40 protein-coding genes (2 of these 40 cut by a window edge) are annotated in these 57671 nt (G+C 61.9%); 20 read left to right on the plus strand and 20 right to left on the minus strand.

Going from position 1 to position 57671, the window contains the following annotated elements:
- Both ACQRBV_RS25070 and ACQRBV_RS25075 read left to right on the plus strand, forming a co-directional pair.
- Positions 1 to 37, plus strand: partial view of an NAD(P)/FAD-dependent oxidoreductase gene (locus ACQRBV_RS25070; protein ID WP_411984672.1) — the end only. Its footprint begins 1097 nt before the window's first position; 37 of the gene's 1134 nt are visible here — the last part of the coding sequence; its start codon lies beyond the left edge, outside the window; its stop codon occupies positions 35 to 37.
- A complete protein-coding gene (locus ACQRBV_RS25075) occupies positions 37 to 663 on the plus strand; it encodes a helix-turn-helix transcriptional regulator (protein ID WP_060755458.1) in 627 nt (208 codons plus the stop codon). Before ACQRBV_RS25070 ends, ACQRBV_RS25075 begins: the two co-directional genes overlap by 1 nt.
- Before the next feature lie 147 nt (positions 664 to 810).
- On the opposite strand, the gene ACQRBV_RS25080 is transcribed toward ACQRBV_RS25075, so the two are convergent.
- The gene (locus ACQRBV_RS25080) at positions 811 to 1587 is read right to left on the minus strand and encodes an ABC transporter substrate-binding protein (protein ID WP_244698317.1); all 777 of its coding nucleotides are present in this window, start codon (positions 1585 to 1587) and stop codon (positions 811 to 813) included.
- Positions 1588 to 1848: 261 nt separating this feature from the next.
- On the opposite strand from ACQRBV_RS25080, the gene ACQRBV_RS25085 reads away from it, so the two are divergent.
- On the plus strand, positions 1849 to 3543 hold the full coding sequence (locus ACQRBV_RS25085; protein ID WP_090371941.1) for an AMP-binding protein: 1695 nt from the start codon (positions 1849 to 1851) through the stop codon (positions 3541 to 3543).
- 55 nt (positions 3544 to 3598) lie between these two features.
- Here the strand turns inward: ACQRBV_RS25085 and ACQRBV_RS25090 are convergent, their stop codons facing one another.
- Positions 3599 to 4087 (minus strand): DUF2938 domain-containing protein, encoded by a 489-nt coding sequence (locus tag ACQRBV_RS25090; protein WP_411984673.1) that lies wholly within the window; start codon positions 4085 to 4087, stop codon positions 3599 to 3601.
- A gap of 81 nt (positions 4088 to 4168) precedes the next feature.
- Here ACQRBV_RS25090 and ACQRBV_RS25095 point away from each other — a divergent pair, with 81 nt between their 5' ends.
- A complete protein-coding gene (locus ACQRBV_RS25095) occupies positions 4169 to 4606 on the plus strand; it encodes a helix-turn-helix domain-containing protein (RefSeq protein WP_411984674.1) in 438 nt (145 codons plus the stop codon).
- A gap of 9 nt (positions 4607 to 4615) precedes the next feature.
- Here ACQRBV_RS25095 and ACQRBV_RS25100 read toward each other — a convergent pair whose 3' ends face one another.
- The gene (locus ACQRBV_RS25100; protein ID WP_060756458.1) at positions 4616 to 5926 is read right to left on the minus strand and encodes an ArnT family glycosyltransferase; all 1311 of its coding nucleotides are present in this window, start codon (positions 5924 to 5926) and stop codon (positions 4616 to 4618) included.
- A 195-nt stretch (positions 5927 to 6121) separates the two neighbouring features.
- Positions 6122 to 6889, minus strand: coding sequence for an SDR family NAD(P)-dependent oxidoreductase (locus ACQRBV_RS25105; RefSeq protein ID WP_104993301.1), 768 nt, complete (start codon positions 6887 to 6889; stop codon positions 6122 to 6124).
- A gap of 137 nt (positions 6890 to 7026) precedes the next feature.
- On the opposite strand from ACQRBV_RS25105, the gene ACQRBV_RS25110 reads away from it, so the two are divergent.
- Positions 7027 to 8175: an aldose epimerase family protein gene (locus ACQRBV_RS25110; RefSeq protein WP_411984675.1), complete on the plus strand. Its 1149-nt coding sequence runs from the start codon at positions 7027 to 7029 to the stop codon at positions 8173 to 8175.
- A 410-nt stretch (positions 8176 to 8585) separates the two neighbouring features.
- On the opposite strand, the gene araH is transcribed toward ACQRBV_RS25110, so the two are convergent.
- The 7 genes from araH to ACQRBV_RS25145 are packed head-to-tail and all read right to left on the minus strand — an operon-like array spanning position 8586 to position 16904.
- A complete protein-coding gene (gene araH / locus ACQRBV_RS25115) occupies positions 8586 to 9554 on the minus strand; it encodes an L-arabinose ABC transporter permease AraH (protein ID WP_060756379.1) in 969 nt (322 codons plus the stop codon).
- 9 nt (positions 9555 to 9563) lie between these two features.
- Positions 9564 to 11066 carry an L-arabinose ABC transporter ATP-binding protein AraG gene (gene araG, locus ACQRBV_RS25120; protein ID WP_411984739.1) on the minus strand — a complete coding sequence of 501 codons (1503 nt, stop codon included), beginning with the start codon at positions 11064 to 11066 and terminating at the stop codon, positions 9564 to 9566.
- Positions 11063 to 12067 (minus strand): substrate-binding domain-containing protein, encoded by a 1005-nt coding sequence (locus tag ACQRBV_RS25125; RefSeq protein ID WP_090371954.1) that lies wholly within the window; start codon positions 12065 to 12067, stop codon positions 11063 to 11065. The genes araG and ACQRBV_RS25125 overlap by 4 nt, the downstream gene beginning before the upstream one ends.
- Before the next feature lie 38 nt (positions 12068 to 12105).
- A complete protein-coding gene (locus ACQRBV_RS25130; protein ID WP_411984676.1) occupies positions 12106 to 12969 on the minus strand; it encodes an SMP-30/gluconolactonase/LRE family protein in 864 nt (287 codons plus the stop codon).
- Between the two features lie 16 nt (positions 12970 to 12985).
- Entirely contained in the window at positions 12986 to 14566 is a 1581-nt protein-coding gene (locus tag ACQRBV_RS25135; protein ID WP_411984677.1) for an aldehyde dehydrogenase (NADP(+)), read from the minus strand.
- 10 nt (positions 14567 to 14576) lie between these two features.
- Positions 14577 to 15566, minus strand: coding sequence for an AraD1 family protein (gene araD1 / locus ACQRBV_RS25140; protein WP_411984678.1), 990 nt, complete (start codon positions 15564 to 15566; stop codon positions 14577 to 14579).
- 15 nt (positions 15567 to 15581) lie between these two features.
- Positions 15582 to 16904 (minus strand): MFS transporter, encoded by a 1323-nt coding sequence (locus ACQRBV_RS25145; protein WP_090371963.1) that lies wholly within the window; start codon positions 16902 to 16904, stop codon positions 15582 to 15584.
- 191 nt (positions 16905 to 17095) lie between these two features.
- On the opposite strand from ACQRBV_RS25145, the gene ACQRBV_RS25150 reads away from it, so the two are divergent.
- The 4 genes from ACQRBV_RS25150 to ACQRBV_RS25165 all read left to right on the plus strand — a co-directional run bounded on the left by ACQRBV_RS25150 (position 17096) and on the right by ACQRBV_RS25165 (position 22720).
- Positions 17096 to 18832, plus strand: a complete 1737-nt coding sequence (locus ACQRBV_RS25150) for an IlvD/Edd family dehydratase (protein ID WP_090371965.1) — start codon at positions 17096 to 17098, stop codon at positions 18830 to 18832.
- A 48-nt stretch (positions 18833 to 18880) separates the two neighbouring features.
- Complete coding sequence (locus tag ACQRBV_RS25155; RefSeq protein ID WP_060756387.1) at positions 18881 to 19603, plus strand: FadR/GntR family transcriptional regulator; 723 nt, start codon at positions 18881 to 18883, stop codon at positions 19601 to 19603.
- Positions 19604 to 20212: 609 nt separating this feature from the next.
- Positions 20213 to 21229, plus strand: coding sequence for an alpha/beta hydrolase (locus ACQRBV_RS25160; protein WP_060756388.1), 1017 nt, complete (start codon positions 20213 to 20215; stop codon positions 21227 to 21229).
- A 63-nt stretch (positions 21230 to 21292) separates the two neighbouring features.
- The gene (locus ACQRBV_RS25165; protein WP_411984679.1) at positions 21293 to 22720 is read left to right on the plus strand and encodes a mechanosensitive ion channel domain-containing protein; all 1428 of its coding nucleotides are present in this window, start codon (positions 21293 to 21295) and stop codon (positions 22718 to 22720) included.
- A gap of 18 nt (positions 22721 to 22738) precedes the next feature.
- On the opposite strand, the gene ACQRBV_RS25170 is transcribed toward ACQRBV_RS25165, so the two are convergent.
- Positions 22739 to 23662, minus strand: a complete 924-nt coding sequence (locus ACQRBV_RS25170) for a LysR family transcriptional regulator (RefSeq protein ID WP_060756390.1) — start codon at positions 23660 to 23662, stop codon at positions 22739 to 22741.
- A 328-nt stretch (positions 23663 to 23990) separates the two neighbouring features.
- Here ACQRBV_RS25170 and ACQRBV_RS25175 point away from each other — a divergent pair, with 328 nt between their 5' ends.
- Positions 23991 to 24425, plus strand: a complete 435-nt coding sequence (locus ACQRBV_RS25175) for a helix-turn-helix domain-containing protein (protein WP_411984680.1) — start codon at positions 23991 to 23993, stop codon at positions 24423 to 24425.
- 31 nt (positions 24426 to 24456) lie between these two features.
- On the opposite strand, the gene ACQRBV_RS25180 is transcribed toward ACQRBV_RS25175, so the two are convergent.
- Positions 24457 to 25032 carry a flavodoxin family protein gene (locus tag ACQRBV_RS25180; RefSeq protein ID WP_060756392.1) on the minus strand — a complete coding sequence of 192 codons (576 nt, stop codon included), beginning with the start codon at positions 25030 to 25032 and terminating at the stop codon, positions 24457 to 24459.
- A 320-nt stretch (positions 25033 to 25352) separates the two neighbouring features.
- Here ACQRBV_RS25180 and ACQRBV_RS25185 point away from each other — a divergent pair, with 320 nt between their 5' ends.
- Positions 25353 to 28148 carry an ATP-binding protein gene (locus ACQRBV_RS25185; protein ID WP_411984681.1) on the plus strand — a complete coding sequence of 932 codons (2796 nt, stop codon included), beginning with the start codon at positions 25353 to 25355 and terminating at the stop codon, positions 28146 to 28148.
- Here ACQRBV_RS25185 and ACQRBV_RS25190 read toward each other — a convergent pair.
- From ACQRBV_RS25190 to ACQRBV_RS25200, 3 genes are all read right to left on the minus strand, one after another.
- Positions 28095 to 29591, minus strand: a complete 1497-nt coding sequence (locus tag ACQRBV_RS25190; protein WP_090371981.1) for an ATP-binding protein — start codon at positions 29589 to 29591, stop codon at positions 28095 to 28097. The genes ACQRBV_RS25185 and ACQRBV_RS25190 overlap by 54 nt on opposite strands.
- A 178-nt stretch (positions 29592 to 29769) precedes the next feature.
- Positions 29770 to 30720: a GlxA family transcriptional regulator gene (locus ACQRBV_RS25195; RefSeq protein WP_198763100.1), complete on the minus strand. Its 951-nt coding sequence runs from the start codon at positions 30718 to 30720 to the stop codon at positions 29770 to 29772.
- 223 nt (positions 30721 to 30943) lie between these two features.
- On the minus strand, positions 30944 to 31840 hold the full coding sequence (locus ACQRBV_RS25200; protein WP_104993289.1) for a LysR family transcriptional regulator: 897 nt from the start codon (positions 31838 to 31840) through the stop codon (positions 30944 to 30946).
- Between the two features lie 256 nt (positions 31841 to 32096).
- Here ACQRBV_RS25200 and ACQRBV_RS25205 point away from each other — a divergent pair, with 256 nt between their 5' ends.
- The 5 genes from ACQRBV_RS25205 to ACQRBV_RS25225 all read left to right on the plus strand — a co-directional run bounded on the left by ACQRBV_RS25205 (position 32097) and on the right by ACQRBV_RS25225 (position 38954).
- Positions 32097 to 33341 (plus strand): c-type cytochrome, encoded by a 1245-nt coding sequence (locus ACQRBV_RS25205; RefSeq protein WP_411984682.1) that lies wholly within the window; start codon positions 32097 to 32099, stop codon positions 33339 to 33341.
- Entirely contained in the window at positions 33338 to 33811 is a 474-nt protein-coding gene (locus tag ACQRBV_RS25210; protein WP_060756398.1) for a (2Fe-2S)-binding protein, read from the plus strand. The genes ACQRBV_RS25205 and ACQRBV_RS25210 overlap by 4 nt, the downstream gene beginning before the upstream one ends.
- Positions 33808 to 36045 (plus strand): xanthine dehydrogenase family protein molybdopterin-binding subunit, encoded by a 2238-nt coding sequence (locus ACQRBV_RS25215; protein WP_411984683.1) that lies wholly within the window; start codon positions 33808 to 33810, stop codon positions 36043 to 36045. Before ACQRBV_RS25210 ends, ACQRBV_RS25215 begins: the two co-directional genes overlap by 4 nt.
- Positions 36046 to 36092: 47 nt before the next feature.
- Positions 36093 to 37205, plus strand: a complete 1113-nt coding sequence (locus ACQRBV_RS25220; RefSeq protein ID WP_411984684.1) for an alkene reductase — start codon at positions 36093 to 36095, stop codon at positions 37203 to 37205.
- A 123-nt stretch (positions 37206 to 37328) separates the two neighbouring features.
- Complete coding sequence (locus ACQRBV_RS25225) at positions 37329 to 38954, plus strand: methyl-accepting chemotaxis protein (RefSeq protein ID WP_411984685.1); 1626 nt, start codon at positions 37329 to 37331, stop codon at positions 38952 to 38954.
- Positions 38955 to 38970: 16 nt separating this feature from the next.
- Here the strand turns inward: ACQRBV_RS25225 and ACQRBV_RS25230 are convergent, their stop codons facing one another.
- Positions 38971 to 39921: a LysR substrate-binding domain-containing protein gene (locus ACQRBV_RS25230; protein WP_060756402.1), complete on the minus strand. Its 951-nt coding sequence runs from the start codon at positions 39919 to 39921 to the stop codon at positions 38971 to 38973.
- Between the two features lie 188 nt (positions 39922 to 40109).
- On the opposite strand from ACQRBV_RS25230, the gene ACQRBV_RS25235 reads away from it, so the two are divergent.
- From ACQRBV_RS25235 to ACQRBV_RS25250, 4 genes are all read left to right on the plus strand, one after another.
- A complete protein-coding gene (locus tag ACQRBV_RS25235) occupies positions 40110 to 41000 on the plus strand; it encodes a TauD/TfdA family dioxygenase (RefSeq protein WP_060756403.1) in 891 nt (296 codons plus the stop codon).
- A complete protein-coding gene (locus ACQRBV_RS25240; RefSeq protein WP_060756404.1) occupies positions 40997 to 41602 on the plus strand; it encodes a LysE family translocator in 606 nt (201 codons plus the stop codon). The genes ACQRBV_RS25235 and ACQRBV_RS25240 overlap by 4 nt, the downstream gene beginning before the upstream one ends.
- A gap of 174 nt (positions 41603 to 41776) precedes the next feature.
- Positions 41777 to 42613, plus strand: a complete 837-nt coding sequence (locus tag ACQRBV_RS25245; protein ID WP_205345274.1) for a helix-turn-helix transcriptional regulator — start codon at positions 41777 to 41779, stop codon at positions 42611 to 42613.
- A gap of 397 nt (positions 42614 to 43010) precedes the next feature.
- The gene (locus ACQRBV_RS25250) at positions 43011 to 44351 is read left to right on the plus strand and encodes a diaminobutyrate--2-oxoglutarate transaminase family protein (protein ID WP_411984686.1); all 1341 of its coding nucleotides are present in this window, start codon (positions 43011 to 43013) and stop codon (positions 44349 to 44351) included.
- A 61-nt stretch (positions 44352 to 44412) separates the two neighbouring features.
- Here ACQRBV_RS25250 and ACQRBV_RS25255 read toward each other — a convergent pair whose 3' ends face one another.
- The 3 genes from ACQRBV_RS25255 to ACQRBV_RS25265 all read right to left on the minus strand — a co-directional run.
- Complete coding sequence (locus ACQRBV_RS25255; RefSeq protein WP_411984687.1) at positions 44413 to 46371, minus strand: MacB family efflux pump subunit; 1959 nt, start codon at positions 46369 to 46371, stop codon at positions 44413 to 44415.
- Between the two features lie 2 nt (positions 46372 to 46373).
- Entirely contained in the window at positions 46374 to 47525 is a 1152-nt protein-coding gene (gene macA / locus ACQRBV_RS25260; RefSeq protein ID WP_411984688.1) for a macrolide transporter subunit MacA, read from the minus strand.
- A gap of 121 nt (positions 47526 to 47646) precedes the next feature.
- On the minus strand, positions 47647 to 57671 hold the 3' portion of the coding sequence (locus ACQRBV_RS25265; RefSeq protein ID WP_411984689.1) for a non-ribosomal peptide synthase/polyketide synthase. The gene runs 11134 nt beyond the window's last position; the window shows 10025 of its 21159 coding nt (coding positions 11135-21159); its start codon lies off the right edge, out of view; its stop codon occupies positions 47647 to 47649.

Below are 57671 nucleotides of genomic sequence, written 5' to 3' on the forward strand. Positions count from 1 at the left end.
TGGTATGCTCTCCCCCGTCCGCCTGGAGCCCCATTGATGAACACCGCTGAACACGACAAGGTCATGCAGAACTTCCGTGCGATCGCCGATGCGATCGCCACGTTGTTCTTTCCCCATGCGGAAGTGGTGCTGCATGACTTGCGCACGCAAACCGTCGACTACATCGCCAATAACCTGTCGAAACGGGCCATTGGCGATGACTCCTCGCTGGAGGACATGCTCAGCGATGACGTCAGCGAAGTGAATATCGGCCCTTACGAAAAGCTCAATTGGGACGGTCAGAAAATTCGTAGCCTGAGTACCGTGTTGCACGACCACCAGGGCCATCGCCTCGCGGTACTGTGCATCAATCTGAATATTTCACTGTTCGAAAACGCCAAGGCGGCGCTGGACCTGTTCCTGTCGCCCAGCAAGCTGATCCCCCAGCCGGACTCGCTGTTTCGCGATGACTGGCAGGAACGCATCAACACGTTCCTGCACGCCTGGATGCGTGAACGCCAACTGAGCCTGAACCTGCTGACCCGTGACCACAAACGCGAACTGGTACTGGCGCTGCATGCCGAGGGCGCATTCAAGGGCAAGAGTGCCTCCAACTATGTGGCCAATGTGCTGGGTATGGGCCGGGCGACCGTCTACAAACACCTGAAAGAACTGAAGTTGTAGTGAGCGGGCTTGGCCTGATGCCAGTCAGTTAAGGCTTAACGCTGTCACGGTGGGAGGGGGCTTGCTCCCTCCCACAGGTTATCCATCGTCTGCTCTATCGCTTAGCTGACAGACATTAGGACAAGCCTGCAGTTGGGACTAGGGTTATCAATCGCCGTAGATGTCGGACTTGAAGTACTGCTGGGAAATCTTCTGGTACTCGCCGCTCGCGCGGATGCCGTCAATCGCGGCGTTCAGCTCACTGACCAACGCCGTGTTGCCCTTGCGCACCGCAATACCGGCGCCCTCGCCCACGTACTTGGGGTCCTTTAGCTCCGGGCCGACAAAGGCATAGCCCTTGCCACGCGGCATCGACAGGAAGTCCCTGAGGGGGATGGTGTCGGCGAAAATCGCATCCAGGCGGCCTGCGGCCAGGTCCATGTAGATCTCTTCATTGTTGCTGTAGCGCTTGACGTTGATCCCTTGGGGCTCGAACACCTCGGTGGCATAGCGGTCGGTGGTCGTGGCGCGTTGCACGCCGACGGTCTTGCCCTTGAGGCTCGCGTACTGATCGTCCACCACCGCTCCCTCCTTCATCACCAGCCGCGAGCCGGTGAAGTAATACTTGTGGGTGAAATCCACCGACTTCCTGCGGTCTTCGTTGATGGTCATGGACGACAAGGCCATGTCGATTTTCTTCACCTTGAGGGAAGGAATCAGCCCGTCGAACTCACCCTCTACCCACACGCACTTGGCTTGCATCTGCGCGCATAACGCGTTGCCGATGTCGTAGTCGAACCCGACGATCTTGCCTTCCTGGGTCTTGGAAGCGAACGGTGGATAGGCCGCTTCAATGCCGATGCGCAGGGTTTTCTCGGCGGCCAGCAGATGGCTGGAGGCGATCAAACCCAAGGTCAAGGCTGTGATGAGCGCGCGTTTCTTCATGGTCGTGTTCTCGCAAGTTGTTGTTGGTTTGGCAAGCGTGAAGAACGAGGTGACGCTACTTTTTTATACTTATAATTCCATACTGGACTTTTATGTATTAACCGTCAATCACACCTCGATGTTGCCGCCCCCCATGACTTTTTTGCACAACGCAGTGGTGTTTTTGAGCGTTCTGCTCTGATTTATGCGTGCCTATACTCGGCTCAGCCACCCGGTCGCGCCGGGGGCCAGTCCCCACAACAATAATTAAGGACAGCCACCATGACCCAGCCCTTCCTGGCCGCTCGGGATTTTCTCCTCGCTCACCGCACTGACTACGCCACCGCCGTCCGCGATTTCCGCTGGCCGCAGCTGGACGCATTCAACTGGGCCTTGGATTACTTCGATGCCATGGCTGAGGGCAATTCGGCCGATGCACTGTGGATCGTCGAAGAAGACGGCAGTGAGCAGCGCTACAGCTTCCAGCAACTGTCGGCACGCTCCAACCAGGTCGCCAACCACCTGCGTGCCCTCGGAGTGCGGCGTGGTGAGCGCATCCTGTTGATGCTCGGCAATGATGTGGCGCTGTGGGAAACCATGCTCGCCGCCTTCAAGCTCGGCGCCGTGGTCATCCCCGCCACGGCGCTGTTGAACCCCGATGACCTGCGCGACCGCATCGAGCGCGGGCAAGTACGCCATCTGGTGGTCGGCCAGGCACATATCAGCAAGTTCACCGGCCTGGCTGACGGCTGTAATCGTATTTGTGTCGGCTCGCCACCCTCCGGTTGGGTCGCCCACAGTGCCGCCTTCGAATATCCCGAGGCGTTCCAAGCCGACGGCAGCACCCAGGCCATCGACCCGATGCTGCTGTACTTCACCTCCGGCACCACCTCGAAACCCAAAATGGTGTTGCACAGTCACCAGAGCTATCCGGTGGGCCACCTGTCGACTATGTACTGGATCGGCCTGCAGCCGGGCGACCTGCACCTGAATATTTCCTCGCCGGGCTGGGCCAAGCATGCCTGGAGCTGCCTCTTCGCCCCCTGGAATGCCGGTGCCTGCATCTTTATCCATAACGTGGCGCGGTTCAGCGCACCGGCCTTGCTCGGTGCACTGGAACGCTACGGCGTGACCAGCCTGTGCGCACCGCCCACGGTGTGGCGCATGCTGATCCAGGAAGACCTGGCCTCCTACAAGCCACGCCTGAACCTGCGTGAACTGGTGGGCGCCGGTGAGCCGCTGAACCCGGAAATCATCGAGCAGATCCAGCTGGCCTGGGGGCTGCCGCTGCGCGACGGTTTTGGCCAATCGGAAACCACCGCCCTGGTGGGCAACACACCCGGCCAGGTGCTCAAGCCAGGCTCCATGGGCCGCCCATTACCGGGTTACCAAGTGGCGCTGCTCGATCCCGACGGCCGGCCCGGCACCGAGGGAGAAGTCGCCTTGCCCCTGGCGGTACGCCCGCTCGGCTTGATGCTCGGCTACGAAGACAGCCCGGAAAAAACCGCAGAAGTGATGCGCGACGGCTACTACCGCACCGGCGACACCGCACAGATCGACGCCGACGGTTACATCACGTTCGTGGGGCGCGCCGACGATGTGTTCAAAGCCTCCGACTATCGCATCAGCCCTTTCGAACTGGAAAGCGCACTGATCGAACACCCGGCCGTGATGGAAGTGGCCGTGGTGCCGAGCCCCGACCCGTTGCGCCTGGCCGTGCCCAAGGCATTCCTGATCCTGGCCCATGACAGCGTCGGCGACGCCGAGTTGGCCCGCCACATCCTGGCTTTCGCCCGTGAACAATTGGCACCCTACAAGCGGGTGCGGCGTATCGAGTTCGTCAGCGAGCTGCCCAAGACCATTTCCGGCAAGATCCGCCGCGTGGAACTGCGCCAGATGGAAGTGCTGCGTCGTCAGGGTGATACACGAGGTGAACACGAGCACTTCGAAGAAGACTTTGTGCAGCCTCAGGGCTGAAAAAAGCCACAGGGGCGACGCTACGACATTGGCCGCGATTGCATTGGGTGCCCCTCTAGGCCCAGCTAATCGCGACCCCGGCCAGGTAGAGGCCCACGCCGAACACGGCATGGCTGATCAAACTGCGCAGGCGGTTCTTGCCCGGCGTCGGCGTCCTGGAGGATGCGAATCCCGCCCCCATGGCGGGCTGTATCACACACAGTGGTACAGCCACTGTGACCACGCCCCACGCGAGTGCCGGCAGGAAGGTGGGTTGCTGCAGCCAGTCAACACCTTGAATCCACACCAGCAACACCGCAAACACAACGCCCGTGACGTAGTGCGCAATCCAGCCCAAAACGACTTCACCTCGCACGGGCATCGCTTGCCCAATGCTGCGATGAGCGAACTGCCCTCGGCAGGCATGCCCGACCCAGCGTCCAACCAGCGCGAAATTCAGCGTTGGAACGCCAAGGGCTTTCAGGATCAACATCCACACATCCATCACCACCGTAGCCCCGGCGCCCAACAAAACAACCTGTGCAGCCATCTCCAGCGATGCCATATCCACCTCTTGTCCATGGACCGATTAAACATGCGCAGGCATCATAGAAGTTGAAGTCAACTTCAAGTCAATGGTCTATCAATGGATATCACTGAGGTCGTCAAGCGCACGGGCATTCCTGCCCACACCTTGCGTTTCTATGAGAAGAAAGGCTTGATCACGGCAATCAGCCCACCCGGCGCTCGCCGCCAGTTTGCCGCAGCAGTGGTCGAGCAATTGGCGGTGATTGCACTCGGGCAAGCGGGAGGCCTCTCACTGGACGAGATACAGGCCATGCTGCCCGCCAGTGGTCAGGTGACCGTGGACAGAGCGGTGCTGTTGGCCAAGGCCGATGAGCTTGATGCGACGGTCAAGCAACTGCAGGCCATGAGCAAGGGCTTGCGGCATGCCGCCACATGCCCCGCCCCCAACCACGCGCAATGCCCGAACTTTCGCCGGTTACTCAACATTGCCGCAGCGGGAGCCTTCAAGCGCTCCAGGCACAAGGCCGGCCCTGCGGATAGCCTCATGCACCGCTGACGGCATGCCTTACCAAAACCAATAAGGCAGGAATTTGGGAGTCGGCTCATTGGCCAACTCCAAATGGTAAGTAATGGAATTAAAGAAAAACAAATCCAGCAGGAGGAAGGCGGCGGCACCAAAGCAGAAAACCACGAACTCGCGATGTGGGTAGGTGCGCAGGCGCGACTCCATCCAGGGCCGAAGTGCAGCGAGGGCAATCAAGCCAACGGACGCACCGAGGTAATTGGGATGAAGGGGCGTCTGGGCATACAAACCATGAACCCAAGCCAGCAACAACAGGCCCAGCCCGATCGCCGGCAAGTTCAAGCAGAACTTCAACAACTTTTGTCGCGTCTTTGCAAATAGCTGGCTACGTTCTACAAAAATATAAGCGGCCAACAATGAAATAGCAGGCGTAATTGAAAGTATATAACGCGCCTTCTTCGAACTGGGGATCGTGAACAGCACGAGCACCACCAGGAACCAGCCGGTGAGATACAGCAGCATGTCTGTCGACGGGTGAGGTGTATCGGCAAAAAACTGCTTGCCCTTCTTGATAATGACGCCCACTGCAATTAAAGCGGTGACGCCGTAGGTCAACAGGCCCGCCGAAAAATAGAAGTAATAACGGGGAGCGTGATCACTGCCAAAGCGTCCCAGTCCCTGCATGACCAGCACCTCATGCAGGAAAGCCTCGCCGCCTTGTAAATAGGCCGCCCACGCGAGTATGGCAACCCCCAAGGCCAGCACCACGCCAGCCAGCAAGGAAAACACCACCAGCATGCGCCACTGCCGGCTCAGCAGATAGTAAGAGGCGACCACACTGGCCGGACCAATCAGGCCAATCGGGCCACGAAATGCGAAGCCCAGCGCAAGAACCGCGAGAACCAGCAGCAAGCGCAAACGTTGCTTGTACATCTCTCCCGTATAAGCCAGGTAAAAACACATCACCGTAAACAGTGCCGGGTAGACATCCAGCGCCAAGGAATTCACACCGTCCAGGAAAGACCAGGTGAACAGCGCAAACACGACACCGTATGCACCCCATTTCTTTTCATGCAGTGCTCCCAACTTGTAAATGAACACCAGCATCAAGGCGGCGGCTATACAAAAGGGAACGCCCATCGAAAGAATCGAGATGCGCCCAAATGGCAGGGAGACCAGATAGACAAGTAATGTATTGAAGACCGTATAGTCAGGATAGGGCTGCAGATCATCCGCAATAGGAAACAGGGTGACGCCGTACTGCAGCATATATTCGGCAAAATCGACAAAGCGCGTGGTGTAGTTGAGTACCGCAGGCTTGTACTGCAATACCGCCAAGACCACAAAAGCCATGATGAAGATAAATGAGCACGGCTTTTTTAAAGCCACTTCCCTTAGTTTGTCCACACCGTTCCATCGCCCCCAGAAAACGCGCAAATTAGCACTTTGTTTTTTGGGTAATCCAGACGCTAAAAGTAAAGAGTTGTTAAAAACCGTACCTCGTCTCGAGAGCATTGGCCAGCCGGGCTACGGCTGGCCAAATCACACCTAAACCCAGCCGCCATCCACGATAAAGTTCTGCGCGGAGCACATCGCGGACACATCAGACGCCAGAAACAGCGCCATATCGGCAATATGCTGAGGCTCGACAGACCCCGGCAAGCACTGGCTGCGGCTGATCAACTCGCGGGCCGCATCATCTACCCACATCGCCAGCTGTTTTTCGGTCATCACCCAGCCGGGCACCAGTGTATTGACGCGGATACGGCTTGGCCCCAGCTCCCGCGCCAATGCGCGGGTCATGCCATGGGCGGCGGCCTTGCTGGCGGCGTATACGGGGTAGCCGGCGGACGCCATCATCCAACCGACCGAGCCCAGGTTGATGATCGAGCCGCCGCCGGCGCTTTTCATCATCGGCACCACGGCCTTGGCGGCAAAAAAGGCGTGCTTGAGGTTGACCGAGATCAGCTTGTCGAAGGTTTGCGAATCCACCTCGTCCAACGTGTGGCGCACGTCATTGGCTGCATTGTTGATCAGTACGCTGATCGGCCCCAGGGAATGCTCGAAACGCCCGATGGCGGCCTTATAGGCGATTTCATCGGTGATGTCGCAGCACACGAACTCTACCCTGTGCCCGTTTGAGTTCAGCAGTGCCGCCAGGCGCTCGCCCTGGCTTTGCGCGCGGTCCACAAAGGCCACCTTGGCACCTTGGGCGGCGAAGGCACGCACCATGAACTCGCCGATGCCTGACGCGCCTCCGGAGATCAGTACGGTCTTGCCTTCAAGGTCGGGATAAACAGCCTGTGCAGTACTCATATAACGGTTGCCTCGATCAATTAGTCTTATTTTATTTTACGAAACCGGCTTTAAAGGCTATAAATTCGCTGTCACAGCGACAAATATCGCACATTAGTAGAACTATTCCACTCAAAACAACAAAAGGAAGTTCGATCATGAATCACCCTCGATACCTGCTTTCGGGCCTCGCCATGTCCCTGCTGATTGCCAGCGGCGGCGCCCAGGCAGCAGGGCTCAGCAGCGAGCACAAACCGTTCGGTAAAACCAACGACGGCACGCCCGTCGAACAGTACATCCTGCGCAACAGCCATGGCATGCAAGCCACGGTGATTACCTACGGCGGCGTGTTGCAGTCGCTGAAGGTGCCGGACAAACACGGCAAGGTCGACGACGTGGTGCTCGGCTTCGATGATGTGCAGGGTTACCAGGCCGGCACGGCGTTTTTCGGCGCGACCATCGGACGCTTCGGCAATCGACTCGCCGGCGGTGCCTTTGAACTCGATGGCAAACGCTACCAGGTGCCGCTCAACGACGGTCCCAATGCGCTGCACGGCGGCGCCCAGGGTTTCGACAAGCAGGTGTGGCAAGCCAAGCCGGTCAACGGCAAGGATTCGGTCGGCGTCACCCTCACCTACCTGTCCAAGGACGGCGAGATGGGCTTCCCGGGCAACCTGAAAACCGAAGTCACCTACAGCCTCAACGATAACAACGAACTGCACATCGACTACAAGGCCAGCACCGACAAGCCCACCGTGCTCAACCTGACCAACCACAGTTACTTCAACCTCGCCGGCGCGGGTAACGGCGACATCCTCAAGCAAGTCGCGACCTTGCATGCCAGCCACTACACCCCGGTGAATGCCACCTTGATTCCTACCGGCGAACTTGCGCCTGTCCAGGGCACGCCGATGGACTTCCTCAAACCCACCGCCATCGGCCAACACATCAAGGATGATCACCCGCAGCTGAAATTCGCCGAGCCGAAACAAGGCGGGTTCGACTTCAACTGGGCGCTGGATAGCAAAGGTAATGTGAAGCAACTGGCGGCCGAGGTGCATGACCCTGAGTCCGGGCGGCGGTTGCAGCTCTACACCACAGAGCCTGGAGTGCAGTTCTATACCAGCAACTTCCTCGACGGCACAGTGAAGGGTAAAGGAGGCAAGCCGTACCTGCACTGGGGCGGGTTCACCCTGGAGACCCAACACTTCCCGGACGCGCCCAATCAACCGAAGTTTGCCTCCACCCGCCTGAACCCTGGGCAGACCTACACCCAGAACACCGTCTTCAAATTCACTACCGACTAAAACTGTGGGAGGGGCTTGCTCCTCCCACATTTGCTCCTCACATGGCTTGAATCAGCGCTGGCCAACAGCACCGAGTGATCACACCGTCTTCAAATTCACCACTGATTAAAACTGTGGGAGGGGGCTTGCTCCCGATGACGGTGTGGTCAGTTGTTACATCCGGTGCTGACCCACTGCTATCGGGAGCAAGCCCCCTCCCACATTTGATTCTCACATGGCTTGGATCAGCTTTGGCCAACAGCATCGAGGATCACACCGTCTTCAAACTCACCACTGACTAAAACTGTGGGAGGGGGCTTGCTCCCGATGACGGTGGGTCAGTTGTTACATCCGGTGCTGACCCACTGCTATCGGGAGCAAGTCGAATCGTCGCACCGCCCCTCCCACATTTGCTCTTCACATGGCTTGGATCAGCGTTGTTTCATGCGGTCGATGACCACGGCCAGCAGCAGGATGGACCCTCGGATCACATATTGATAAAACGTGTCGATGTTTTTCAGGTTCATCGCATTCTCAATGATCGCCAGAATCAACACCCCGGCAATCACATGCCGGATCATGCCGATACCACCACTCAACGACACCCCGCCCAGCACACACGCCGAGATCACCGTCAGTTCGAACCCCTGGCCGATCATCGGTTGGCCGGAGGTCATGCGCGAGGCCAGGATCACCCCGGCCAGGGCGCCAATCACGCCGTGTACGGCGAAGATCAGGATCTTGGTGCGATCAACGTTCACCCCCGCCAGCAACGCCGCTTCCGGATTGCCGCCGATGGCCATGGTGTTGCGCCCATAGGTGGTGTAGTTGAGCAGCCAGCCGAAGAACAGGAAGCACAGGATGGTGATCAGGATCGGCACCGGCACGCCGAACAACTGGCCGTTACCGAACACAAAGAATTGATCCTGGGATACGCCCACCGCCTTGCCGTCGGCAAAGATATAAGCCAGGCCCCGCACGATCTGCATGGTCGCCAACGTGGTGATCAACGCGTTGACCCGCAGCTTGGCGATCACGATCCCGTTGATCAGCCCGACGACCAGGCCCATCACCAGCGCCGCCCCGATGCCCAGCATCACGCTGTCGGTATCGCGCATGACGATGGCCGCCACCACCCCGGCGCAGGCGATCACCGAGCCCACCGACAGGTCGAAGTGCCCCGACGCCAGGCAGAACAGCATGGTGCACGCGGCGATGCCCACGGTGGAAATTGCCAGGCCCAACCCGCGCATGTTCAGCGGCGAGAGGAAGTTATCGACCAGCAAGGCGCACAGCACAAAGATGCCCACCGCCGCCAGCAGCATCGCCCAGTTGTCGAGCAGTGCACGTATATCCAAGGGTTTGCGTGCCGTTGGCAACGCGTTGTTTTGAGTGGTCATGGTGTTCTCTCAGTTCGCCAGGCCGCGCGGCAGGGCCAGCTGCAGCAGGTTGGATTCAGTCGCGTGCTCGCGGATTTGTTCGCCGCGCATGGCGCCTTCGCACAGCACCAGGATGCGATCGGAGATGCCCATGACTTCCATCAAGTCGCTGGACACCACAATCACCGCGATGCCCTGGGCCGCAAGGTTATGGATGATCTGGTAAATCTCGGCCTTGGCGCCGATATCGATGCCGCGCGTGGGCTCATCCAGCAGCAGCACTTTCATCGGCATCGACAGCCAGCGGCCGAGAATGGCCTTCTGCTGGTTGCCGCCGGAGAGGTACAGGATTTTCTGCGCCGCATTCGGCGTCTTGACCTTCATCGCCTTGATCTGCTGGTCGGCGTTGCCTTTTTCCCAACCCTCGCGCAGTAACCAGCCAAACCTCGAATGCGCACCACGGGCACTGATGTTGATGTTCTCGGCCACGCTGGACAGCGGGATGATGCCTTCCTTCTTGCGATCCTCCGGGCACAGCAACACCCCGGCGGCAATCGCGTCGCGAGGCGAGCGCAGCGGCAATGGCTCACCACAGAGTTCCAGCGTGCCGGCGCTGGCACGCTCCAGGCCGCTGAGCAGGCGCAACAGCTCGGTGCGCCCGGCCCCGACCAGCCCGAACAACCCAAGAATCTCGCCTTTGCGCACCTCAAAACTGATCGGCTCGCGCAAGCCCGGGCCAAGCAGGCCGTCGACCTTGAGCGCCACCGCGCCCTGTTCGCGCGCACGGTAGTCGTAGATATCCTGGATATCGCGCCCGACCATGCAGGTCACCAACTGGTCGTGGGTCAGCGCACGCATGTCGTTGAAGGTGCGCACGAAGCGGCCGTCCTTGAACACGGTCACCGCGTCGCAAATACGGAACACCTCTTCCATGCGATGGGACACGTACAGCACCACTTTGCCCTCATCGCGCAAGCGCGCAATGATCGCCATCAAGCGGTCGATCTCCCGCGCCGACAGGCTGCTGGTCGGCTCGTCGAAGGCAATCACATGGGCGCCACGGGACAGTGCCTTGGCGATTTCCACCAGTTGGCGCTGGCCCAGCGACAGGCGTCCCAGCTTTTCGTCCGGGTCGATTTCATCGGCCAGGCCCTTGAGGCACGCCAGCGCCTGCTTGCGCAGTTGGCCTCGATTGACCACGCCAAAGCGCGTCGGCAAATGCCCCAGGAACAGGTTCTCGGCCACACTCATTTCCGGCACCAGGTGCAACTCCTGGTGGATCACCGCGACACCACTGGCAATGCTATCGGCGGCGCATTTGAAGGCCATGGTCTGCTCGCCGATCTGCACCGTGCCGCTGCTTGGGATGTAGGCGCCGCCAAGGATCTTCAACAGGGTCGACTTGCCTGCGCCATTCTCGCCCATCAAGGCGTGCACCTGCCCCGGGTGGGCGGTGAAGCAGATGCCGTCCAGCGCCTTGACCCCGGGAAAGGTCTTGCCGATACCGTCAAACCGCAGGGCCGCAGCCATCATTTCCACAGCCCGATCTTGGTCAGTTCTTCCTTGAAGTTCGCACGGGTGATCAGCGTCACTTCGTCCATGGCGGTGTACTTAGGCGGCTCGGTACCTTTGGTGACCCACTCGTACATCATCAGCGCGGTGTTGTAACCCTCGATGTGCGGGCTGGGCAGCATGGAGCCGAAGAAGCCGCTGTTGGCCTTCTTCAATTCGCCGATGGCGTCGGTGCCGTTGATGCCGATACCGATCACGTTGGCGGCGGCAAACCCTGCGCTTTCGGTGGCGCGCACGCCGCCGAGCACGGTGTTGTCGTTCATGCCGCCGATGATCAGGTTCTTCGCGCCGCTGGGCAGCTTGACCAGGGCCGAGTTGGTGGCGTCCATGCTGCCGGGAACGTCGAGCGTCTTGAGCGCGGCAGTGAGGATGTGGTCCTTGGGAATGCCGGCTTCTTCCAGGGATTTGATCGAACCATCGGTACGTTTTTTACCGGTGTCGAGCTCGTTGAAGGTATTGATCACCGCATAGGTGTCTTTCCAGTCCCAGCCGCGTTTTTTCGCTTCGGCAGCCATCGCGGCGCCCTGCTTCTGGCCCACTTCGAAGGCCGCCATGCCCAGGTACGGCACGTCTTCCATGAAGTTGCCCTTGGCATCGACAAAGCGATCATCCACCGCAATCACTTTCAAGCCGTTGGCCTTGGCCTTGGCGACAATCGCCGGGCCGAGGGAGACATCCGGCGGGCAGATCACAAAGCCCTTGGCGCCGTTGGCGGCCAGGCTGTCGATGGCCGAGAGGGTTTTCTCGCCGTCCGGCACGGCGATCTTGATCACGGTAAAACCGTGTTCCTTGCCGGCCTTCTCGGCAAACGCCCATTCGGTCTGGAACCACGGTTCTTCGGCCTGCTTGACCAGAAAACCAATCTTCACTTCTTCAGCGGCCAGCAGCAGGCCACTCAGGCTCAGGGCCGAGACCGCCACCGCGGTGCAGCACAGGGAACGGATACCACGACGAAGATTCATACGGGTGACTCCTTATTGTTGTTTTCAAGTCTGGTTGTTTAACCGGCAAAGCGGTGACAGGGTGTGCCTGGCACGTCGACCTCGATGGCCAGCAGCGCACCATCCAGGGGATGATCCAAGGGGCTGGCGGCACTGGTGATATACAGGGTGGTCAGGTTCGGCCCACCGAAGACACAACTGGTGGGCCGGCTGACGGGTAACTCGATGATGCGGTCCACCTCCCCCGTGGGCGTCAGGCGCAGCAGGCAACTGCCGTCCCAGCGTGCGTTCCAGAGGTAGCCTTCGGCGTCCATCGCCGAGCCGTCCGGGCCGCCGCGGCTGTGCGGACCGAACCAGACCTGTGGCGCTGCCAACTGGCCGTCGGGCTGGATCGAATACTGGTAAAGCGTACCGTCCAGGCTGTCGCCAAAATGCACCTGGGTGCCCTCCTCGTTCCACAGCAACGTGTTGGGAATGCCCAGGCCCCGCAGCAACGGCGTGACCTGTGCATCGGCGTCGATACGGAACAGCCCGCCGGAACGCCGGGTAATCGGCAGGTCTTCACCGTGTTCGCCGATATTATTCTGCATGGTGCCCAGCCACAGGCGGCCCTGGACATCGCAGCGCGCTTCATTGCCACGGTTGCCCGGCTGCGTGTCGGCCACACAGAGCAGCGTCAAGGCTTCGGTGCTCAGGTCCAGGCGATACACGCCACTGCTCAACGTCACCAGCGCGTCGCCACGGGCACACGGGATAAACGCCGAGACGTGCTCGGGCAGCTGCCAGATCTGCAACTGCCCGTTCATCAGGCGCAGTGCCTGTTTGCCGGCAATATTGACCCAATACAACGCCTGGGTCGGCACGTCCCAGAACGGGCCTTCGCCCAATTGTGCACGGTGTGCAGTGACCGCATGACACGACATGGAACCTCCGGGTGCCTTACAGCGAATCGCGCGATGGCGTGCTATTCACCAGGCGCTGGATACGCAATGGGTTGGCGTTTTTCAACGCGTCGGGCAGCAGGCTATCAGGGTAATTCTGGAAGCACACCGGGCGCAGGAAACGGTCGATGGCCAGGGTGCCGACCGAGGTGCCACGCGCATCGGAGGTCGCCGGGTACGGGCCGCCATGCACCATCGAATCGCACACTTCCACGCCGGTCGGGTAGCCGTTGAGCAGGATGCGCCCGACCTTCTGCTCCAGCAGCGGCGTGAGCGCAGCGAACTGGTGCAGGTCGGCCGGCTCGCCAATGATCGTCGCCGTGAGCTGACCCTGCAGGCCGTGCAAGGCGGCGTCGAGTTGCGCCGGATCGGCCACTTCGACAAACACCGTGGTGGGGCCGAACACTTCTTCCTGCAGCACTTCATCGCCGCCGATCAGCAAGCGGGCATCGGCCTTGAACAACTGCGGCTGCGCCTGGTTGCCGGTTTGGGCATTCCCCGCCAGGTGTTGAATACCCGGATGCGCCAGCAGCTTTTGCAAGCCTTTGCCGTAGCTGCCAAGCGTGCCGGCGTTGAGCATGGTCTGCGCCGGTTGCTCACTGATCAACTGCGCCACCTGCCGGGTGAACGCGGTGAACGCCGGCGAAGCGATGCCGATCACCAAGCCAGGGTTGGTGCAGAACTGGCCGCAGCCTTGCACCACCGAGGCGGTCAGGTCGCGGGCGATGGTGTCGGCACGCGCTTGCAGGGCCTCGGGCAACACGATCACCGGGTTGATACTCGACATCTCGGCGAACACCGGGATCGGTTGCGGGCGTGCCGCCGCCATATCGCACAGGGCACGCCCGCCTTTGAGCGAACCGGTAAACCCCACCGCCAGGATCGCGGGATGCTTGACCAGCGCCTCACCGACGCCACCGCCAAAGATCATATTGAACACGCCCGCCGGCATTTCGGTGGCCTCGGCCGCGCGAATAATTGCGTTGGCCACCTGTTCAGCCGTAGCCATGTGCCCGCTGTGAGCCTTGAAGACCACCGGACAACCGGCCGCCAACGCGGCGGCGGTGTCACCGCCGGCCGTGGAAAACGCCAGCGGAAAGTTGCTTGCACCGAACACCGCGACCGGGCCCAGGCCGATGCGGTATTGGCGCAGGTCCGGACGTGGCAATGGCTGGCGATCCGGCAAGGCCTTGTCGATGCGCGCACCGTAGAAATCACCACGGCGCAGCACGCTGGCGAACAGACGCATCTGGCCGCTGGTACGTGCGCGCTCACCCTTGATACGGGCGGCGGGCAATGCGGTTTCGCGACACACCAGCTCAACGAAGTTGTCGCTCAGCGCGTCCAGCTCATCGGCAATGGCGTCCAGGAACTGTGCACGACGTGCGGCACTCAAGGCACGGTAGGCCGGATAAGCTTGCGCTGCGGCCTGGGCGGCGGCGTCGACTTCCTGCGCAGTGGCCTGGTAGAAATCCTGCGGCAAGGCTTCGCCGGTGGTGGCGTCGATGCTTTGCAGCTTGACGCTGCCGTTGCCGCTGCGTTGGCCGCCGATGTAGTTGTGGCCGAGGAACTGGGTCATGTCGATCTCCTTAAAGGGGCACTACTTGGCCGGGTTCGAATGCCGCGTCAACGCTGCCGACGCTATTGACCAGCGGTGCGCCGAACTCGGCCTGGCTGATCTCGAAGACATCGCCCGGTTGGGTACGTATACCGTCGGCAAATGACAGCGTGGCGGTGCCGAAGAAATGGATGTGCACATCGCCAGGCTTGAGGAACTGCCGGTATTTGAAGTGGTGGTACTCGAGGTTTTCCAGGCTGTGGCACATATTGGCCTCGCCGCTGAGGAACTCGTTCTGCCAGATCACCTCGCCATTGCGCAGGATGCGGCTGGTGCCGGCCAGGTGCTGGGGCAACTCACCGACTCGCAACTCCGGGCCATAGCTGCAACTGCGCAGTTTGGAATGGGCCAGGTACAGGTAGTTCTTGCGCTCCATCACGTGGTCGGAGAACTCGTTGCCCACCGCGAAGCCCAGGCGATACGGCCGGCTGTCCGGGCCGATCACATAGAGGCCGCCGATTTCCGGTTCTTCACCGGCGTCTTCGGCAAATGGCGGCACCGCGAAGGCCTGGCCCGGACGCACGACGATGCTGCCATCGCCCTTGTAGAACCATTCCGGTTGCACACCGGCCTGGCCGGCGGGGGGGTTACCGCCCTCCACGCCCCACTTGAAGATGCGCATGGTGTCGGTCAGTGCGCTGTCGTCACCGGCCTGGTGCATTTTGTCGCGTGCGGCGGCGCTGCCCAGGTGGGTCAGGCCGGTGCCGCTGATAAGCATATGGGCCGGGTCCGGATGGTCCAGCGGGGGCAGGATCTGCTGCCCGGCCAGCAAGGCCGCGTAGTCGTGGCTGGCGCCCAGGCCGAGGCTCTCCACCTGCTGCTGCAACTTGACGCCCGCCTCGATGGCGGCCAGCGCCAGTTCTCGCACGCTGTGGGCCGTCCGCACTTCGCGCAGTTGATGGCCGTCCACTACGCCGACGCGGCGCTCACCGTTGTGCAACTCGAACTGAACTAAACGCATGAAGCTTCTCCTCCATTAAGTACGGGTGGCGCCACGGGCGCTGGCGGCGAATTGGTCGGCGGGCAGTACATGCTTGAGTTCCAGCAGGCGGTAGACCACGCCGGTCAGCAACAACCCGAACACCATTACGCCAGACAGGAAGTACAAGCCCGAGGCCAGGTTGCCGGTGTACTCCTTGAGCGCACCAATCACGAACGGGCCGATATAGCCACCGAGGTTGCCCACCGAGTTGATCAAGGCAATCCCCGCTGCCGCGCTGGCGCCGGCAAAGAACCGCCCCGGCAAGGTCCAGAACACCGCCGTGCAGGAAAACAGCGCGAACGCCGCCAGGCACAGCGCCGCCATTTGCAGCACCGGCAGACTCAGCCAGGCACTGCAGAACAGGCCAATGGCTCCCAACACATAAAGCACCGCGAGATGGCCGTAACGGTCGTTCAAGCGGTCGGAACTGCGCGGGATGATCAGCAGGCCGATGATGCCGAACACATAGGGCACGGCCGAGATGAAACCGGTAACCAGATCAGTGCCACCGAACTGTTTGATCAGGGTCGGCAGCCACAGGCCCAGGCCATAGATGCTCAGGGTGACCGGCAGATAGAACAGCGCCAGCAGCAACACGCGCTTGTCTTTCAAGGCGTGCAGTGGGTTGCCGTGACGGGTCTGGCCGTAGGCTTGCAAGTCTTTGGTGAGTTCACCGGTCAACCAGGCCTTCTCGTCGTCGCTCATCCAGCTGACCTGACGGGGACCGTCCGGCAGGTAACGCAGCACCGGCCAGGTCAGCAGCAGCGCCGGCGTGCCGATCACGATGAACAGCCACTGCCAGCCGTGCAGGCCGAGCAGGCCATCCATGCCCAGCAGGCCACCGGAGACCGGGCCGGTGATCATCATCGCGATGGGTTGGGACAGGATGAACAGCCCAAGGATCTTGCCGCGATGGCGTACCGGAAACCACTGGGTGATGTAGTAGAGCACGCCCGGAAAGAAGCCCGCCTCCGCCGCGCCCAGCAAAAAGCGCATCACATAGAAGCTGTGCGGGCCTTGCACGAAGGCCATGCCGATCGTGATCGCGCCCCAGGTCACCATGATGCGCGCAAACCAGCGGCGTGCGCCGAAGCGGTCGAGCATCAGGTTGCTGGGGATCTCGAACAGGAAGTAGCCAATAAAGAACAACCCGGCACCCAAGCCATAGGCGGCGTCGCCGATGCCGACATCGGCGCCCATGTGCAATTTGGCGAAGCCCACGGCGGAACGGTCCACGTAGGCGATCAGGTACAGCAGGATCAGGAAGGGAATCAATTTCAGCGTGATGCGCCGAATAAGCCGCAGTTCCTGGCTCATGGGTCGATCTCCGATTGTTGTTTTTATAGAAGCTCGGGGGACACCTCTCGCGAACATCCGCCAGGGTCATACCTCAGTTGAGACAAACTATATAGTATGACTATTTGCAAAACAACTCTTCCAAAGCAGGGTTTTTACGCTTATGTTTAGCCGCAGATAGAACATATAGTCATACAATAAGAGAATCGATCATGTCTGATAAAAAGCCCGGCCTACGCTCCGCCCAGTGGTTTGGTACTGCCGACAAGAACGGCTTCATGTACCGCAGCTGGATGAAGAACCAGGGCATTGCCGACCATCAGTTCCATGGCAAACCGATCATCGGCATCTGCAATACCTGGTCGGAGCTGACCCCGTGCAACGCGCACTTCCGCCAGATCGCCGAGCACGTCAAACGCGGCGTGATCGAGGCCGGCGGCTTCCCCGTGGAATTCCCGGTGTTCTCCAACGGCGAGTCGAACCTGCGCCCGACCGCCATGCTCACCCGCAACCTGGCGAGCATGGATGTGGAGGAAGCCATTCGCGGCAACCCCATCGACGGCGTGGTGCTGCTGACCGGCTGCGACAAGACCACCCCGGCCCTGCTGATGGGAGCGGCCAGTTGCGACGTACCGGCCATCGTGGTCACGGGTGGGCCGATGCTCAACGGCAAGCACAAGGGCCAGGACATCGGCTCGGGCACCGTGGTCTGGCAGCTCAGCGAACAGGTAAAGGCCGGTACCATCAGCCTGGATGATTTCCTCGCGGCAGAGGGTGGCATGTCGCGTTCGGCGGGCACCTGCAACACCATGGGCACCGCGTCGACCATGGCCTGCATGGCCGAGGCGCTGGGCACGTCGCTGCCCCACAACGCGGCAATACCGGCCGTGGATGCGCGGCGTTACGTGCTGGCGCATATGTCCGGCATGCGCGCCGTGGAGATGGTGCGCGAAGATTTGAAACTGTCGAAGATCCTCACCAAGGAAGCCTTTGAAAACGCGATTCGTGTGAACGCAGCCATCGGCGGTTCGACCAACGCCGTGATCCACTTGAAAGCCATCGCCGGGCGCATTGGCGTGGAACTCGACCTCGACGACTGGACCCGCATTGGCCGTGGCATGCCGACCATCGTCGACCTGCAGCCGTCGGGGCGTTTTCTGATGGAGGAGTTCTATTACGCCGGCGGCCTGCCCGCCGTGCTGCGCCGTCTGGGTGAAGCCAACCTGATCCCGCATCCGAATGCCCTGACCGTGAACGGTAAAACACTCGGCGAGAACACCCAGGACTCGCCGATCTACGGCCAGGACGAGGTCATCCGCACGCTCGACAATCCGATCCGCGCCGACGGCGGTATCTGCGTCTTGCGTGGCAACCTGGCGCCATTGGGTGCAGTCCTCAAGCCTTCGGCCGCCAGCCCCGAGCTGATGCAACACCGAGGCCGCGCGGTGGTGTTCGAGGACTTCGATATGTACAAGGCACGCATCAACGACCCGGAGCTGGACGTGGATGCCAACTCGATCCTGGTCATGAAAAACTGCGGCCCCAAGGGTTACCCAGGCATGGCGGAAGTCGGCAACATGGGCCTGCCGGCCAAGCTGCTGGCCCAGGGTGTCACCGATATGGTGCGCATCTCCGACGCACGCATGAGCGGCACCGCCTACGGCACGGTGGTCTTGCACGTCGCACCGGAAGCCGCAGCCGGCGGGCCGTTGGCTGCGGTGCAGGAAGGTGACTGGATCGAACTCGACTGCGCCAACGGCCGCTTGCACCTGGACATCCCCGACGCGGAGCTGGCAGCGCGCATGGCCGACCTCAAGCCCGCGCAGAAGCTGATCGTCGGTGGCTACCGCCAGTTGTATATCGACCATGTGTTGCAGGCCGACCAAGGCTGCGACTTTGACTTCCTGGTGGGTTGCCGTGGCGCTGAAGTCCCACGTCATTCCCACTAATTGGGATGCTATGATGCCGCGAATCTAAGTCAGAGCATCCCTGTCGTTATGGATCACCAGCCGCCCAAACCGCGCAAGAGCATGCATGCCCAGATCGTTCAGGACTTGGGCATGCACATCGTTTCCGGCCGCTTCAAGCCCGAAGAAAAACTGCCCCTGGAAGCCACGCTCTGCGAGGAATACAAGGTCAGCCGCTCGGTGTTGCGGGAGGCCACGCGAGTACTCAGCGCCAAGGGCCTGGTGTATTCCAAGCCGCGGGTCGGCGCGGTGGTGCGGCCGCGTGTGAAATGGCACCTGCTCGACCCGGACGTGTTGTCCTGGCTGATGCAGTCCACGCCCCATAGTGAGTTTTTCAACACCCTGGCCGGTGTGCGGCGCATTCTCGAACCGGAAATCGCCGCGATGGCCGCGACCACCGCCACCGTCGAGGACATCGCCACGATCGAGGAGGCCTACCGTGGCATGGAGACCGCGCAGACTCACGAACAATTGCTGCAGGCCGACCTGGATTTTCACCGGGCCATCGCCGACGCCACGCGCAACGATTTGCTCGCCTACATGTGCAACATGCTGTCGCTGCCGTTGCGCGAGTCGATCAACATCACCAACCGACGCCCGGATATCCAGGGCCTCAGCCTGCCCCGGCACAAGGCGATCCTCACCGCGATCCAGAACCGAGACGCGCTCGGTGCCCGGCATGCTTCGCTGGTGCAGCTGGATGACACCCGTGTGGCGCTGGATACCGTGATGAATGTGTTGACGCCGTTGTAGGGTCGTTGCTCGCCTCTTTCCCTATCTAAAACTCTGGTGCCGGGTTGGCACTTATGGCGAGGGAGCTTGCTCCCGTGGCGGCCTATGGGCCGACCGGGATGCTGGAGTGGACCGAGTACATATCCATTGAAGTGGTAACGGCGGCTTAGGGTTCCGCTCTTACAGCGGGTCACTTTGGAAAGGAGCCCCAAAGTAACCAAAGGGCTCCTGCCCCACCACTCGGCACCTCGCTCAGGCTCGGTGTGCCCGAACACAGGCTTGAATCCGTGGGCCGCCGTCATGGGCCATCCCTGGCCCAGGACGGCTAACCCGGCGTCCTGCCGGGTTACCCTCGGATTCAAGCCTGCGTTCGGCCAGCGTGGTTTGACGGGGCGCTAAAGATCAAAAGCAAGATCAAGATCAAAAACGCAGCGGGCGCGGCCTTATAAAGCCGTCTTCGAATAAGCTCATTGTCACATTCTGATTGACAGTTAAACGGCTTCCAGCCGCTTTTTCACTTTCGAGCGCCTCATTAATCTGTGCTCACGGTGTTGCTGAGACCTGAACCCAGCGTCACAGCAGCCCGATCCCACGGCATAAAAACTCGAACGTTTGAAAAAGGAATTAATCATGAGCCTCAAGAAAACCCTCACCGCTTCCCTGCTCGCCCTGTCCATCGGCAATGCTTTCGCCGCCGGCAGCCCTGGCGTCGAACACAACACCCAGGCGTTCCTCGACGCCCTTGCCGCCGGCGGTGGCAAACCGCTGGAGCAACTGAGCCCGAAAGATGCCCGCAGCGTGCTGACCGGTGCCCAGGCGTCGGTGAAGGTCGATCTGTCGGGGGTTGAGGTCAGCGACAAGGCGATCCAGGTTGACGGTCAGGTGATCAACCTGAAAGTGGTGCGTCCGGCCAAGGTCAAGGGCGAGTTGCCAGTGTTCATGTTCTTCCACGGTGGCGGTTGGGTGCTGGGCGACTTTCCGACCCACCAACGCTTGATTCGTGATCTGGTGGTGGGCTCGGGCGCAGTTGCCGTGTACGTCGACTACACCCCGTCGCCGGAAGCTCATTACCCGACCGCGATCAACCAGGCCTACGCCGCCACTCAATGGGTGGCCGAGCACGGCAAAGACATCGGCGTCGACGGCAAGCGTCTGGCGGTGGCCGGCAACAGTGTCGGCGGCAACATGGCAGCGGTGGTGGCGTTGAAAGCCAAGGAACAGCACACCCCGGCCCTGCGCTTCCAGTTGCTGATGTGGCCGGTGACCAACGCCGGGTTCGAAACCGCCTCGTACCAGCAGTTTGCCGAAGGCCACTTCCTGACCAAAGGCATGATGCAGTGGTTCTGGGACAACTACACCACCAACCCGGCCGAACGTGCACAGATCCACGCATCCCCCCTGAATGCCAGCACCGAACAGCTCAAGGGCCTGCCTGCCGCGCTGGTGCAAACCGCCGAGTTCGACGTGCTGCGTGACGAAGGCGAAAGCTACGCCCGCCACCTCGACGCGGCCGGTGTACCGGTGACGGCGGTGCGCTACAACGGGATGATTCATGACTTCGGCCTGCTCAATCCGCTGAGCCGGATTCCGGAAGTCCAAGCGGCGGTACGTCAAGCCGCAGCCGAACTCAAGACGCATCTGAACTGAGTCCGACCTCTCGCCACACCTCAGGGTGTGGCGAGTTTTTTTGTACCCGCCGGAGTGCAATCCATGAGCCTTTTCCTCACCCACCCGTTGTCCTGGAGCGCCCTGCTGCTGGTGCTCGACGCGTTGCTCTGGCATCTCGCCCCGTTCACGCACCGCGCCTCGCGGATCGGCGTGCGCCTGCTGTTGTTCGTGGCGTTCAGCGCGCTGGTGATCAATACCGGCGTCAGCCCGTTGCAGGCGCCGTTGTTTGCCGATGACCGGGTTGCGCAACTGGGCGCTACGGCGTTGGGAATACTCTGGTGGCTGTACGCCGCACGGGTGCTGACCGAAGTGGTCGGCCTGATTCTGATGCGGCGCATCGGGCACAGCGGTCGGTTGTTGCAGGACGTGATCGGCGCGTTGGTGTTCCTGGCGGCCATTGTCGCCGCCGCCGGGTATGTGCTGGAGCTGCCGGTCAAAGGCTTGCTCGCGACCTCCGGGGTGGTCGCCATTGTGGTCGGCCTGGCGCTGCAGAGTACGTTGAGCGACGTGTTCTCCGGCATCGTGCTCAACACCACCAAGCCCTATCAGGTAGACGATTTCGTGATGATCGACGGCGTCGAAGGCAAGGTGCTCGATATCGACTGGCGTGCCACCCATCTGCTGACCAGCGCCGGCACCCTGGCGGTGGTGCCTAACTCGGTGGCGGCCAAGGCCAAGATCGTCAACCTCAGCCGCCCCACCAACCTGCACGGCGTGTCGATCAGCATCAAGGTGCCGAATCACGTGCGGCCGCGCCGGGTACTCGATGCCCTCGACCGGACGCTGCAAGGCAGCAGCAGCCTGTTGCTCAACCCGGCGCCGAAAGCGTTGCTCAAAGAGGCGGGAGAGGAAATGTCCGAATACGTGGCCAGCGGTTTCATCGCCGAACTGGCCAGGAAAGGCGACGTGCGCAACCAGTTGTTCGACCTCGCCCATCGGCATCTTGAGGCGGCGGGTATCTCGCGGCATCCGGACGGTGTGATCGAACCCTCGAGCCGCGCCCGTGCGTTGCTCGATGAGGTGAAGGTTTTCCGCTCGCTCAGCCATGAGGAGCGTGACCGCCTCGCCGAATCAATGGTGCCGCAACAATACAGCGCCGGCCAGGTGGTGCTGGATCTGGACGAAGTGCCGGACAGCCTGTTTGTGATTGCCACCGGTATCGTCAGTGTCAGCGTGTCCGACAGCAATGGGCTGGCCGAGGCCGGTCGCATGGGGCCGAGCGAGGTCATGGGCGAACAGAGCATCCTTGCCGATACACCGTCCCAGGCGACCTTCACCGCGCTGACCTCCTCGATCATCTACCGTCTCGACAAGCAGCTGACCCGCCAGTGCATGGCGCAGCGCAGCGAGGTCGGCCAGGCGTTGAACAAGTTGCAGGCGGTACGGCAACAGAACAGTCGGCTGGCGTTGATGGCTAAGCCCGTGCCGGTCAGGAAAGGCGGTTTCCTGGGCTGGTTGCAAAAACGCTGACCCCGCTTTCAGCCGGATCTAGGGGGTCGCGATATCCAGGGGTTGCGACATGAACTGACTGATCCGCGAACGTAACCAGCGCTCTGCCGGATCGTTATCGTGAACGCCACTCCAGGCCATCGACAGTTGCGCCGCATCGATGGGAAACGGTGGGTCTTCGGCTCGCAGGGCGCAACCTTCGACCAAGGCGCACGCCGCGTAGTCGGGCACGGTGGCGATCATTTCGGTACCGGCGAGCATCGCCCGCAAGCCACTGAACTGCGGAACCCCCAGCACCACGCGCCGGGCACGCCCGACCTTGGCAAGGTCAAGGTCGATGTTGCCGCTCAGGTCGCCCGAGAACGACACCATCGCGTGGGGGCGCTGGCAGTACTCATCGAGCGTCAGCTCACCAGGCCGGTCATCCCCGCGCAACACTTTGCAGGCAATATCACGCAACCGCTTGCGCTTGGCGTTGGCCGGCAAGTCGGTGGTGTAGCTGACCCCCACGGAGATCTCCCCCGAGGCGAGCAAGGCCGGCATCAACAGATAATTGGCCCGGCGCACCACCACGACAATGCCCGGCGCCTCCTGCTGCAACTGGCGCAGCAACGGCGGGAACAGACCAAATTCGGCATCGTCCGAAAGGCCTATGCGAAACACATCGCAGCTGGTCGCCGGGTCAAACTCCTTGGCCCGGCTGACGGCACCCGAAATGATGTCCATCGCCGGTTGCAGCTCTTTAAGAATCGCCAACGCTCGCGCCGTCGGCTCCATCCCGCGACCATTGCGCAACAGGAGCGGGTCGTCGAACAAATCGCGCAGGCGCCCCAGCGCAGCACTCACCGCAGGCTGCCCCATGAACAGCTTCTCAGCCACACGGGTCAGGTTCTTTTCGAACATCAGGGCCTCGAAAATCACCAACAGGTTCATGTCCAGGCGGCGCAGATCATTACGGTTCATAGGCACAGTCCCATTGTGTGTTGAGCCAGGTACGCCTCAGTCGAACTTCACTCGAGCATCGGCGCTCTTGCCGCCCGCCGGTAAAACCCGCGTTCGATAGGCTCCGGCGAAATACGCGCAATTATGCACGCGTTTTCGGCGCAAGAAATTGCAGCAATGTGCTCAATGGATGCTGTTGCACAGGCAGGGAATTAACAACGTTTAACTCGCCAACCACCGACCCGCGCCCAAAAATGAAGCCCTCTGTGCAGGACTGTTTTCTAACGCGGGAAGCTGCTGAGCCATCGCGCAGTGCGCCAGCGCGCTCCCATCGATACGGATATTTGCCATGGCCCACGCTCAGTACAACGCCGTCCGTGTATCAACCACTCAAACGCGCGTCCCGGCCACCGGAGGCCTTTCTCCCTGGCGGGAAAGCCTGGTCAAGAAATTGATCCTCGAAAGGTTGAGTGAAACGCTGGAAGTCACCGAACTCGCTCGGGCCTGCGCCCTGTCGCGCAGTCATTTCTCTCGCGCCTTCAAGTCCAGCACCGGCTTGTCGCCCCAGGACTGGATTCGTTGCCAGCGCATCCTGCGCGCCAAGCAACTGATCCAGGACACCGACCTGACCTTGACGCAAATCAGCCTGGAGTGTGGCTTCTGCGATCAGGCGCACTTCTGCCACATGTTCACCCGCAGCGAAGGCATCACGCCGTTCGCCTGGCGCTGCCAGGCCGTACGGGCCCTGCCTGCCTCTTTAGCAGCGCAAGCCGCTCACTGCTGAGCTGAGCCTTGTGGGGATGGGACGCGATGCATCAACCCGACGCAGGGTGCATGCGTTCGGCCAGGCGCGCCACCCGCTCCCCCAGGTGAGCGGCGGTGCAGCGATCTTCGGCAGGTGGCGCATGGTCCGGGGACTGCTCGACATTTGATTGAGCCATGACCCCCAGCGAGCTGCCCAGACGATTCAATTGCCCATCGAACCGGCCAACGCTGGAGCGCGCCGGCAACAGGTCGAGGCCGACCCAGATCATCGAGTGCTGGGCGGCGAACACGGCCATCTGCAGCAAGGTGTTGAGTTTGTCGCCACACAGGCAACCGGAGTTGGTGAACCCGGCAGCCAGCTTGTCGCGCCAGGGTTGCGCCAGGTAGAACGACGCGGTGGCCTCCATGAAGGCCTTGAAGGACGCCGACGCGCTGCCCATGTAAGTCGGAGCGCCGAAGATGATCGCGTCGGCGCGGTGCAGGCAGTCCCACTGCTCGTCCACCTCCTCGACCGGAATCAGCCGGCACGTACTGCCCGAGTGCCGCTCCACCCCCTGAGCCACCGCTTCGGCGATAACCCGCGTATGGCCATAACCGCTGTGATAGACCACCACCACGTCGCTCATTCCAGCCTTCTCCTGAAGTGTCCATCCCTTTTGCTGCACGAGCACAAAAACCAGTGCCTTCGGTTGATGGACTGGAAGCCTTGGATTTTTGGGTGTAAACCAGACGCAGGACGAGTTAAACGTTGTTAATTCTCAGGGGTGCGCCAAAAGCCGCGACTCAGCCTTTTGTCAGCGCAGCCCCAGTCGATACGGCACGGGTGAACGGCACCACAAACGCCGCCGGCAACGTATACCCGGTACCGCCGCGTTGCGCTGCCGCAAAAAACTCAGGAACATGCTCGGATACCCGGTGATAGACGCATGCAGGCAGGAGTGACCCGTTGACCCTTTCCCCCGAACAGGCTGTACATTTCGGCCCTTACCGGGTTTACCCCGGACAACGCCTGGTGCTGGAGGCCGACCAGCCCCTGCGCCTGAGCCGGCGCGCCATGGACATTCTGTTGATCCTGCTGGAGCACGCCGGGGATCTGGTCAGCAAGCAGCAGTTGATCGCACGGGTCTGGCCCAACAGCGTTGTCGAAGACATCAATGTGCGTGTGCATATCGCGGCGCTGCGCAAAGCCCTCGGCGACGGTCAAGCCGGCCAGCGCTATATCGTCACCGTGGCCCAGCGGGGTTACAGCTTCGTCGCGCCGTATTCGCTGGCGCCTGCCGAACAACGCCCGCCGAGCAGCGGCCAGGGGCAGCGCGGGCATAACTTGCCGATTCGTCACACGCGCCTGGTGGGTCGCCAGGCCTTGGTTGACAGTCTGGTAACGCAATTGCCACGCCAGCGTTTCATCACCCTTGTCGGCCCTGGGGGGATCGGCAAGACCAGCGTGGCGCTGCGCGTCGCGGAACAGCTGATCGGTCGCTACCGGGACGGCATTCGCCTGTTGGACCTGGCCTCGATCAGCGATCCCGCGATGATCGCCAACCACCTGGCGACGCTGCTGGAGCTGTCGTTGCACGACGCCGAGCCGCTGAGCGCGCTGACGACCTTCCTGCATGAACGGCACATGCTGCTGGTCCTCGATAACTGCGAGCATCTGATCGACGCGATTGCGCTACTCAGTGAAAGCCTCCTTCGCGGGGCGCCCGATGTGCACATTCTGGCCACCAGCCGCGAGAGCCTGCGGGCCGAAGGCGAATTCGTGCAGCGCCTGGAAACACTCGACTGCCCGCCGCCCATCGCTGCGCTGGAGCGCTCCCAGGCCCTGGGCTTTTCGGCAGTGCAACTGTTCGTCGAACGGGCAATGGCCAGCCATGACAGTTTCGAACTGAGCGATGACGAACTGCCCCTGGCGATCGAGATCTGCCGCCGCCTGGACGGTATTCCGTTAGCGATCGAACTGGCCGCCGCACACGTGAACAGCCTCGGCCTGAGCGAACTGTTGAAGCAACTGCAAGGCAGTTTTCGCTTGTACGCACAGGGCGGCCAGACGACCCTGGGCCGGCATCAGACCCTGCGCGCAACACTCGACTGCAGCTTCGAGCTGCTGACGCCCTGTGAACAGATCAGCCTGCGCCGACTGAGTGTATTCAGGGGCAGTTTCACGCTGGAGGCCGCGGCGACGGTGATTGTCGGAGAGCAGCTCGAACCCCACGCGGTGCTAGGCGCGATTACGCAACTGGTGGCCAAGTCCCTGCTGAACGTGGAGGTCGGTGACGAGCAGGTATTCTACCGTCTGCTCGACACTACCCGCAGCTATGCCCTGGAAAAACTCGACCAGGCAAATGATTTGCAGGGCACCCTGCAACGCCACGCCGAGAGCTGCCTGGCCTTGATGCACCAGGCCGGCAACGATTGGGAGCAGGTCCAGACCGAGGTCTGGATCGAGCGCTACGCGCGCCACCTGGAAGACATCCGCGCGGCCCTGGATTGGGGTTTTAACGCGCAAGGGCCACAGACCGTGGCGATCCAGCTGGCTTCGGTGTCGACGCCCCTCTGGCAGGAACTGTCGCTGCTCAAGGAGCACGGTGTCTACGTGCGCAAGGCCCTGGCCCTGCTCCAATTGACGCCCGCGCCCTGCCCCCGCCTGAAAACGGCCCTCAACCTCGCCCTCGGCAGCGCCTGCTACCACACCCAAGGGGGCACCGCCGAAACCGTCGAAGCCTTTGTAAGCGCCCGAACCCTGGCCGAAAGCAACAACGACCTGGCCGGCCAGCTCCGGGCCGTGTCCGGGCACATGGCGGTCAACCTCAGTTGCGGCAACTATCAAACGGCCCTGGAACAGAGCCTGCAATTCGATCGCCTGGGCGTGCAAGGCAACGCCGCCGTTTCCCTGAGTACCCAGCGTTTGCAGGTGCTGGCCCTGCACTTTGCCGGTGACCAGCACCAGGCACGCCAGCGCGCCGAACAGGTCCTCCAGTGCATGGCCCAGAGCGGGCACCTCAATCGCTTCACCCATGGCTTTGGCATCCAGTACGACCAGAGCGTCGCGTCCCTGACCATTCTGGCGCGGATCCTCTGGTTGCAGGGCCTTCCCGAAACGGCCTGGCAGACTGCCCGGCAGGCGTTGGACATTGCCGTCCAGATCGACCACGGCACGTCCATCTGCTACACGCTGGCGCTGTCCGGGTGCCTGATCGCGCACTACAACGGTGACCGCCAAACGGCCCGCGAGCTGTTGCGCCTGCTGCTCGAACAGGCACAAAAGCACTCGGTGCTGCTGTTCTATAACTGGGCCCGGCAGTATGCGCAGGTGCTCGATGCCGAGGGCGCACATCCGACCGCGACAGCCGGCAACGGGCTGATCCATGAAATCATGGTCACCCTGGATAGCGGTTTCGTCGATGACGCCTTGCTGGCACGCGCCGAAAACGGCGCTGCCGGTTGGAGCACCGCGGAAATCCTGCGGGCCAGAGCGAATGCCCTGCTTGCGCAAAACAGCCAGAGTGCTGCCGAGACGGTGCTGCTCCAAGCCCTGGAAATTGCCAGGGCCCAGGGGGCACGGGCGTGGGAACTGCGCACGGCGACATCCCTGGCCGAGCTTTGGCAGCGTCAAGGACGCCTGCAACAAGCCCACGATTTGCTGGCGCCCCTCTACAACGCGTTTACCGAAGGCTTTGCCACCCCGGACCTAAGCAAAGTCCGTCGCTTGCTTGACGAGTTGCAACAACACCGGCTTGCCTGAAACCCAGCGTGCCCGGCTGATGTAGCCGGCATAACGCACTTCAAACACGCGCTGCAGCCCGCTCAGTTCCAGTTTTTCCAGTACGTAAGTGCGGGTGGTGTTGAGGAACCGATAACGGGTGATGCCATTGCTTTGTTCTGCGGACAACAGCGATTTATGCACCAGCCGGTCTATCACTTCGACGAGGCTGGCGGGCCGCAGCACCGCACAGCTGATGACGCCGATGGCTGCGTCCAACGTAAAGGCTATCTTGAACACCGCCAGCCCTTGCAGGACGGTCTGTTCCAGCGGGCTCAGGCGCTGATAGCTCCAGTCCAATGCGGCCTTGAGTGTCTGATGCCGCGCGACGGCGGTGCGCCGGCCCTGGGTCAGCAATTGAAAACAGTTATCCAGTTGCGCGCGCAGCCCAACCAGTGCCAGCGCATCGATCTGCGCCGCCGCCAGCTCGATGGCCAGCGGCAGACCGTCGAGGCGCCGACAGATTTCCCGCACGGCCGGGAGGTCCTGTTCACGCAGAGTAAAGCCCTGTTGGCGGCTACGGGCACGGCTGACAAACAACTGCACCGCCGAATAGCTCAGGGTCTCGCCGACACTGTGCAACGCCGACATCGGCGGCACCGCCAGGGCCGGCAGACACTGCACCGTCTCCCGCGCAGCCCGCAGCGGCTCGCGGCTGGTGACCAGGATCGATAACCGTGGCGCCGCAGCCAACAGGCTCTCCACATGCTTTCGGCAGCATTCGAGCCAGTGCTCGCAATTGTCGAGCACCAGCAAAGCATGCCGTTGCGCCAGCGCCTTCCCAGCCACGTCCAGTTCGAGCGTCTGGCCCAGATAATCGACGAGCCGCGCCGGATCATCGAGTGCCGCCAGATCCACCAACCAGACGCCATCGTCATAGTGCTGCAACAACAGTTCGGCCACGCGCAAAGCCACCGTGGTCTTGCCAATGCCGGCGGGGCCGACCAGTGTCATGAAACGGCAAACCGGCAACTGCCGGACCACGCTGCCCACCAGCGAATCCCGACCGATCACCGGCGTGATCCGTACCGGCAGGTTGTGTCGGGGTTGCTCAACGGTCTCGATCGAAACCGGCAGCCCGTCCGGCTCGCGTTGCACCGGGGCGACAAAGCAATAACCGCGCTGGGGAACATTGACGATGTAGCAACAGCCGTCCTGGCCATCGTTGAGGGCCCGACGCAGGGCGGCGATGTGCACGCGCAGGTTGATTTCCTCGACCACCGAAGTCGGCCAGACCTGGGCAATCAATGCCTCCTTGCTGACCACGTCGCCCGCGTGGTCGACCAGTACCTGGAGGATATCCAGGGCCCGCCCGCCCATACGCAGCGGCCGATCACCGTGCAGGATCAGCCGTTGACGCGTGTGAAACACATACGGACCAAACCGCAACACCGCACTGTTGTTTAAATCGCTGAGTCTGTTCATGCACATTCAGTGCGCAAAACCCGGCCCGACTCGAGATAGCGCATTGCACGAGTTCGCCCAGGCTCTCGCATCTCCATTGCCAAGAGTTCATAAACATCTTGGCAGACACCCGTGACGGGACAACCGCCCTGGAGGGAGCGTCACGGCCATCCCGGTGCGCAGGACGGACAACCGCGCCTCAGCTGAACAGTTCGCGGTACTGGGCGGGTGTCAAGCCGAGTTTTTCACCGAACAGAAAACGCATGTGCCGCACGCTGCCGAAACCACTCTTGTAGGCGACGGTCTTGAGCGGCAGGTCGCTGGTTTCCAGCAGGCTGCGGGCCCAGTCGATCCGCGCGCTTTGCAAAAACTCCATGGGCGTCATGTTCACTTCACGGGCAAACACCCGGGCGAAATGTCGCGCACTCATATTCGCCAGGCTGGCCATGCGTTCGACGCTAAAGGCCTCATCAATGTGTTCGAGCACATAGTTCTGCACCCGGGCTACCGGCGTTTCCGGCGGCGCCACGGCGGGCATCAACGGGCTGAACTGCGCCTGTCCGCCCTGGCGCTTCATCACCACCAGCAAGACCTTGGCCACGTCCTGGGCAATTTTCTTGCCGTGGTCCTGGGCGACCAGCGCCAGCGCCAGGTCGATGCCGGCGGTGACCCCGCCGGAACTGTTCAGGTTGCGATCCTGCACGTAAATCTGATCGGTCTTGACGATTGCCTTGGGGAACGCCCGAATCAACCGCTCCGTGTAATGCCAGTGAGTCGTCACCTGATAACCGTCGAGCAAACCGGCATGCCCCAATATGAACGCCCCGGTGCAGATCGAGCCATACCTGGCCGACCGGCCGACCGCGCCCTGCAGCCAGTCGAGCAACGGCCGGTGTTTTCCGTTGTAGGCCCCCGGGCCGCCCGGCACCAGCAACAGGTCATAGCTGTCGCCGGCCTGGTCTATGTGCACGTCGGCCTGAACATTGACGCCATTGGAGGCGCGCAAGGCGCCATGCTCGGTGCCGATCGTCAACAGCTGATAATGATCGGCCGCCGCCAGATAACGATTGGCGATGGAAAACACTTCCATGGGCCCGGCCATATCGAGCAGGAGAAAGTCTGGAAACAGCACCATTGCCACGGTTTTCATGGGTTGGAAATCACTGATGTCAAAGGAAATAGGAGACGTGGGTCAGCACTGACCATTATGGCCAATTGCAACGTGAAGGAAACGTGAACCCACGCACACTACTGTCAACCTTGGCGAGACAGTATTTCGATTTCAGCTTTGATCGTAAATGGCTCGCGCTACCGCGCAACCCACCCGCCAGTCTTGCGCTGGCTGGCAGAAACCGTACGCCAGATGAAGGGCGTTAGCCGAGGATTTCCTCAAGGAATGCGATAAACACATTGATACGCCGCGAGCCACGGTGGTTAGGCAGGTACAGCGCATTGATGCCGGTGCTGGCGGTGCCGGGATTGACTTCATACTGTTCCAGCACGCGGGTCAGATGGCCCCGGCCGACATCGTCACGCACCAGCCAGTCGGCCAGTAGCGCCACCCCGCCACCCGCCAATGCCGCTTCACGCAGGATGTCGGCGTTGTTGCTTTGCAAGCGCCCCTGCACGCTCAGGCGCAAGGTGTCCTCGTCGCCCTGGAACGTCCAGTCGTGGTGCGCCGCGCCATAGTCAAACCGCAGGCACTGATGGTTGAGCAGGTCATTGGGATGCAGCGGCAGCCCGGCCTGCGCCAGGTACTCGGGACTGGCCACGACCCAACGCTGGAAATCCCCGATCTTCTTGCTGACGACGTCCTCGTTGACCATCGAAGAACCGAGGCGCACAGACACGTCGATGCGCTCGCTGATCAGGTCGCTGACCCGATCGCTCAACGATAGGCTGATCTCCAGGCCCGGATGACGCTCAAGCAGACGCCCCAGGTGAGGCGCGATAATGCGTCGCCCGAACTCCACCGGGACGCTGGCACGCAGGTGCCCCTGGATCTCGGTGCCACGGTCGGCGACGGTGGCATCGGCTTCGTCGACGGCGTCGAGAATCACCACGGCCTTTTCGAAATAAGCCTGCCCCGCAGCCGTGACACTGGTGTTGCGTGTGGTGCGATTAAGCAGGCTGGCGCCCAAGGCACTTTCCAGGCCGGCCACCTGGCGCGTCACCGAAGACGTCGAGAGACCAAGCTTGCGCGCCGCTGATGAGTAGCCGCCACACCGCACGGTTTCAACGAACATCTTCAGCGCCAGCAATTTGTCCATCAGCCAATTCCGAACAAAAAAACAAGCGAACCACTATGCCCAAGCGTGCATGGAGTGTCTTGCATACGTGTGCTCAGGCACCGGCGCCGAGGAACATCCAACGCTGGGCCAACTGAGCGATGCGTATGACGCAAAGCGCCGTTGCGCGGTTTGGCAATACCGCCGCGTGCGTCTCTTCTCTACCCTCGGCGATACGAATCCCTTGCGGGTTCACGGACGAATGAAGGGTGATGTCATGCAAGCCAGGCAGCTAGGAGTGGGCGCTGCAGTTCTCGCCTTGGCCGGTGGAATATGCGCGGTGCTGCTGATGTGGCGCCCGGCGATCGCACCGGCCGAACCGCCACGGCACTTCGATCCCGTTCAGGTAAAACAGGGCGCGCGGGTAGCCGAAGCCGGCGACTGCGCAGTCTGCCATACACGTCCCGGCGGCCAATACCTGGCGGGTGGATTGGCTCTGGTAACACCGTTCGGCACGCTCTACAGCACCAATATCACACCGGACGCCGAGACCGGTATTGGCCAATGGTCATTACCGGCCTTTGAGCGAGCCATGCGCGAAGGGGTCTCACGCGATGGGCACTTCTTGTATCCCGCCTTCCCCTACGTGCACTACCGCCGCCTGACTCAAGGGGATATCCAGGACGTCTATGCCTATTTGATGAGTGGCCCCGCCGTGCACTCGCCAGCCGTACCGAACCAGATGAAATTCCCGATGAACATCCGGCCATTGGTGTCGTTCTGGAATCTGCTGTTCCTGCATACCCAACCCTTGACGCCCGTGGCGCAGCAATCGGCAAGCTGGAACCGTGGCCGCTACCTGGTCGAAGGTCCAGGCCACTGCGCCGGCTGCCATTCTCCACTTGACCCGCTGGGCGCCGAGAAAACCGCTGAGCACCTTGCGGGAGGGCGGGTCGACGGATGGGACGCGCCTTCCCTGCTGGGCCTGGCCAACCGTGCCCCTGCCTGGAGCAGCGAGCAGTTGGTGAGCTATCTGCGCGCGGAAGTCGTGGCAGGCCATGGTACCGCGGCCGGGCCGATGCGCCCGGTCAGCCTGGGCCTGGCCAAGCTGCCCGCCGGCGACGCCGAAGCCATTGCCGAATACCTGCTGAGCCTCACGAGCGCCGCATCTCCCTCCCCCGCCCCAGCGGTCACACGCCCCATCGGGGCAGCCGAGCAGGCGTCTGGCGCCCTGTTGTTCGAAGGCGCCTGTGCGGGCTGCCATGGCCCGGCCGCGCCGATGCGCGAGATCGACGGGCGCCCCGCCCTGGGCCAGACCTCAGCGCTGCAGGCAGTGAGCGCGCGCAACTTTCTCAAGACGGTGCTCGAAGGCGTGCCGGCCACCCCAGGGCAACCCGGGCCGGCCATGCCACCGTTCGTTGCCAGCCTGGACAACAAGCAGATCGCGGCACTGGCTGCATTTCTTCGCGAGCAGGCGAAGCCGGGCCAGCCATGGACAGACCTTTCTTCCACCCTTCACGAGTTACGCCAGGAGGCGCAATGACCCAAATGACCCTCAACGTCAACGGCTCGCCCCACTCGCTGGAGCTCGCGCCCGACATGCCGTTGCTGTATGCGCTGCGCAATCATCTGGGGCTTAACGGCGCCAAGTACGGCTGCGGTCTGGGACAGTGCGGTGCCTGCACTGTGCTGGTGGATGACCAGCCGGTATTTTCCTGCCTGACCCCCTGCACGGGCCTGGAGGGCAAGGCCATCCGCACGGTCGAGAGCCTGGGCACGGCAGAGCGTCCAGGCCCTTTGCAAAAGGCCTTTATCGAGACCCAGGCCGCGCAATGCGGTTACTGCATCGCCGGCATGCTGATGCGCGCCCAGGCGTTGCTTGAGCACACTCCCCATCCAGACGAAGACACCATTCGCGAGCATATGGCGAGCAACCTGTGCCGCTGCGGAACCCACTTGCGGATCGTCGAGGCCATCAGCCGTGTCGCCAGGCAAGACAGGAGCGCCGTATGACCCTTCAGCCTGAGGTTGATCAGGGGCGCCGCGCTTTTCTGCGCGCAGGCGCGCTGGTCCTGACATTCACCCTTTTACCGGCAGCGCGGCATGCACTGGCCGACAGCGAAGTCGATACGCTCGGCACGGTGGTGCTGGCACCCGATCTTCCTGGAAGCCTGCGCACCAATCCCTACCTCGATGCCTGGATCCGCGTCGATGCCGAGGGCATCACCGTCTACACCGGCAAGGTTGAATTGGGGACAGGCGTGAAAACCGCACTCCTGCAGATTGCCGCCGAACGCCTGGATATCTCACCCTCCGCGATCCGTCTGCTCACTGCGGATACCGCCCTGACGCCCGACGAAGGCTACACCGCCGGCAGCCACAGTATTTTCGACAGCGGCACAGCCTTGTTCAATGCGGCGGCTCAGGTTCGCGAGTTGCTGTTGGAGTCGGCGGCACGCCGCTGGAAAGTCGAAGCCGCCTTGCTGACCACTCAGGAGGGCATCATCCAGGGCCCAAACGGGCAACGGATGACCTATGCCGAAGCCGTCAAGGGCGTTGACCTGCACCACTATGCGAAGGCGCAATCACCCTCGATGCCGGCGTCCGCGTTCAAGCTGATCGGCCATTCTCTTGCACGCCTGGATATCCCGGCCAAGGTCAGTGGTGGCGCAGCGTTCGTCCAGGATCTGCGCTTGCCCGGCATGCTCCATGCCCGCGTCATCCGTCCACCACGGCCTGGTTGCCTGCTCGAAGCGTTCGATACCGAGTCAGTCAAAAACCTGCCCGGCGTCGTACAGGTGGTGCGCGACGGCAACTACCTGGCTGTGGTGGCCAAAGATGAATGGCAAGCGATCAAAGCGATGCGCAGCGGGTATGCGCTGGCCCGCTGGAGCGGTGCAGAGGCGATTCCCGACGCGGATGACATCCACTCGTTGCTGACCCGCCTGCCCGCCCATCGCTATCCCATCAGCCATGAAGGCAACCCGGCCGCCGTAGCCGGCGCGAGTTATCACGCGCGCGTCACCAAGCAGTACCTCATGCACGGGTCCATTGGCCCGTCCTGCGCCGTGGCCTGGTTCAAGGATGGCATGCTCACCGTGTGGACCCACACGCAAGGTGTCTACCCTCTTCGCACCGGGATCGCCGAGATGCTGGGGCTGGCACCGGCGCAGGTGCGCTGCATCCATGTCGAGGGGTCCGGCTGTTACGGCCACAATGGCGCGGACGACGCGGCGGCCGACGCCGCGCTGATTGCAATGCGCGTCGCCGGCACGCCTGTGCGCGTGCAATGGATGCGCGAGCAGGAAAACCTCTGGGAGCCCTACAGCAGTGCCATGCTCACCGAGGTCCGGGCCACCCTCGATGCACAGGGCAAATTGCAGGACTGGGCCTATGAACTGTGGACCACGCCACACAACGAACGCATCGTAAATGCCGGCAGACTGATCCCCGCTCGGTTGTTGGCCCGTCCGTTCGTCTCCGCGCCGTCGGTTCCAATCGCCCAGCCCGAAGGGGATGGCGATCGGAATGCGGTGCCGCTGTACACCCTGGCCTCTACGCGCATCGACATGAACTTCGTGACCACAATGCCGTTTCGCACATCCGCCATGCGTTCGCTGGGGGCCCACATCAATATCTTCGCCATCGAAGCCTGCATCGATGAACTGGCCATCCAGGCCGGCACCGATCCGGTTGCCTTGCGCCTTGCCCATCTGGCAGACCCGCGAGCCCGTGCGGTAGTCGAACGCGTCCGGGATGCCAGCGGCTGGCCGCATAAAGGCAATCAACCGGGCTCCGGCATTGGCTTCGCGTTTGCCCGCTACAAAAACATCATGGGCTACTGCGCACTCGCCGTGCGTTTGCACGTGCATCCGCAAACCGGCGAGATTCAGCTCGACCAAGTAATAACCGCCGTGGACGTGGGGCAAATCGTCAACCCCGACGGCCTGCGCAACCAGGTGGAGGGAGGCATCGTGCAGTCCGCCAGCTGGACCTTGTATGAAAAAGTCGACTACGACCCGGGCGGAGTCCGCAGCTACGACTGGAGCGGTTACCCGATCCTGCGCTTTCCTCAGTTACCCAAGCAGGTCGACGTACATTTGCTCGATCAACCGGGGCAACCTTTTCTTGGCGCAGCCGAGATCGTCCAGGGCCCCATGGCCGCCGCCATCGGCAACGCCGTTGCGAACGCCACCGGCCGCCGCTGGCTGAACCTGCCCCTGACCCGCTCAGTGCAGCAGGCATAGCCCCAAGCCCCCTTCAACGCATTGCGTTTGACGCAAAGGAACTACCCATGACTCAGCACCTGTTTCAACCTATCGCCGTTGGCCCCTACACACTGGCTCATCGTGTGGCCATGGCCCCTCTGACCCGCTCCCGAGCCGGCCAGCCGGGCGATCTCCCGACCGCCCTGAACGCCGAGTATTACCGGCAACGCGCCGGTGCCGCCTTGATCATTACCGAAGCCACGCAGATTTCTCGTCAAGGTCAGGGCTACGCCTGGACCCCGGGGATTTACAGTGATGAACAGGTGCAAGGCTGGCGCCAGGTGAGTACACAGGTGCACGAAGCCGGGGGACTGATCTTCATGCAACTGTGGCATGTGGGGCGTGTTTCCCATCCCAGCTTCCAACCCGATAACGCCCTGCCGGTTGCCCCCAGCGCACTGCCGGTGCCAGGCAAGACATTCATCGTGGATGACGATGGCAACGGCGTCTGGGGGGATGTACCCGTACCACGCGCCCTGGAAACTGCAGAGATTGTGCAGATCATCGAGGATTACCGTCGCGCCGCGCGCAACGCCTTGAAAGCCGGCATGGACGGCATTGAAATCCACGCGGGCAACGGTTATCTGCTCGACCAGTTCATCAATAGCAACAGCAACCAGCGTGAAGACGCCTACGGCGGCAGTGTGGAAAATCGCGCGCGCCTGTTGTTGCAAGTCGTCGAGGCGGTTGCCGATGAGGTCGGGGCGGAGCGCGTAGGTGTACGGCTGACACCGATGGGCCGCTTCATGGGCATGGGCGATGCGACTCCCGAAGCCACATTCGGCCATATCGTCAGCGCCCTGAACCGCTGGCCGCTGGCCTACCTGCACCTTGTGGAACCTGCCGTGGTCGGCACCGTCAAGGACGAGCATTTCGATCCACGCTGGGACGCAATCATCGGCCAACTTCGTACGCAATGGAAAGGCGTGCTGATGGTGGCCGGTGGTTACGATCCGAAAACCGCAGAACGTGCCCTGGCCGCCAACCGTGCTGACATCATTGCCTTCGGAAGGCCGTTCCTGGCCAACCCTGACTTGCCGCGGCGCATCCGGGAGGGACTGGCGCTCAACGCGTCAGACCCCAGTACCTTCTTTGGTGGCGACCAGCGCGGATACACTGATTACCCTGCTCATCCATAAGCCTCAACCCGCGCCGCATTTAACGTCCGGTAATCGAACGAGTTCCCACTTTTGCCGCTTAAGTTCCTGAAGCGGCGGCGGATAGCTCGGTCACTATTATCCAGTCGTTCACGGAGTGGCCTCATGCTCGCCCATCTGAAAATTCGCACCGGTATGTTCGGGGTGCTCCTGCTGTTCGTCATTGCACTGCTGTTCTCGGCCCTGAACGGTTGGTGGTCGGCCGAACGCAGTCACGACCAGATTGACGAGTTGGGGCGCACTTCACGCCAAATCGACGGGATCAACAACGCATTGCTACTGGCCATTCGCACCAGCGCCAATGTGTCCTCGGCGTTTATCGAGACCGTCGGCGCACGCTTTGATGAGTCGCAGGCACGGCTGGTTCGCAGCGAGGCTATCTGGAGCGAGGCCATCGCCAAGCTCGATGCCTCGACCACAGACTTGCGTGAGCCGGCGCTGAAAGCGCTCGCCGACACTCTCAAAGAGGCATTCGCCGAATACGGGACGGCCATCGCCGGCCAGCGCGCCGCCACTCGTGCGCATTCGGCCGATCAGTATTTCCAGGTCAATATTGCTGCAGGCAATAGCATGACCAAGCTGCAGGAAATCCGCGTGAAGCTGGTCGACGCTTTGAATGCCCGCGCCCAAGAGATCAACACGCAAGCGGCTGCACGGCTGAAGACCGCGCAAACGCTGGCTATCGCCCTGACCCTGTCGACCCTGGCACTCGCGCTCGTCTGCTGGACATTCATTGCCGGCAGGGTCCTGCGGCCATTGCGCGAGGCCGGCGAGCACTTCAAACGCATTGCCGGGGGCGACTTGACCTGTGAGGTCGTCTCGCCTGGTCGCAACGAAATCGGCGAGCTGTTCGTTGAACTCCAACGCATGCAGACCCGCCAGCGCGAAACACTGATCCAGATCGCTGACTCCGCCACGCAGTTGGCCTCAGCCGCTGAACAACTCAATGCCGTCACCGAAGAAAGCAACCGTGGCCTGCAACAGCAGGACATGCAACTGGAACAGGCAGCGACAGCCGTCAACCAGATGACCAGCGCGGTCGAAGAAGTGGCGCGCAACGCAGTGTCTACCTCGCAAGCGGCCACCGCCTCCCATACGCTGTCGGAAAGAAGCCGCCAGCAAGTACGCGAGAACATCAGCGGCACGCAATCGATGGCCACCGAGATTCAGGGCAGCGCAACGCATATCCAGCACCTCGCCGATGAAGTGCGCAACATCGGCAAGGTATTGGACGTGATCCGCTCGGTCTCGGAGCAGACCAACCTGCTGGCCCTCAATGCGGCCATCGAAGCGGCCCGCGCAGGTGAAGCAGGCCGAGGGTTTGCCGTCGTGGCCGACGAGGTGCGCACCCTCGCCTACCGTACCCAGACATCGACCCGCGAGATCGAACAGATGATTGCGAACGTGCAAAGCACGGCCGAACAGGCGGTGGGTTCGATGCGCAGCAGCACGGCGCGGGCGCAAGACACACTGGGTATCAGCCAGGCGTCGGGGGCCGTGCTGGAAGATATTTTCGCGGCCATCAGCCAGATCAATGAGCGCAACCTGGTGATTGCCAGTGCAGCCGAAGAGCAGGCTCAGGTTGCCCGTGAGGTGGACAGCAATTTGCTGGCGATCCGCGACCTGTCGGCGCAGTCTGCGGCAGGTGCCTTGCAGACCCGCGCAGCCAGCCAGGCGCTAGCAACGCTGGCCGCGGGGTTGAGCACGCTGGTGGGACGCTTTCGAACCTGACGTTGCCAGGGCTGCGTCAACTCAAGAATTCCAACCCGCGCTCGTCAATCACCGGCACGGTTTCCAGCAAATAACGCTTGAAGCTCTCCAGCGCGGCGTTGTGATTGCTGCGTGCGGGCCATACCAGGTAGTAGCTGTCACCGGTACTGACCGCCTTGTTGTAGGGCAGTACCAGTGAGCCCTTGACCAATTCGTCACCGACCAGCGCCAGGTCACCGATGGAAACGCCGCGCCCCTGGATCGCGGCGGAGATACCCAGCTCCAGGGTGTCGAAAATTTTGCCTTTCTGCCAGGAAACCGCCGACATCAAGCCCACACGCTCCAGCCAGCGTTGCCAATCGCGCCGGTCCCGGGACGGGTGGATCAATTCCGCGGAGAATATCCCCTCACCGCTCAGGTTGTGCTGCTCCAGCAGGCTCGGCGAGCAGACCGGTATCAGCCATTCATCAAACAGCTTGATAAACTCAAGGTCATCGGAAAAACGCCCGTTGCCCAACAACACGGCACAGTCGAACGGCTCGACATCGAAGTTGACGAAATCGACGTCCATCCACTCGCTGGACAATTGCGCCTGCTCTATACCGTTCACGGCATTGAACTCATCCAGCACATGCAGCAACCAGCGCATTGTCAAGGTGGAAGGCGCCTTGACCCTCAGGGTTTTCTCCTTGCGGCTGGTGACGGTGCAGGCATTTTCGATCAGGCGAAAGCCGACTTTCAATTCTTGGGCCAACAATCGTCCGGTCTGGGTGAGGAAAATTTTCGGCCCTTTGCGCTCGAACAATGCGCAGCCAAAATGCTCCTCCAAGGCCTTGACGTGCCGGCTTACGGCGCTTTGGGTGATAAAGAGGGTGTCGGCAGCCTGGGTAAAAGAACTGAAACGCGCAGCCAATTCGAAGGCCCGCAATGCGTAGAGCGGCGGCAGCCGGCGCGCGCCCTGATCAAGCGCATCATGATTCATACTCATCCTTACCCATCATTTTTTTCCGTTTTTAAATACCGTGCGATTGACAAATAATCAACCGTACAAATAAGCGACAGACTTATTAGTCATTTCAAGCGCAACCGAACCCTATAAAAAATCCAATCATGCTTGGCATGCGCCTAACCTCTGCGGCCTTTAATAGTTTTTAAACACACAGCAGATCCTTCACCATGCCTAATTTCAATCAACTCCTGTCTTCCAGTATCCAGCAAGCGAAACTCGACCAGGCGACCGAATCCGATATATTGAATTTTCGTTTATTTGGTAATAAAAAAGGCTTCCTGCATTTAAAAGACCTGCCCATCGGCACAATTCCGCCAACACCGAGCGACCGTGCCAGCCTGCACAAAGAGTGCACGATCAGTGAGCAAATCATTCTGAAAGCCACGGCCATGCTGGGCGATCCAATTGGTTATATCCAGGAATCCAACGGCGATATCATCAATAACTTTTTCCCGCATAAAAAGTACTCCAAGGGTGCCAACTCGGACAGCTACGACTGCGAGTTGGAACTGCATACCGAAAATGCCTTTCATGCCGTGTCTCCGGATTATCTGGTGCTTTTCTGCCTGCGCCAGGACCCCGGCGCCGAGGCCGCGACCTTCATCAGCTCCATCGATGGCATTCGCGACATTATTACCCCGCATGACCTGAATTATTTCCATGAAGAAAAATACAACTTTCTGTCGGACTACTGCGCCACAGAAAAAAACTGCCGCATTGATATAAACCAAAAACAAACGGTTCTTTACGGTGACCCCGAGTCGCCCTATTTCCGCTTTGACCCTCAATTCATGGTGGCCAGCAGCAAGCACGCGCAACTCAAGCTTGAACTCCTGCGCAAGGCCGCCTGGGAAGTCGCCCACCCGGTGCACCTCAAGGCCGGTGACCTGTTGATTATCGACAACCGTAAAACCGCGCATGCCCGCAGTGCGTTCTCGGCTGGCCTGGACGGCCGCGATCGCTGGATCCAACGCACGTTCGCGGTCGCCGGCTATCGCTACTACGCGCAACGCCTGGGCAAAAACCAACGTGTCCTGGACCTGGTAACCACCCTATGAGCATGCTGCACCTGACCTTTGCCCTGGCCGTGTTTTTCCTGATTGCCTCGCCCGGTCCGGTGGTGGCCCTGGTCATCTCCGATGCCAGGCAAGCCTGGCCTGCGGCCACGATCACAGGCGGCGTGGTGTCCGCCCAACTCTTGCTGCTGATCACCCTGACGCTCATCTATACCGCGCTGGATGTGAGCCCGGTGCTGCTGAACTGGGGCCAAGTGGTCGGCGGGCTGTATCTGGCCTGGCTGGGGGTGTCCAGCCTCCTGGCCAGTTCGGACAGCGTTGCCACGGTGCAAAAAAGCCAGCGTCATTTTTTCTGGCGCGCCCTGAAAGTGGGGTTGTCCAACCCGAAAGACATCCTGTTTTTCCTCGCTTTCCTGCCTGGGTTCATCGAACCCAATGGCGACTTCATTAAACAGGGACTGATCCTCGCCCTGATCTGGGGGGTGATCGATATCACCATCCTGCTGATCTATGGCGCCATCTCGCGCCAGATGCTGTCCTTCGCGGTGGCCCAGAAAGTCATGGCCAAGGCCCCCAGTGTATTTCTGCTGGGGATCGGCCTGCTGTCCGGAGTGATGGGCACACAGCGGCTGATGCAGGGATGAAAACGTGCAACGCCAAATAATATCATTAAGCCATCATTCAAAAATGATGCTAGGTCACCGTTTAAAAACATGCAACCAAAGCTCGGGCTTTCTTGCCGCTTTACCCCGTGAGGCTTGCGCTTCAACCGACCCAACCGCTGTGACAGTCATCAACCGAAACATGACGGTGAAATAATGAACGCTCAAACACTGTTTCCTCTCATCGGTAAAGTCATCGCCAGTACGGGCAGCCGCCACTTCTCGCGATTTCTGCATGATCTGGTACTCACCAAGGTGCCCGTGGATGCCACGCACATCACCCATGTGCGCATCGATGGCGCTGACGGCGCGCGCGTAGAGCCCACCGGGGCCGGCGCGGAGATCCTGAGCCCGGAGCACATGTCTTCGTTGATCAAGTCCGCTCAACCCAGAACACCTGAATCACCGACCGCCCTACAGGTGGCAAAGCCCGTCCTCGCGCAATCCGTGGCGAGCTTTTCAGCGTCGGCCGGCGCGCCTTCAAAACCGGCGTTGACGCCCATTCCCTTCAGCTCCCAGCTGCATCTCAAATCCCGGAAAAAAGAATACTTTTATATAATTTCGTTCTACCGCGAACACATCGATGACTTCTCGATGCAGGAGCAGATAATCCTCAAGGATTTCTCCTTGCTCCTGCTGGCGTTGGTAGAGAAGCACATTAATGCGATAAATTCTCAAGGCATGCCGGACAAAAATATCGCCGTTGATGGGCTTGTCCCACAAAACCGGGACATGGATTCCCTGCGCCAGCGTTTTGAGGCTCGCCTGGTGCAATCTGGCTTGAGGCTGTCCAACCGCGAAAAGGAAATCTGCGCCGGCCTGCTGGCGGGGCGTACCGCGCCTGAGCTGGCTGAAGCGCTGGAGCTCAAAGTCAATACCGTGGAAAGCTACTTGAAACGCGCGGTGATCAAGATGGGCATCAGCGGGCGCCATTCGCTGATCCGTTGGATGCATGCCAATCCCGGTAACCCGACGGTGACACGCCTGCAATAAAAAACACCCTGTTTATTCATTTAACAGCAGAATCACTGACACTTTCTTCGTGCAACCACGCACAACTTTCACGGTTCAAGCGCAGGCGCGGGTTATTACTCTTATTGTCACCTGATTGACAGAGATTCCGGGGACATCCCGCGCCTGAACCGATAGCGGCCGTTGCCGCCTTCCTTCAAACTAAACCGGGTCATAAGTTAACTTGACAGTGCTCACTTTACAGGCTGTTCGGCTAACTTTACGGCTGCGTTTATTTTTCCAGCAACAAACGTCATACGGTCATATAACCGGCCCACCGTTTACTGCCTTGAATAACGCTCGTTATTAACGACACGCCGTCTCTTGTTCCATCAACTATCCAGCGCTGCGCTTTGCCGCAGCCGATGAGTGCATGATTATGGAAGAGCTAAGTTATCTGAAGAAAGTCGAATCGAATGCACGCACCTATGCCGCCACGTTCCAGCGCCTGTTCGTCAGCGGCAAAGGCGTGTGGGTCAAGGATGCCCAAGGCAAGGAATACCTCGACTGCCTGGCCAACGCCGGAACCCTGGCCTTGGGGCATAATCCGCCCGTCGTCAAAGAAGCGGTGCTGGATTTCCTCGGCACCGACCAACTGCAACAAGCCTTGGACTTGGCCACACCCGCCAAGCAGGCGTTTGTACAGGAACTGTTTTCCCAATTGCCGGCCGCCATGCGTGACTCCAGCAAGATTCTGTTCTGCGGCCCCAGCGGCTCGGATGCGGTGGAAGCCGCGATCAAACTGGCGCGTCATTACACCAAACGCTCGGCGCTGATGGCCTTTCACGGCGGCTATCACGGTATGACCGCCGGCGCCCTGTCGGCCATGGGCAATCTCAACCCCAAAAACATCCCAAGCGTCACCGCGCAAAACACCCACTTCCTGCCCTTCCCGTATCGCTTCCGCTGCCCGTTCGGCACCGATGGCGAGCAGACGGACCAACTGTCAATCGACTACATCCGCACCGTACTTTGCGACCCGGAAGGTGGCGTCACCCGCCCCGCCGCCGTGCTCGTCGAAGTGGTGCAAGGTGAAGGTGGCTGTATTCCCGCTTCCGCCCAGTGGCTGCGTGGGTTACGCGAGATCACCCGCGAGTTGGGCATTGTGCTGATCATCGACGAAGTGCAGACCGGCCTGGGCCGTACCGGCAGCACCTTTGCCATCGAACATGCCGGTATCGTGCCCGACATCCTGGTGCTGTCCAAGGCGATCGGCGGCGGCTACCCGCTGTCGGTGATTGTCTACGCCGAACACCTCGACACCTGGGGCCCGGGCATGCACGCCGGCACCTTCCGCGGCAATCAGATCGCCATGGTCGCCGGGCGCGCCACCATGCGCCATATCCGCCAGGCCAGCCTGGTTGAAAATGCCACGGCACGTGGCGCGCAACTGCTGGCCGGCCTGCAGGAGATCGCCGGGCGATATGACCCGATCGCCGATGTACGCGGTCGTGGCCTGATGATCGGGGTCGAGGTCACCAAGTCACGCGTGGACGGTCGGGTGGGCCTGGGTGATGGCACCCTGGCGCGGGCGATCAAGCTCAATTGTTTCGATAACGGCCTGATTATCGAAACCGGCGGTCGTCACGGTTCGGTCCTGCGCTTCCTGCCCGCCCTGACCATCACCGAAGCCCAGGTAGGCAGCGTGCTCGAGCGTTTCGAAGACGCCGTCAGCACCGCCACCGCGCACCGCTTGCACAGCGTTAGTCAGTCGGCCTGACCACCGGCCGCAAAAAAAAGCCCGCCAACCGTCACCGGTGGCGGGCTTTTTAACGGGTGCCTCAGTCCCGTGCGAGGGCTTCGATCGGGTCCAGTCGCGCCGCATTGCGGGCCGGTACAAAGCCGAAGATGATGCCAATCAGGCTTGAACACACGAACGCAGTGACAATCGACTCCAGGGAAAACACCATCTGCCATTCCTTGATCAGCAGGGAAAACACAAAGCCGATCCCGAACGACAACGAGATACCGATGACCCCACCGATCAGGCAGACCATCACCGCTTCCACCAGGAACTGTTGGCGAATATCCGACTGACGTGCCCCCACCGCCATGCGGATGCCGATTTCCCGTGTGCGCTCGGTCACCGACACCAGCATGATATTCATCACACCGATGCCGCCCACGACCAGGGAAATCAAGGCGATCAGCGACAGCAGCAACGCCAGCGACTGACTGGTCTTCTGCACCGTCTGCATGATGCTGTCGAGGTTGTAGGTGAAGAAGTCCTTGGTGCCGTGGCGCTGTTCCAGCAGTTTGACCACGTTGGCTTCCACCACCTTGCTCGGCTGCCCGTCCTTGATCCGCACCGTGATGCTATCCAGGTAACGCTGGCCCAACAGGCGGCCGGCTGCGGTTTCGTACGGCACCCAGACATTCAGGGCCTTGCTGGTGTTGAAGATGTTTTTATTCTCCGCCGCCACCCCGATCACCGTGCACGGCAAGTTCCCCACCAGGATGATCTGGCCCAGTGCCTCGACATTCGGGCCGAACAAACGGTTGCGGGTATTGTGGTCAATTACCACGACCTGAGCCTGGCGAGTGTCATCCTCCTGGCTGAAGGTGATGCCTTCGGCGATCTTGATCCCACGCACCTGGAACGAGCTGGCACTCACGCCGTTGACCGTGGCATCCACGTCGATATTGCCAAAGCGCAGCAGCAGGTTGCGCCCGGCGTTGGGGGTTGCGCTGTCGATGTAATGCAACTGGCTGAGCGCGGTCACATCGGACAGCACCAGGGTCTGGATGGCCGAGGCATGGCTGTCACCAAAGTCGGTGCCCGGGTAGATATCGATGGTGTTGCTGCCGATCGCCTGGATATCACTGAGGACGTAACGTTTGGCCCCTTCGCCGATCGCCACGATCGACACCACCGAGGTGATGCCGATCACGATCCCCAGCATGGTCAACAACGTGCGCATGCGGTGCGAAATCAACGCGATCCAGGCCATCACGAAGGCTTCCTTGAACAGCCCCAGGCTCGCCACCAGGCGCCGCCCCGGGCTGGCCTTGAGCTGGGTGGCCGCCGGCGCTGCCGCCTCGACCCCGACGCGTTCATTGGCCCGATCACTGAGTACCTCGCCGTCGCGCATCTCGATGATACGTTCGGCATTCGCCGCGACCTTCGCATCGTGGGTCACGATAATCACCGTATGCCCCGCCGCGTGCAGCTCCAGCAAGATGTTCATCACTTCCTTGCCGCTGGCGGTGTCGAGGGCGCCGGTCGGTTCGTCGGCCAGAATCACCTCACCGCCGTTCATCAAGGCCCGCGCAATACTCACCCGTTGCTGCTGGCCACCGGACAACTGGCTGGGACGGTTGACCAGGTGATTGGCCAGGCCCAGGCGCGCCAGCAGTTCCTTGGCACGGCTGTGGCGCTGGGCTTCCGTGACGCCGGCGTAGATCGACGGCATCTCGACGTTGTGCATGGCGCTCAAGTGCGGCAGCAGGTGGTAACGCTGGAAGATGAAACCGAAGTGATCACGGCGCAGTTCCGCCAGTTCATGGTCTTCCAGGTCGCGGGTTTCACGGCCGTTGATGGTGTAGCTGCCCTCAGTGGCGTAGTCCAGGCAACCCAGGATATTCATCAATGTCGACTTGCCCGACCCCGAGGCGCCGGTGATTGCCACCATTTCCCCGGCGTTGATCGTCAAGTTGACATTCTTGAGGGCCATGAAGGCCTTCTCACCGGCCACAAAACTGCGGCTGATGCCTTTGAGCTCCAACAAGGCTTGAGTCATTGTCAGACCCCCGCCACGGCAGGCGCAGGATCACCGATGACGACTTTGTCGCCTTCTGCCAGGCCATCCTTGATCTGTGCCTTGACGTTGTTATTGATCCCCACCTGCACGTTGCGCTCCTGGGCGTGACCGGTCTCGTCGACCACCCGCACCACGTACGAACCGTCCCCATTGCGCTTGCCCAGTGCCGCCACCGGCACCATCAGCACATCCTTGGCAATGTCACGCACGATGCGCACTTGGGCGGTCATCGAAATACGCAGGCGATGTTCCGGGTTGGGCACATCGAACAAGGCGTTGTAGAACACCGCCGTGTTCTGCTTGGGGGTGCCCGCGGCCTGGGTGTCCAGGTAGTTCTGCGGTGCGGGTTCGGTGCCGCGCAGTTTGGCGTAGTAGCGTTTGTCGGCTTCGCCCAGGATGGTGAAGTACACCTCCTGGCCCGGCCGGATATGAATCACATCGGCTTCCGACACCTGGGCCTTGATGGTCATGGTGTCCAGATCGGCCAGTTTCAGCAGCACCGGCGCCAGTTGCTCGGCGATCACGGTCTGGCCTTCCTGGGTGACGATGCCGACCACATCACCGTCAATCGGCGCGACGATACGGGTGTAGCCCAGGTTGACCTTGGCGGTGTCGATCTGGATACGCGCATTTTTCAGTTGGGCATCCAGGGCGACCAGATTGGCGCTCTGTACCAGATAGTTGGATTCGGCGGTCTCGAAATCCTGCCGGGAAATAGCCGCGTCCGATTGCAGCTGGGTGTAACGCTCCCAGACCGATTTGGTCTGGGCAACCTGCGCCGCCGTCGCCTTGCGCTGGGCCTCCAGATTTTCTTCATTGACCTGGGCCTGGCGCAGGGTGTTCTGCAGCACCAAGGGGTCGATTTCCGCCAACCACTCGCCCTTCTTGACCTTATCGCCAAGCTTGACCTTCAGTGATTTCAACTGGCCGGAGACTTGCGCGCCGACATCGACCTGCTTGACCCCCTGCAAAATCCCGGTGGCCAGCACTGAGTTCTCGATCTCGCCGCGCTCGACCTTGGCAGTCAGATATTCGGGTGGCTCGGCGGGTGATTGCACCGAATAGACAATCATCCCAGCCACGACCGCCAGCCCCACGCCCCAAAAAACCTTGCGAAACTTCGACTTTTCCATAGATGACCACTAATACGTTGAAAGGTAGACCCGACCGGTGGCCGGGTTCGCACTAAATTGCGTGAATGTTCGCTTCAGGTTAGGGCGCAAGCGCCCGTGCCGACTCCCCCTCTGTCACACTTCATGAGGTCACCTTGCCGACCGGTGCGACCAGCCCGTCGTGCCACCAGGACGCCAGGCTGTAGACATGCGGCGCCTTGAGCAGGGTGAAATGGTTACCTGGGCCGTACCAGGTTTCCAGGTGATCGGTGAACCGGCTCCAGCCCTCGATCATGCCGGCCTGCTCACGCTGATTGCCCTGTGCATCCAGGCTCGGATCATCGGCCAGCACCAGGCGGACCTGGCCGTTGTAGCGCTGGCGTGGCTGGTAAATCGTGCGCAGCGCGGCACCGAAAGCACGTGCCGGCCCGAACATCACGTCAGGCGTCGAACGCGCGGAAAGCATGCCGACCTGCACCATGGCACGGTGCAACGCGACCCACTGGGCGGCTTCATCCAGGCCGGCAAACACCTGCGGATCAATCCCGAAAGGCTTGCCGGCCGCCAGTTGCATGGTTTCAATCAAGCGCTGCAATACGCCGGTCGCCGTGTAGGGCTGGCCCGCCGTACCCGTGCCGCCAGGGGCCTCACTGTCGATCAGGCTCAAGGACAGCACTTCACGCCCCTGGGCCTGCAGGCGCAGAGCCATCTCGAACGCCACCCAGCCGCCGAAGGAATGCCCGAGCAGGTGCACCGGCCCGCTTGGGCAGTGCTGCTCCAGCGCCACCAGATAGGCGCGCGCCGCCGATTCCACGCGGCTATGCGGCACCGCCTTGGCGTCCAGCCCACGAGGCTGCAGGCCATGGATCGGCCAGGCCGGTCCGAACGCGTCGGTCAGGCCGATAAACCCGGTGACACTGTCGCCGGCGCCTGGGATACAGAAGATCGGTGCTCGCCCCGCCTGCCCGCTCTGGATCGTCAACACCGGCTGATACCCCGCCTGCGTCGGCGCCGGCGGTGTAGCGTTCAGCGCCGCACCGATGGCCTTGCCCAATGCCGCGATATGCGGCGCCTGCATCATGCTCTGGTGATCGCCCGGCACATCGATGCGGTGCAGCAACGCGGCCGGCACGATCTGCTCCCAGCCCAGGCTTTCGCTGCTGCGCGAGGCCTCGTCCATGCGCTGTTCGGCGGTAAACAGATGCACCGGGATGTTCAACGGGAACAGGCTGTAATGCGCCTGCGCATGGCCGTGGGCAACCTCACGGTCCAGGTAGGCCCACAGCGCTTCACGCGACAGCGCCGCCAGTTGCGGCTGCAGCCAACCGGCGTCACGGACGCGCTGCCACAGCTGATCAAAGGCCATGTGCTCGGCTTCGGACTCCAGTTGCTCCAGGCTCGCCAGTGCGTGACCGTCCACCGGCACCTGGGCCTGGCAGTAGGCGCGGCATTGTTCCAGCAGGTGCAACTGGTGGGCATGGGCCACCGACCAGCGTGCCCTGCCCTGATCCACCAGGCGCGGCACGTGGGTATCGAGCAGGCCGAGGAACGCGACCTCCTCATCCATACCGATCAACTGCGCGGCGATTTCGTACGCCAATACCCCACCGAACGACCAGCCGGCCAGGCGGTACGGGCCGTGCGGCTGAACCCTGCGCATCAAGTCGATATGCCGCGCCGCCAGGCATTCCAGGGTGCGCAATTGCGGCTCGCCCCAGGCCACGCCCTCGAGCCCGTACACCGGAATATCGGCATCCAGGTGCTGGCCCAGCGCCGGGAAATACACGTTCAAGCCACTGAACTCATGCACCAGGAACAACGGTGCCTGCGTCCCCTCGGCACGCACGGTGACAAGCCCGTGCTCCGCCACTGGTACCTCGGTGCGCAAGCGCAACAGCGCAGCCATCGACGCGACGCTGGCATGCTGGAACAACTCCGCCAGCGTCACCTGGACCTCGACCTGAGCCAACAGGCTGACCAGACGGATAGCCAGCAGGGAATGCCCACCCATTTCAAAGAAACTGTCGTGACGCCCAACCCGTGGCAGTTTCAACGCCAACGCCCATTGGGCCGCCAGGCGTTCTTCCAGCGCATCGGCCGGTGCCTCGTAGTCGCGGCTGAGCATCACCTGCTCAGGGGCAGGCAGGGCCTTGCGGTCCAGCTTGCCGTTCGGCGTCACCGGCAGGCTGTCCAGTTGTACATAGGCACTGGGCAGCATGTACTGCGGCAGGTGGGTCAGCAGCTCTTCGCGCAACTGCTCGACCGAACCCGGCGTACCGCACAGGTAGGCGACCAGCTGTTTGCCGCTGACCTGCCCTTCGCTGTCGTCACGCGCCATGACCACCGCCGCGCGCACCCCTTCACAGGCCAGCAGCGCGCTCTCGACTTCACCCAGCTCGATGCGGAAGCCGCGGATTTTCACTTGGTCGTCGTTACGGCCCAGGTACTCCAGGGTGCCGTCCGGCAGCCAGCGGCCCAGGTCGCCGGTTTTATACAGGCGCCCCGGCACCTCGCTGAACGGGTCGGCCAGGAAGCGCTCGCTGCTCAGTTGCGGCTGGTTGAGATAACCCCGGGCGATACCGGCACCGGCGATATGAATCTCGCCGGCCACGCCCAACCCGGTCGGATGCCCATGGGCATCCAACACATACACCCGGGTGTTGGCAATCGGGCGCCCGATTGCGCGCGGATGCGGGTTGGCCGCGCACACCTCGTTGGCGGTGGCGATAATCGTGGCTTCAGTCGGGCCGTAGGTATTGAGCAAACGTGGCGTGTGCCCACTGCGCAGGAACCAGTGCTGCACCGCTTCTGGGCTCAGTTCTTCACCACCGACCACGATCACCCGTACCGAGGCCGGAATGACACTCGCATGATCGTCCGCCAGGCCCTGCCAGAAGCGCGTCGGCAGGCTGATCACCGACAAGCGCGCCTGCGCCGCCAGTGCCCAGAATTGAGCGGCATCGGTCAACCAGGCGGCACTGCGCACCACCAGGGCCGCACCACAGGTCAGCGCGGCGAAAATCTCCTCGATGGACGCATCGAAGCTGATGGTCGCAAATTGCAGCGCACGATCGCCCGCCGTCAGGCCGGTCAAGCCGCTGATTGCGCGGATCTCGTTGCACAACCCGGCATGCTCGATCATCACGCCTTTGGGCGTCCCCGTGGACCCGGAGGTGTAGAGCACGTAGGCCAGATGTTCGCCGCCTAGCCCCAGCTCAGTTGCCGACGGGTTGTGCTCGCTCAACTCACGCCACGGTTGCAGCGCACTATTCAAGGTCACCACCTGCAAGCCTTCCGGTAGCGCACCGAGCAACGGCAGCACCGCGTACTCGCTGAGCAACACACGCGGTGCGCTGTCGGCCAGCATGAACGCCAGGCGCTGCGCCGGGTAGGCCGGGTCGAGCGGCACATACGCGGCGCCGGCCTTCAGGCTCGCGAGCAATGCCACGATCATCTGCGTACCGCGCTCCAGGGCGATGGCCACGCGGTCATCAGGCTGCACACCAAGAGCGATCAAATAATGGGCCAACTGGTTGGCCTGGGCATTGAGCTCGGCGTAGCTCAGCGACTGGCCATCGAACTCCAGCGCAACCGCGTCGGGGTTACGCAGCACCTGCTGCTCGAACAGCTCATGGATCAGTTGGTCCTGCGGATCACTGGTGCGGGTCTGGTTGAAGTCCAGCAACACTTGGCGGCGCTCGCTCAGCGGCAGCACTTCCAGGCTGCTCAGCGACGCCTGCGGCGTGCGCTCCAGGGCGTCCACCAGGCTGTCCAGCGCAGCGTGCATGTACGCACACACACGCTGCGCACCGACGTCCGGGCTGACCTGGACGGTCAGCGCAAACGCCTGGCCGAAGTCATCGATGTCCAGCGACAGCGGGTAGTTGCTGCGTTCTTCACCGCCCAGGGCCTGGATACCGCTCCATACAGCCATGTCCTCACTGGAGGCATTGGCCGCGCTGTGACGGTAGTTGAGCAAAGCACTGAACAGCGGTGCCGGCGCGGCCACGCCGCTGCAACGCTGCGCCAACGCCAGGGAGGCATGCTCATGGCTCAGCAACGTGCTCAGGCGTGCATGCGTGGCCTTGACCCCGGCCTGTGCACCTTCGGCCCCAACGCTGATGCGCAACGGCAAGGTATTGATAAACAGCCCCAGGGCGCGTTCACCGCCCTGCATGCCGCCCATCAGCACGGTGCCGAACACCACATCATCCTGGCCGCAGACATGCGCCAGCACCTGAGCCCAAGCCACATGCATCAGGCTTGCGGCACTCACCCCCAGTTGCCGGGCAGCGCTGCGCAGGCGCTGGCCAAGGCCCTCTTCCACAGGCAGTCGTGCCAGTTCCAGCGTGCCACCGGCTTGCACCGTATGCAGGCCGAACGGCAGGGTCGGTTCATCAATATCGGCCAGCATCGCGCCGAAGAACGCTTCATGCTCCTGTTCGGTCATCCCCAGGCGCGCCTGGGCCACATAGTTGCGATACGGCACCGCTGCACTCAGGCGGGCTTCCTCACCCGCAAGGAAGGCCTGCAACTCGTATTGCAGGAGGTCCATGGCGACGTGATCGAACAGCATGTGATGGAACATCAGCAACGCGGCCCAGCGTTGTTGCGACCGATCGTAGGCGCACACCAGGCGCATCAACGGTGCATCACGCAGGTCCATGCGGAAATGCTGCGGGTTGAAACGCTCACGCAGTTGCGCACCGGCCTCTTCCTCGCCTTCCAGGCTGATCTCTTCCAGCGCGAACGGCACATGACGCAACACCACCTGTACCGGCTCGCTCAAGCCTTCCCAACGCATCGTGGAACGCAAGATATCGTTGCGCTCAATCACGCCCTGCAAGGCCTGGGCAAATGCCTCGAGACGCTCGCGGCTGTCGAAATGGAACGAGGCCTGTTCCAGGTACAGGTCGCCCTCATCGGCCAGCAAGTGGTGATAAAGGATGCCTTCCTGCAACGGCGTTATGCCGTAGATATCTTGCACGTTGGCCAATTGGCCCGGCACGCCGGCGACAAGGCTGTCGATTTCGTCCTGATTGAGACTGGCCAGCGGCAGCATCGACGGCGTAATGCGTTGGCACTCGGCAGTGATGCCGTTGGCCGGCACCTCCAGCGCACGGCGGCTGCCCACGACCTTGGCCAGGCCGGCCAGGGTCGGGTGGGTAAACAAGGCACCGACGTCGACCCGCAGGTCGTCCTGGCGCATGCGCTCGACCAGCTTGACCGCCAGCAGCGAATGGCCGCCCAGCTCGAAGAAGTTGTCATGCCGACCGACCTGCTCCAGTTGCAGCACCTGTGCCCAGATCAGCGCCAGGCTGCGTTCAATGCGCCCCTCGGGAGCCTGGTAATCGCGGCTGGCCACCGCCGACTGATCCGGCGCCGGCAAGGCCTTGCGGTCCAGTTTGCGGTTGGGGGTGAGCGGCAACGCGTCGAGGCTCACGAACGCCGACGGGATCATGTATTCGGCCAGCAACGGCGCCAGGTAGCTGCGCAAACCGGCCGCCGTCAAGCTGACCCCGGCGTGCGGCACCACGTAGGCCACCAGGCGCTTCTCGCCAGGACGGTCTTCGCGGGCGATCACCGCCGCTTCCTTGACCCCGGCACAGTTGCCGAGGCGCGATTCGATCTCGCCCAGCTCAATCCGGAACCCGCGTACCTTGACCTGGAAGTCGTTGCGGCCCAGGTACTCGAGGGAACCATCCGCCTGGTAGCGCGCCAGGTCGCCGGTCTTGTACATCCGCGCCCCCGGGGCGTCGTTGAACGGGTCGGCGAGGAAGCGCTCGGCACTGATCTGGTCGAGGTTCAGATACCCCCGTGCCACACCGTCACCGCCGATGAAGATCTCTCCAGCCACCCCGAACGGTACCGGTTTCTGCTGGCTATCGAGCAGGTAGATGCGGGTGTTGGCCATCGGTTTACCGATGGTGGTATTACCCGTGGTGTCGCCCGTGTGGGTCACATAAGCGGTGGTGCAGGACACCGTCGCTTCCGTCGGGCCATACGTGTTGATCAGCCGGGTATGGGCCGGGCGGACCTCGTCCCACAGCTTCAACTTCTGCGCCGACAGTGCATCACCGGTCACGTTGATCAACCGTACATGGCGCAAATGCGCCTGCGCCTGCTCCGGGCTGTGGTGCCATTCGGCGGCCAGGGTGTGCCAGTGCGCCGCCGTCAAGTGCAGGAAGGTCGGCGTGATCGCCGGGTCGCGTGCGGCCTCGGTGCCAAACACATAACGGCTTGGCGCCAGGGTCGCGCCGGCCAGCCAGGCTGGGAAGATTTCCTCCACCGACAGGTCGAAGTTCAGGGTGTTCTGCTGCAACACCGTGTCCTGCGCGGTCAGGCCGAACAGGCGTGCGGCGTCCAGGCTGTAGTTGACCAGCCCGCGATGTTCGATCATCACGCCCTTGGGATTGCCGGTGGAACCCGATGTATAGATCACATACGCCAGATGACGGGCCGTGAGCCCCGGCACCTGCGGGTTGTGCTCGGGGCCGCTGCGTGGCTCGTCCAGCAACACCTGCGCAATCGCCAGGGGCGGCAGCCGGTCCTGCAATGCGCGCTGGGTCAGCACGGCCGACGGTGCGCTGTCGGCGATCATGTAGGCCAGGCGCTCCGGCGGGTAATTGGGGTCCAGCGGCACATACGCGCCGCCGGCCTTGAGCACCCCGAGCAAGCCCACCAATACTTCATCACCGCGTTCGGCGCAGATCGCCACGCGGTCATCCGGGCCGATGCCCAGGCCGATCAAGTGGTGCGCCAGGCGATTGGCCCGGCGGTTCAACTGCGCATAACTGATGCGCTGCTGTTCGAACGCCACGGCAATCGCATCCGGATGCGCCTCGACCTGGGCTTCGAACAGTTGGTGAATGGTGCTGTCCTGCGCATAAGCCACGTGGGTGTCGTTGAGGCCGTGCAACAGGTAGTCGCGCTCGTCTTCATCGATCAAGGAAATGTGCGCCAGCACCGCCTGGTCGTCGGCAACCATGGCCTGCAGCAGGCACTCGAAATACCCCAGGTAACGTTGCAGGGTGGACTCGTCGAACAGCGCCGTGGCGTACTCCAGGGTCCCGGCGATGTGTCCCTGCATTTCGCCGAGGTCCAGGGACAGGTCGAACTTGGCAAAGTTGCCGGCCTCGCCGAGCCCTTCGAACTGCAGATCGCCCATTACCAGGCTCGGCGCATCACTGCTCTGCCAGGTCAGCAAGGTCTGGAACACCGGGCTGTGGGCCAGGCTGCGCGCCGGCTTGAGCACTTCCACCACTTGTTCGAACGGCAAGTCCTGATGGGCCTGCGCCGCCAGGGTGCGGTCCTTGGCATGGGCCAGCAACGCAGCGACGGTCAGGTCTTCGCCGGCCCCTATGCGCACCGCCAGGGTGTTGACGAACAGACCGATCAGCCCTTCGACTTCTGCACGCATGCGGTTGGCCGCCGGCGAGCCGATCACCACCTCATCCTGGCCGGACAGGCGGCAAAGCAACGCGCCCCACGCGGCCATCATGGTCATGTACAGCGTGGTGCCATGACGCTGACTCAGGGCCTTGAGCCCGGCGGTCAGGTTGACATCGAGCAACAGGCTCAAGGTCGCACCGCTGTAGTCCTGCCGGGCCGGCCGTGGGCGGTCGGTGGGCAACAACAGCAAGGCGGGCGCATCCGCCAACGCCTGCTGCCAGTATTGGCTCTGTTGCTGCAACACCTCGCCACTCAGCCAACGCCGTTGCCACACGGCGAAATCGCCGTATTGCAGGGCCAGCGGCGGCAGCGGGTCGGCCTGCCCCAGACGGAACGCTTCATACAGCGCCATCAACTCACGGGTCAGTACGCCCATCGACCAACCATCGGAAACGATGTGGTGCATGGTCAACAACAGCACATGGTGATCGTCGGCGCGCCGCACCAGGCGCGCACGAATCAACGGCCCCTGCTCCAGATCGAAGGGTTCAAGCGCCTCTTGGCTGACGTGCACCTGCAGATCGGCATCGCTGTCCACTTCCAGGCGCAGCAGCGCGAACGCCCGCTCGGCCGGCTCGATACGCACCAGCGGCTCATGGTTGTGCTGCACGAACCGGCTACGCAGCGCCTCATGGCGCGCCACGATAGCTGTCAGTGCGCGCTCCAGCGCCTGGGCATCCAGCTGACCGCGCAGCCCCAGGGCAATCGGCATGTTGTAGGCGGTGCTGGCGCCTTCCATCTGCGCCAGGAACCACAAGCGTTGCTGGGCAAACGACAGCGGTAAATCCTGGTCACGTGGCACCGGCAAGATCGCCGGCAAGGTGCTGCGTGCCGCCTGGGCCAGCACTTGACCCAACGCCGCCAACTGCGGGTGGGCAAACAACTCGGCCAGGGCCAACTCCACCCCCAGGCGCTGACGCACTTGGGAAATCAGGCGCATTGCCAGCAGCGAGTGCCCGCCCAACTCAAAGAAATGCCCCTGGCGACCGACCTGTTCTAGCCCCAGCAGGTCCTGCCAGATCTGCGCCAGCGTCGTTTCAATTTCGCCCTCGGGCGCTTCATACACCCCACTGACCACCGCATCGAGCCCCGGTGCCGGCAGCGCCTTGCGATCCAGCTTGCCGTTGGGGCTCAACGGCAGTGCCGGCAACTGAACATAGGCCGACGGCACCATGTAGTCCGGCAGTTCGTTTTGCAGGTAGGTCCGCAGGTCCTCGATCTGAGGCGCCTGCCCCGCCACGTGCGCGGTGAAGTAGGCCACCAGGCGCTCGTCGCGCACCAGTACGGCTGCTTCAAGCACCGCGGGATGGGCGGCTAGCAAGGCTTCGATTTCACCCAGTTCAATGCGCAGGCCGCGAATCTTGACCTGGTCATCATTACGTCCGAGGTAGTCGAGGGTGCCGTCCGCGCGGTAACGCGCCAGGTCGCCCGTGCGGTACATGCGTCCTTGGGCGGTGAACGGGTCGTCGAGGAAACGTTCGGCCGTCAGGTCCTCGCGATTGAGGTAACCGCGTGCCACGCCCGCGCCACCGATGTACAACTCGCCGACGCTGCCGGTAGGGACCTGTTGCCCGTAGGCGTCCAGCACGTAGAGCGTCAGGTTGCGCAACGGCTGGCCGAGCGGAATATCCCCTGCTCCATAGCTGGCAAGATCCGCATTGATGCCGTGCCAGGCGACCACGTCGCTGCACTCGGTCGGGCCATAGCTGTTGATGAATTGCGGACGCGGCGCCCGTAGTTTCTCCAACTGCGACAGTTTGATCGGCTCACCGCCGAGCACCATCCGGCGCAGGCGGCTCAAGACGTGCTGTTGATCGGCGTCGATCAACGTATAGAACGCACTCGGGGCCAGGTTGATATGGGTGATCGCCTGCGCGTCGATCTGGCGCACGATGCTCGCAGGATCAAACGGGCTGTCGGCCAGGTGCAAGGTGGCGCCGACGGCCAGGCTGGCGAAGATATTTTTCTGGGTCAGGTCGAAGCTGTGCGAGGTCAGCAACAACACCGCGTCGTCGGCGTCCAGCCCGACGTCTTCGAGGTACCAGTGGAGCATGTTGACCACGCCCTGGTGTTCGACCATCACGCCTTTTGGCTGCCCGGTGGAGCCCGAGGTATAGATCACATAGGTCAGGTGTTTCGCGCTCAGCCCGGGCACCTGTGGGTTGTCCAGCGCTTGCCCGCGCCAGTCCTCACGATCGAGGTCGACCACGGGCAGGCCGCCCGCAGCGGCCAGTTGCGCGGTCGCAGCGTGCACCAGTAACGCCGCCGGGGCGCTGTCCTTGAGCATGTAATGAATGCGTTCGAGCGGGTAGTTCGGGTCGATCGGCACATAGGCGCCCCCGGCCTTGAGAATCGCCAGCAACCCGACGATCAGCTCGGCGCTGCGCTCCACGCAAATCGCCACGCGGGCATCCGGCACCACGCCGAGCTCACGCAGGTGATGGGCCAACTGGTTGGCCTGCTCGTTAAGCTGACGGTAAGTCAGCGTCACAGCCGCCGTCTGCACCGCCAACGCATCGGGGGTGCGCATGGCCTGGGCTTCAAACAGGCTGTGTACGGTGCCGGGGTGGAGCGGCGTGTGCAGGCCACTGAGGCCGGCCAACTGCTGCTGGCGCTCCTGCTCATCCAGCAGGGGCACGCGGGCCAGTACGCCTTGATCGTCGGCAACCATCGCGTGCAGCAGGCGCTCGAAGTAGCCCAGGTGACGCTTGAGGG

The sequence above is a fragment of the Pseudomonas sp. R11F genome (assembly GCF_050312575.1).
Lineage (GTDB): Bacteria > Pseudomonadota > Gammaproteobacteria > Pseudomonadales > Pseudomonadaceae > Aquipseudomonas > Aquipseudomonas palleroniana.

Coding starts and splice junctions, on each gene's coding strand:
- ACQRBV_RS25135 (WP_411984677.1), bottom strand. CDS start 14,566: ATGACCCAGTTCCTCGGCCACAACTACATCGGCGGCCAACGCAGCGGC.
- ACQRBV_RS25230 (WP_060756402.1), bottom strand. CDS start 39,921: ATGAGTATGAATCATGATGCGCTTGATCAGGGCGCGCGCCGGCTGCCG.
- ACQRBV_RS25245 (WP_205345274.1), top strand. CDS start 41,777: ATGAACGCTCAAACACTGTTTCCTCTCATCGGTAAAGTCATCGCCAGT.
- macA (WP_411984688.1), bottom strand. CDS start 47,525: ATGGAAAAGTCGAAGTTTCGCAAGGTTTTTTGGGGCGTGGGGCTGGCG.
- ACQRBV_RS25240 (WP_060756404.1), top strand. CDS start 40,997: ATGAGCATGCTGCACCTGACCTTTGCCCTGGCCGTGTTTTTCCTGATT.
- ACQRBV_RS25080 (WP_244698317.1), bottom strand. CDS start 1,587: ATGAAGAAACGCGCGCTCATCACAGCCTTGACCTTGGGTTTGATCGCC.
- ACQRBV_RS25150 (WP_090371965.1), top strand. CDS start 17,096: ATGTCTGATAAAAAGCCCGGCCTACGCTCCGCCCAGTGGTTTGGTACT.
- ACQRBV_RS25235 (WP_060756403.1), top strand. CDS start 40,110: ATGCCTAATTTCAATCAACTCCTGTCTTCCAGTATCCAGCAAGCGAAA.
- ACQRBV_RS25125 (WP_090371954.1), bottom strand. CDS start 12,067: ATGAATCTTCGTCGTGGTATCCGTTCCCTGTGCTGCACCGCGGTGGCG.
- ACQRBV_RS25110 (WP_411984675.1), top strand. CDS start 7,027: ATGAATCACCCTCGATACCTGCTTTCGGGCCTCGCCATGTCCCTGCTG.
- ACQRBV_RS25220 (WP_411984684.1), top strand. CDS start 36,093: ATGACTCAGCACCTGTTTCAACCTATCGCCGTTGGCCCCTACACACTG.
- ACQRBV_RS25130 (WP_411984676.1), bottom strand. CDS start 12,969: ATGTCGTGTCATGCGGTCACTGCACACCGTGCACAATTGGGCGAAGGC.
- ACQRBV_RS25175 (WP_411984680.1), top strand. CDS start 23,991: ATGGCCCACGCTCAGTACAACGCCGTCCGTGTATCAACCACTCAAACG.
- ACQRBV_RS25195 (WP_198763100.1), bottom strand. CDS start 30,720: ATGAAAACCGTGGCAATGGTGCTGTTTCCAGACTTTCTCCTGCTCGAT.
- ACQRBV_RS25090 (WP_411984673.1), bottom strand. CDS start 4,087: ATGGCATCGCTGGAGATGGCTGCACAGGTTGTTTTGTTGGGCGCCGGG.
- ACQRBV_RS25095 (WP_411984674.1), top strand. CDS start 4,169: ATGGATATCACTGAGGTCGTCAAGCGCACGGGCATTCCTGCCCACACC.
- araD1 (WP_411984678.1), bottom strand. CDS start 15,566: ATGCGTTTAGTTCAGTTCGAGTTGCACAACGGTGAGCGCCGCGTCGGC.
- araH (WP_060756379.1), bottom strand. CDS start 9,554: ATGACCACTCAAAACAACGCGTTGCCAACGGCACGCAAACCCTTGGAT.
- ACQRBV_RS25100 (WP_060756458.1), bottom strand. CDS start 5,926: ATGGCTTTTGTGGTCTTGGCGGTATTGCAGTACAAGCCTGCGGTACTC.
- ACQRBV_RS25165 (WP_411984679.1), top strand. CDS start 21,293: ATGAGCCTTTTCCTCACCCACCCGTTGTCCTGGAGCGCCCTGCTGCTG.
- ACQRBV_RS25215 (WP_411984683.1), top strand. CDS start 33,808: ATGACCCTTCAGCCTGAGGTTGATCAGGGGCGCCGCGCTTTTCTGCGC.
- ACQRBV_RS25085 (WP_090371941.1), top strand. CDS start 1,849: ATGACCCAGCCCTTCCTGGCCGCTCGGGATTTTCTCCTCGCTCACCGC.
- ACQRBV_RS25210 (WP_060756398.1), top strand. CDS start 33,338: ATGACCCAAATGACCCTCAACGTCAACGGCTCGCCCCACTCGCTGGAG.
- ACQRBV_RS25160 (WP_060756388.1), top strand. CDS start 20,213: ATGAGCCTCAAGAAAACCCTCACCGCTTCCCTGCTCGCCCTGTCCATC.
- ACQRBV_RS25225 (WP_411984685.1), top strand. CDS start 37,329: ATGCTCGCCCATCTGAAAATTCGCACCGGTATGTTCGGGGTGCTCCTG.
- ACQRBV_RS25105 (WP_104993301.1), bottom strand. CDS start 6,889: ATGAGTACTGCACAGGCTGTTTATCCCGACCTTGAAGGCAAGACCGTA.
- ACQRBV_RS25170 (WP_060756390.1), bottom strand. CDS start 23,662: ATGAACCGTAATGATCTGCGCCGCCTGGACATGAACCTGTTGGTGATT.
- ACQRBV_RS25255 (WP_411984687.1), bottom strand. CDS start 46,371: ATGACTCAAGCCTTGTTGGAGCTCAAAGGCATCAGCCGCAGTTTTGTG.
- ACQRBV_RS25190 (WP_090371981.1), bottom strand. CDS start 29,591: ATGAACAGACTCAGCGATTTAAACAACAGTGCGGTGTTGCGGTTTGGT.
- ACQRBV_RS25200 (WP_104993289.1), bottom strand. CDS start 31,840: ATGGACAAATTGCTGGCGCTGAAGATGTTCGTTGAAACCGTGCGGTGT.
- ACQRBV_RS25145 (WP_090371963.1), bottom strand. CDS start 16,904: ATGAGCCAGGAACTGCGGCTTATTCGGCGCATCACGCTGAAATTGATT.
- ACQRBV_RS25180 (WP_060756392.1), bottom strand. CDS start 25,032: ATGAGCGACGTGGTGGTGGTCTATCACAGCGGTTATGGCCATACGCGG.
- ACQRBV_RS25155 (WP_060756387.1), top strand. CDS start 18,881: ATGGATCACCAGCCGCCCAAACCGCGCAAGAGCATGCATGCCCAGATC.
- araG (WP_411984739.1), bottom strand. CDS start 11,066: ATGATGGCTGCGGCCCTGCGGTTTGACGGTATCGGCAAGACCTTTCCC.
- ACQRBV_RS25075 (WP_060755458.1), top strand. CDS start 37: ATGAACACCGCTGAACACGACAAGGTCATGCAGAACTTCCGTGCGATC.
- ACQRBV_RS25250 (WP_411984686.1), top strand. CDS start 43,011: ATGGAAGAGCTAAGTTATCTGAAGAAAGTCGAATCGAATGCACGCACC.